The sequence below is a fragment of the Arthrobacter sp. TJ-238 genome (assembly GCF_058269215.1).
This window is the reverse complement of the sequence record NZ_JBZCNH010000006.1, coordinates 279,186-334,346: the sequence shown is the minus strand read 5'-3', so window position 1 is coordinate 334,346 and position 55,161 is coordinate 279,186. Positions and strand designations below refer to the sequence as shown.

The 55,161-nt window shown below is 70.0% G+C and carries 49 protein-coding genes (1 of these 49 cut by a window edge); 18 read left to right on the top strand and 31 right to left on the bottom strand.

Translation table 11 applies throughout. The features are described from left to right. The 4 genes from AC4D2O_RS15060 to AC4D2O_RS15045 all read right to left on the bottom strand — a co-directional run. On the bottom strand, positions 1-871 hold an 871-nt coding region (locus AC4D2O_RS15060; RefSeq protein WP_490908144.1), incomplete at its 3' end, for a cbb3-type cytochrome c oxidase subunit I. Then, the gene (gene ctaC, locus AC4D2O_RS15055; protein ID WP_490908143.1) at positions 871-1,743 is read right to left on the bottom strand and encodes an aa3-type cytochrome oxidase subunit II; all 873 of its coding nucleotides are present in this window, start codon (positions 1,741-1,743) and stop codon (positions 871-873) included. The genes ctaC and AC4D2O_RS15060, both read right to left, overlap by 1 nt. Before the next feature lie 193 nt (positions 1,744-1,936). After that, the gene (locus tag AC4D2O_RS15050) at positions 1,937-2,317 is read right to left on the bottom strand and encodes a HesB/IscA family protein (protein WP_490908142.1); all 381 of its coding nucleotides are present in this window, start codon (positions 2,315-2,317) and stop codon (positions 1,937-1,939) included. A 154-nt stretch (positions 2,318-2,471) separates the two neighbouring features. Next, the gene (locus AC4D2O_RS15045; RefSeq protein WP_490908161.1) at positions 2,472-3,893 is read right to left on the bottom strand and encodes a dipeptidase; all 1,422 of its coding nucleotides are present in this window, start codon (positions 3,891-3,893) and stop codon (positions 2,472-2,474) included. A gap of 116 nt (positions 3,894-4,009) precedes the next feature. Here AC4D2O_RS15045 and AC4D2O_RS15040 point away from each other — a divergent pair, with 116 nt between their 5' ends. Beyond that, positions 4,010-4,600: a DUF3043 domain-containing protein gene (locus AC4D2O_RS15040; protein WP_490908141.1), complete on the top strand. Its 591-nt coding sequence runs from the start codon at positions 4,010-4,012 to the stop codon at positions 4,598-4,600. Positions 4,601-4,701: 101 nt separating this feature from the next. On the opposite strand, the gene AC4D2O_RS15035 is transcribed toward AC4D2O_RS15040, so the two are convergent. After that, positions 4,702-5,772 (bottom strand): quinone-dependent dihydroorotate dehydrogenase, encoded by a 1,071-nt coding sequence (locus AC4D2O_RS15035; protein WP_490908140.1) that lies wholly within the window; start codon positions 5,770-5,772, stop codon positions 4,702-4,704. Between the two features lie 59 nt (positions 5,773-5,831). On the opposite strand from AC4D2O_RS15035, the gene AC4D2O_RS15030 reads away from it, so the two are divergent. Further along, positions 5,832-6,974 carry an alpha/beta hydrolase gene (locus AC4D2O_RS15030; protein WP_490908139.1) on the top strand — a complete coding sequence of 381 codons (1,143 nt, stop codon included), beginning with the start codon at positions 5,832-5,834 and terminating at the stop codon, positions 6,972-6,974. Between the two features lie 18 nt (positions 6,975-6,992). On the opposite strand, the gene AC4D2O_RS15025 is transcribed toward AC4D2O_RS15030, so the two are convergent. The 3 genes from AC4D2O_RS15025 to leuA all read right to left on the bottom strand — a co-directional run bounded on the left by AC4D2O_RS15025 (position 6,993) and on the right by leuA (position 10,349). Continuing rightward, positions 6,993-7,793, bottom strand: coding sequence for an isoprenyl transferase (locus AC4D2O_RS15025; protein ID WP_490908138.1), 801 nt, complete (start codon positions 7,791-7,793; stop codon positions 6,993-6,995). Beyond that, a complete protein-coding gene (gene recO / locus AC4D2O_RS15020; RefSeq protein WP_490908137.1) occupies positions 7,790-8,536 on the bottom strand; it encodes a DNA repair protein RecO in 747 nt (248 codons plus the stop codon). Before recO ends, AC4D2O_RS15025 begins: the two co-directional genes overlap by 4 nt. A 70-nt stretch (positions 8,537-8,606) precedes the next feature. Beyond that, on the bottom strand, positions 8,607-10,349 hold the full coding sequence (leuA, locus tag AC4D2O_RS15015) for a 2-isopropylmalate synthase (protein ID WP_490908136.1): 1,743 nt from the start codon (positions 10,347-10,349) through the stop codon (positions 8,607-8,609). Positions 10,350-10,585: 236 nt separating this feature from the next. Between leuA and AC4D2O_RS15010 the strand changes: the two genes are divergently transcribed. Beyond that, positions 10,586-12,538, top strand: coding sequence for a M13 family metallopeptidase (locus AC4D2O_RS15010; RefSeq protein ID WP_490908160.1), 1,953 nt, complete (start codon positions 10,586-10,588; stop codon positions 12,536-12,538). 94 nt (positions 12,539-12,632) lie between these two features. On the opposite strand, the gene AC4D2O_RS15005 is transcribed toward AC4D2O_RS15010, so the two are convergent. The 5 genes from AC4D2O_RS15005 to AC4D2O_RS14985 all read right to left on the bottom strand — a co-directional run bounded on the left by AC4D2O_RS15005 (position 12,633) and on the right by AC4D2O_RS14985 (position 18,113). After that, a complete protein-coding gene (locus AC4D2O_RS15005) occupies positions 12,633-14,192 on the bottom strand; it encodes an LCP family protein (protein ID WP_490908135.1) in 1,560 nt (519 codons plus the stop codon). 193 nt (positions 14,193-14,385) lie between these two features. After that, positions 14,386-15,315, bottom strand: coding sequence for a GTPase Era (gene era, locus AC4D2O_RS15000; protein ID WP_490908134.1), 930 nt, complete (start codon positions 15,313-15,315; stop codon positions 14,386-14,388). Next, positions 15,302-16,612 (bottom strand): hemolysin family protein, encoded by a 1,311-nt coding sequence (locus AC4D2O_RS14995; RefSeq protein ID WP_490908133.1) that lies wholly within the window; start codon positions 16,610-16,612, stop codon positions 15,302-15,304. Before AC4D2O_RS14995 ends, era begins: the two co-directional genes overlap by 14 nt. After that, positions 16,609-17,082 carry an rRNA maturation RNase YbeY gene (gene ybeY, locus AC4D2O_RS14990; protein WP_490908132.1) on the bottom strand — a complete coding sequence of 158 codons (474 nt, stop codon included), beginning with the start codon at positions 17,080-17,082 and terminating at the stop codon, positions 16,609-16,611. Before ybeY ends, AC4D2O_RS14995 begins: the two co-directional genes overlap by 4 nt. Further along, a complete protein-coding gene (locus tag AC4D2O_RS14985; protein WP_490908131.1) occupies positions 17,079-18,113 on the bottom strand; it encodes a PhoH family protein in 1,035 nt (344 codons plus the stop codon). Before AC4D2O_RS14985 ends, ybeY begins: the two co-directional genes overlap by 4 nt. Positions 18,114-18,587: 474 nt before the next feature. Between AC4D2O_RS14985 and AC4D2O_RS14980 the strand changes: the two genes are divergently transcribed. After that, positions 18,588-19,565: a GerMN domain-containing protein gene (locus AC4D2O_RS14980; protein WP_490908130.1), complete on the top strand. Its 978-nt coding sequence runs from the start codon at positions 18,588-18,590 to the stop codon at positions 19,563-19,565. Between the two features lie 8 nt (positions 19,566-19,573). On the opposite strand, the gene AC4D2O_RS14975 is transcribed toward AC4D2O_RS14980, so the two are convergent. The 3 genes from AC4D2O_RS14975 to hrcA all read right to left on the bottom strand — a co-directional run bounded on the left by AC4D2O_RS14975 (position 19,574) and on the right by hrcA (position 22,575). Next, complete coding sequence (locus AC4D2O_RS14975) at positions 19,574-20,341, bottom strand: 16S rRNA (uracil(1498)-N(3))-methyltransferase (RefSeq protein ID WP_490908129.1); 768 nt, start codon at positions 20,339-20,341, stop codon at positions 19,574-19,576. A 2-nt stretch (positions 20,342-20,343) separates the two neighbouring features. Continuing rightward, the gene (dnaJ, locus tag AC4D2O_RS14970; protein WP_490908128.1) at positions 20,344-21,474 is read right to left on the bottom strand and encodes a molecular chaperone DnaJ; all 1,131 of its coding nucleotides are present in this window, start codon (positions 21,472-21,474) and stop codon (positions 20,344-20,346) included. Between the two features lie 87 nt (positions 21,475-21,561). After that, positions 21,562-22,575, bottom strand: a complete 1,014-nt coding sequence (gene hrcA / locus AC4D2O_RS14965) for a heat-inducible transcriptional repressor HrcA (protein ID WP_334209997.1) — start codon at positions 22,573-22,575, stop codon at positions 21,562-21,564. A gap of 177 nt (positions 22,576-22,752) precedes the next feature. Here hrcA and AC4D2O_RS14960 point away from each other — a divergent pair, with 177 nt between their 5' ends. Both AC4D2O_RS14960 and AC4D2O_RS14955 read left to right on the top strand, forming a co-directional pair. Further along, positions 22,753-23,604, top strand: a complete 852-nt coding sequence (locus AC4D2O_RS14960; protein ID WP_490908127.1) for a DUF3097 family protein — start codon at positions 22,753-22,755, stop codon at positions 23,602-23,604. A 79-nt stretch (positions 23,605-23,683) separates the two neighbouring features. Then, positions 23,684-24,100, top strand: a complete 417-nt coding sequence (locus tag AC4D2O_RS14955; protein WP_490908126.1) for a DUF4870 domain-containing protein — start codon at positions 23,684-23,686, stop codon at positions 24,098-24,100. Positions 24,101-24,107: 7 nt separating this feature from the next. Here AC4D2O_RS14955 and hemW read toward each other — a convergent pair whose 3' ends face one another. Both hemW and lepA read right to left on the bottom strand, forming a co-directional pair. Then, positions 24,108-25,337, bottom strand: coding sequence for a radical SAM family heme chaperone HemW (gene hemW, locus AC4D2O_RS14950; protein WP_490908125.1), 1,230 nt, complete (start codon positions 25,335-25,337; stop codon positions 24,108-24,110). 30 nt (positions 25,338-25,367) lie between these two features. Then, entirely contained in the window at positions 25,368-27,221 is a 1,854-nt protein-coding gene (gene lepA, locus AC4D2O_RS14945) for a translation elongation factor 4 (RefSeq protein ID WP_490908124.1), read from the bottom strand. Between the two features lie 302 nt (positions 27,222-27,523). Between lepA and AC4D2O_RS14940 the strand changes: the two genes are divergently transcribed. Together AC4D2O_RS14940 and rpsT are read left to right on the top strand one after the other, a co-directional pair. After that, entirely contained in the window at positions 27,524-28,057 is a 534-nt protein-coding gene (locus AC4D2O_RS14940) for a type II toxin-antitoxin system PemK/MazF family toxin (RefSeq protein WP_490908123.1), read from the top strand. 167 nt (positions 28,058-28,224) lie between these two features. Beyond that, the gene (gene rpsT, locus AC4D2O_RS14935) at positions 28,225-28,485 is read left to right on the top strand and encodes a 30S ribosomal protein S20 (RefSeq protein ID WP_307083029.1); all 261 of its coding nucleotides are present in this window, start codon (positions 28,225-28,227) and stop codon (positions 28,483-28,485) included. Between the two features lie 98 nt (positions 28,486-28,583). Here rpsT and holA read toward each other — a convergent pair whose 3' ends face one another. The 8 genes from holA to AC4D2O_RS14895 form a co-directional block, all read right to left on the bottom strand. Further along, on the bottom strand, positions 28,584-29,597 hold the full coding sequence (holA, locus tag AC4D2O_RS14930) for a DNA polymerase III subunit delta (protein ID WP_490908122.1): 1,014 nt from the start codon (positions 29,595-29,597) through the stop codon (positions 28,584-28,586). 91 nt (positions 29,598-29,688) lie between these two features. Further along, entirely contained in the window at positions 29,689-32,235 is a 2,547-nt protein-coding gene (locus AC4D2O_RS14925) for a ComEC/Rec2 family competence protein (protein WP_490908121.1), read from the bottom strand. A 7-nt stretch (positions 32,236-32,242) separates the two neighbouring features. After that, positions 32,243-33,418, bottom strand: coding sequence for a ComEA family DNA-binding protein (locus AC4D2O_RS14920; RefSeq protein ID WP_490908120.1), 1,176 nt, complete (start codon positions 33,416-33,418; stop codon positions 32,243-32,245). A 157-nt stretch (positions 33,419-33,575) separates the two neighbouring features. Continuing rightward, a complete protein-coding gene (locus tag AC4D2O_RS14915) occupies positions 33,576-34,430 on the bottom strand; it encodes a DegV family protein (RefSeq protein WP_490908119.1) in 855 nt (284 codons plus the stop codon). Positions 34,431-34,470: 40 nt separating this feature from the next. Continuing rightward, entirely contained in the window at positions 34,471-36,969 is a 2,499-nt protein-coding gene (gene leuS, locus AC4D2O_RS14910; RefSeq protein ID WP_490908118.1) for a leucine--tRNA ligase, read from the bottom strand. A gap of 340 nt (positions 36,970-37,309) precedes the next feature. Next, positions 37,310-38,827 carry a glycerol kinase GlpK gene (glpK, locus tag AC4D2O_RS14905; RefSeq protein ID WP_490908117.1) on the bottom strand — a complete coding sequence of 506 codons (1,518 nt, stop codon included), beginning with the start codon at positions 38,825-38,827 and terminating at the stop codon, positions 37,310-37,312. A 74-nt stretch (positions 38,828-38,901) separates the two neighbouring features. After that, the gene (locus AC4D2O_RS14900; protein WP_490908159.1) at positions 38,902-39,648 is read right to left on the bottom strand and encodes an MIP/aquaporin family protein; all 747 of its coding nucleotides are present in this window, start codon (positions 39,646-39,648) and stop codon (positions 38,902-38,904) included. A gap of 139 nt (positions 39,649-39,787) precedes the next feature. Further along, positions 39,788-41,530 (bottom strand): glycerol-3-phosphate dehydrogenase/oxidase, encoded by a 1,743-nt coding sequence (locus AC4D2O_RS14895; RefSeq protein ID WP_490908158.1) that lies wholly within the window; start codon positions 41,528-41,530, stop codon positions 39,788-39,790. A 123-nt stretch (positions 41,531-41,653) separates the two neighbouring features. On the opposite strand from AC4D2O_RS14895, the gene AC4D2O_RS14890 reads away from it, so the two are divergent. The 3 genes from AC4D2O_RS14890 (at position 41,654) to ftsW (ending at position 45,998) form a co-directional block, all read left to right on the top strand. After that, on the top strand, positions 41,654-42,655 hold the full coding sequence (locus AC4D2O_RS14890) for a sugar-binding transcriptional regulator (protein ID WP_490908116.1): 1,002 nt from the start codon (positions 41,654-41,656) through the stop codon (positions 42,653-42,655). Positions 42,656-42,806: 151 nt separating this feature from the next. Continuing rightward, complete coding sequence (locus AC4D2O_RS14885) at positions 42,807-44,540, top strand: ABC-F family ATP-binding cassette domain-containing protein (RefSeq protein WP_490908115.1); 1,734 nt, start codon at positions 42,807-42,809, stop codon at positions 44,538-44,540. A 174-nt stretch (positions 44,541-44,714) separates the two neighbouring features. Next, positions 44,715-45,998 carry a putative lipid II flippase FtsW gene (gene ftsW / locus AC4D2O_RS14880; protein ID WP_490908114.1) on the top strand — a complete coding sequence of 428 codons (1,284 nt, stop codon included), beginning with the start codon at positions 44,715-44,717 and terminating at the stop codon, positions 45,996-45,998. 62 nt (positions 45,999-46,060) lie between these two features. Here ftsW and AC4D2O_RS14875 read toward each other — a convergent pair whose 3' ends face one another. Next, complete coding sequence (locus AC4D2O_RS14875; RefSeq protein ID WP_490908113.1) at positions 46,061-46,366, bottom strand: hypothetical protein; 306 nt, start codon at positions 46,364-46,366, stop codon at positions 46,061-46,063. A 26-nt stretch (positions 46,367-46,392) separates the two neighbouring features. Between AC4D2O_RS14875 and AC4D2O_RS14870 the strand changes: the two genes are divergently transcribed. Genes AC4D2O_RS14870 through AC4D2O_RS14855 form a run of 4 tightly spaced genes read left to right on the top strand, consistent with a single transcriptional unit; the run spans position 46,393 to position 49,478 of the window. Next, entirely contained in the window at positions 46,393-47,226 is an 834-nt protein-coding gene (locus AC4D2O_RS14870; RefSeq protein ID WP_490908112.1) for an aldo/keto reductase, read from the top strand. Further along, positions 47,226-48,095: an alpha/beta fold hydrolase gene (locus AC4D2O_RS14865; RefSeq protein WP_490908111.1), complete on the top strand. Its 870-nt coding sequence runs from the start codon at positions 47,226-47,228 to the stop codon at positions 48,093-48,095. The genes AC4D2O_RS14870 and AC4D2O_RS14865 overlap by 1 nt, the downstream gene beginning before the upstream one ends. Further along, the gene (locus AC4D2O_RS14860) at positions 48,092-49,183 is read left to right on the top strand and encodes a glycosyltransferase family 4 protein (protein ID WP_490908110.1); all 1,092 of its coding nucleotides are present in this window, start codon (positions 48,092-48,094) and stop codon (positions 49,181-49,183) included. The genes AC4D2O_RS14865 and AC4D2O_RS14860 overlap by 4 nt, the downstream gene beginning before the upstream one ends. 1 nt (position 49,184) lies before the next feature. Next, positions 49,185-49,478 (top strand): hypothetical protein, encoded by a 294-nt coding sequence (locus tag AC4D2O_RS14855; RefSeq protein WP_490908109.1) that lies wholly within the window; start codon positions 49,185-49,187, stop codon positions 49,476-49,478. Between the two features lie 67 nt (positions 49,479-49,545). Here AC4D2O_RS14855 and AC4D2O_RS14850 read toward each other — a convergent pair whose 3' ends face one another. Both AC4D2O_RS14850 and AC4D2O_RS14845 read right to left on the bottom strand, forming a co-directional pair. After that, a complete protein-coding gene (locus tag AC4D2O_RS14850; protein ID WP_490908108.1) occupies positions 49,546-50,337 on the bottom strand; it encodes an SRPBCC family protein in 792 nt (263 codons plus the stop codon). Continuing rightward, positions 50,334-50,912, bottom strand: a complete 579-nt coding sequence (locus AC4D2O_RS14845) for an ArsR/SmtB family transcription factor (protein WP_490908107.1) — start codon at positions 50,910-50,912, stop codon at positions 50,334-50,336. Before AC4D2O_RS14845 ends, AC4D2O_RS14850 begins: the two co-directional genes overlap by 4 nt. A 219-nt stretch (positions 50,913-51,131) precedes the next feature. On the opposite strand from AC4D2O_RS14845, the gene AC4D2O_RS14840 reads away from it, so the two are divergent. After that, on the top strand, positions 51,132-51,533 hold the full coding sequence (locus AC4D2O_RS14840; RefSeq protein WP_490908106.1) for a VOC family protein: 402 nt from the start codon (positions 51,132-51,134) through the stop codon (positions 51,531-51,533). A gap of 73 nt (positions 51,534-51,606) precedes the next feature. Here AC4D2O_RS14840 and AC4D2O_RS14835 read toward each other — a convergent pair whose 3' ends face one another. Continuing rightward, positions 51,607-52,539 (bottom strand): NADP-dependent oxidoreductase, encoded by a 933-nt coding sequence (locus AC4D2O_RS14835; protein ID WP_490908105.1) that lies wholly within the window; start codon positions 52,537-52,539, stop codon positions 51,607-51,609. A 90-nt stretch (positions 52,540-52,629) separates the two neighbouring features. On the opposite strand from AC4D2O_RS14835, the gene AC4D2O_RS14830 reads away from it, so the two are divergent. Both AC4D2O_RS14830 and AC4D2O_RS14825 read left to right on the top strand, forming a co-directional pair. Continuing rightward, entirely contained in the window at positions 52,630-53,124 is a 495-nt protein-coding gene (locus AC4D2O_RS14830) for a MarR family winged helix-turn-helix transcriptional regulator (protein WP_490908104.1), read from the top strand. A gap of 113 nt (positions 53,125-53,237) precedes the next feature. Beyond that, positions 53,238-53,927, top strand: a complete 690-nt coding sequence (locus AC4D2O_RS14825; RefSeq protein ID WP_490908103.1) for an ANTAR domain-containing protein — start codon at positions 53,238-53,240, stop codon at positions 53,925-53,927. 28 nt (positions 53,928-53,955) lie between these two features. Here AC4D2O_RS14825 and fmdA read toward each other — a convergent pair whose 3' ends face one another. After that, positions 53,956-55,161 carry the 3' portion of a formamidase gene (fmdA, locus tag AC4D2O_RS14820; protein ID WP_490908102.1) on the bottom strand. 51 nt of this gene lie beyond the right edge of the window, so only the last 1,206 of its 1,257 coding nucleotides appear in the window; its start codon lies beyond the right edge, outside the window; its stop codon occupies positions 53,956-53,958.

Genomic DNA, 55,161 nt, shown 5'->3' with positions numbered 1-55,161 from the left:
TCGGCTTGCGGCTGAACACCGGGAAGATCTCCGAGACGATGCCGAAGAACGGCAGCGCGATGATGTACACCTCGGGGTGGCCGAAGAACCAGAACAGGTGCTGCCACAGGATGGCCCCACCGGCTTCGGGGTCGAAGATGTGAGCCCCGAAGCGCCGGTCGGCGCCGAGCGCGAAGAGCGCGGCGGCCAGCGGCGGGAAGGCCATCAGCACGAGGATCGAGGTGATGAGCGCATTCCAGGTGAAGATGGGCATACGCCACATCGTCATGCCCGGGGCGCGCATGCAGATGATCGTGGTGATGAAGTTGACGGCGCCGAGGATGGTGCCGAACCCGGACAGTGCGAGCCCGAACACCCAGAGGTCCCCACCCACGCCCGGGGAGAACGTGGTGCTCGACAGCGGCGCGTACGCGAACCAGCCGAACGACGCGGCGCCCTGCGGGGTGATGAACCCGGACACGGCGATCGTACTGCCGAACAGGAAGAACCAGAACGCCAGGGCGTTCAGCCGCGGGAAGGCGACGTCGGGAGCACCGATCTGCAGCGGCATGACGAAGTTCGTGAAGCCGGCGAACAGCGGCGTCGCGAACATGAGCAGCATCACGGTGCCGTGCATCGTGAAGAGCTGGTTGTACTGCTCCTTCGTCTGCAGGATCTGCATGCCCGGCTCGAAGAGCTCGGCACGGATGATCAGGGCCATCACACCGGCGAAGCAGAAAAAGACGAACGAGGCGATCAGGTACATGAACCCGATCGTCTTGTGGTCGGTCGAGGTGATCCAGTTGACGACGATCCGTCCCTTGGACCGTGGGACCACGCGGGGAGCGGCTACGGTGCCGGCTTCCTCAAGGGTGTATTCGAAGGTGGACATCAGCTGCTGCTCCTGGCTGGGTCGGTATCGGGATCATCCTCCGGGTAGGAGTCGCGGTCGTACTCGTCGCCGAGCTGTCCGTCCTCGAGCCGGTTCATCTGCGCATCGAACTCCGCCTGGGAGACCACCTGCACGTTGAAGAGCATCTCGGAGTGGTACTGCCCGCACAGCTCCGCGCACTTGCCGTCGAAGGTGCCCTCCTTGGTGGGCGTGAGGTTGATGTAGTTCGTGCGGCCCGGGTAGAGGTCGCGCTTCATCAGGAAGCCGGGAACGAAGAAGGAGTGCTGCACGTCGCGGGCGTTGAGCTGGAGCTCGACGGTCCTGTTCACGGGCAGGTAGAGCGTGGGCAGGTCGGCCTGCTGACCGGTCTCGCCGGTGAGGTGGGCCTGCACGCCGGTGGAGTACTTGTCCTCGGTGACGTAGTTGAAGTCCCACGACCACTGCTTGCCGCGGACATCGACGATCACGTCCGGGTCCTCGACCCGGGCGTCGATCGTGTTGATGTCGCGCTCGGTGAAGTAGAAGAACACCAGCACCATGAACAGCGGGATCGTCAAGTAGAAGATCTCGAGCGGCAGGTTGTAGCTCATCTGCCGCGGGTAGCCGGTGTCGTTCTTCCGGCGGCGGTAGGCCACCATGCACCAGATGATCAGGCCCCACGTGATGACACCGACGGCCAGGGCCGCGATCCACGAGTTGACCCAGAGATCGGTGATGGCCGCGGTGTGGTTGGTGTTGTCCCGGTCAGCCGGGAGCCAACCCTTTTGGGCTTCTGCCGAACAGCCGGTCAGTAGGAGGGCGCCGGCCAGCGTGATGCTGGAGATCTTTGCGATCCTGACGCGCTTGCTACCGGTTCGGTCCTGCGAACTCACAGACGGACCTTCCTTTTCTACGTGCGTTGCCACCCGCGCGGAAAGCGGCCCGGGGTGCACATCCAGTTTTACTACTCACTGTAGAGCTTACCCGGAAGAGCCGCGATCCGGTGACATGCGAAAGGCCCGGAACACTCCCCTTCGGGATGTTCCGGGCCTTCGCCTCGTGCTAGTGGAGCTGCTGGTGCCGTGGCTAGTGGAAGGAGTCGCCGCAGGCGCAGGAGCCGCCCGCGTTCGGGTTGTCGATGGTGAATCCCTGCTTCGAGATGGTGTCCTCGAAGTCGATGGATGCGCCGGACAGGTACGGCACGCTCATCTTGTCCACGATGACCTCGACTCCGTCGAAGTCACGGACGGCATCGCCATCGAGGACGCGCTCGTCGAAGTACAGCTGGTAGATCAGACCGGAGCAGCCGCCGGGCTGCACGGCGACCCGCAGGCGGAGGTCCGTGCGCCCCTCCTGCTCGAGGAGGCTGCGCACCTTGCCGGCGGCGACGTCGGACAGGTTGACCTCGTGCGAAGGAAGATCCGTGGACTCCTGCAGGGCCGCTGCTTCGGTGGTCGGTGTGCTCATTGTGTCTCTCCTAGCTCGGACCCTGGTGGATCCACTCGTGCGTCCGCGGTGTGGCGCGCAGGGCTTGGTCCAATCCTACGCCGGGCCTACTCCCCTTCTAACGGCCGGGAGGGCCGAAACATTTCCCCACTCGCTGACCCTCCCGGTGCGGGCGTCAGCCCCGGTCGCGGTGCAGGCCGCCGTCGTTGATCCGTGCGAGGAGGATCGCCTCGGCCAGGACGGCCTTGCGGAACTCGTCGAGGTGCAGCGATTCGTTGGCGCTGTGGGCCCTGGAGTCCGGGTCCTCCACGCCGGTGATGAGGATCTGGGCGGAGGGGAAGAGCTCCGTGAGGTCCGCGATGAAGGGGATGGAGCCGCCCATGCCGGCCTCCACGGCCGGCACGCCCCAGGCCTCCTCGAGCGCCTCGAGCGCCAGGCGAGAGGCCGGCTCGCTCGTGTCGGTCAGGAAGGGACTGCCGGTCTCCCCCGGCGTGAAGGTGACCCGTGCCCCGAACGGGGCGTGGCTCTCGACGTGGGCGCGGACCGCGTCCATGGCGGACTGCGGGTCCTGCCCGGGCGCGAGGCGGAGGCTGAACTTGGCGCGCGCCCGCGGGAGCAGCGTGTTCGAGGACAGCGCGACGCTCGGGATGTCCATGCCGATGATGGACAGCGCCGGCTTGTGCCACAGCCGGGAGGCGATGGAGCCCGTCCCGGCGAGTTCGACGCCGTCGAGGACCGAGGCGTCCGAGCGGTAGTCCTCCTCGGCGTAGTCCACCGTGGCGTGGTCGCCGGCCTGCAGGCCGGCGACGGCGACGTCGCCGGCGTCGTCGTGCAGGGTCGCGATGAGGCGCGCGAGGAGCGTCGGCGCGTCGAGGACGGGTCCGCCGAACATGCCGGAGTGCACCGCGTGGTCGAGGACCTGCACCTCGATGGTGCCGTCCACGAGGCCGCGCAGGCTCGTGGTGAGCGCGGGCACGCCGACCTTCCAGTTGCTGGAGTCGGCGACGACGATGACATCGGCTGCGAGGTCGTCTCGGTAGGTCTCGAGGAAGGAGCGGAACGTCGGCGACCCGGCCTCCTCCTCCCCCTCGATGAAGAGCGTCACGCCGACCCCGAACGCGTCCCCGAGTACGTCGGAGAGGGCCCGGAACGCGCCGACGTGCGCCATGATGCCGGCCTTGTCGTCGGCCGCGCCGCGTCCGTAGAGCCGTCCGCCACGTTCGGTGGCCACGAACGGTTCGGTCTCCCAGAGGGCGGGATCGCCGGGGGGCTGGACGTCGTGGTGCGCGTAGAGGAGGACCGTCGGGCGGTCGCCGACGGCGGGGCGGCGGGCCACGACGGCGGGACCACCGGGGGTGCCGTCGTTGTCGACGCGCAGGATGCGGACGTCGTCGATGCCGGCGCCGCGGATCAGCGCGGCCACCGCCTCGGCGCTGCGGTCGAGGTCGGCGGCGTCGAAGGCCTCCCAGGCGATGCCGGGGATGGCCACGAGGCCGGAGAGTTCCTCGACGATCCGGGGGAACGCCGCGTCGACGCTCGCCCGGAGCTGCTCGACGATGCCGGTGGGCTCGTGCGGATGCTCGGTGGGGGTGCTCATGGAAGTCATGCCAGAACCCTACACAGCCCGCGTCGGCGCAGCCGCGGCGGGGCCGCAGGGCGAATCGTCCGGCCCCGACCGGCGGCGCAGGCGCGGCGAGCCGGTATCCTGAGGGGGTGTTCGGACGAAATAAGGAAGCATCCACTGCCCAGGAAGTCGTTGACAGCGCTTCGCCTACCCACGAGACCCAGCGCGTCCAGGGCAAGGGGGCCCCGACGCCCAAGCGGAGCGTGCAGCAGGCCGCGCGCAAGCGGCCGCTCGTGCCCGCCGACCGCAAGGCCGCCCGGGACAAGAACCGGTCCGCCGTGCGCGACGACCGCGCCAGGATGCGCCAGGCCCTCGACACCGACGACGAGCGCTACCTGCCCCTGCGGGACAAGGGCCCCAACAGGCGCTTCGTCCGCCAGTTCGTCGACGCGCGCATCAACATCGGCGAGTTCCTCATGGTCGCCGCGCTGGTGTTCGTGGTCCTGAGTTTCTTCCAGTCCCTGGCGGTGCAGAGCGCCGTGCTCCTGGCGTTCTGGTTCCTCATCGTCGCCGTGATCGTGGATTGCATGCTGCTGCGGCGCAAGCTGAAGAAGAAGCTGACGGAGAAGTTCGGCGGCCCCAACCAGGGCGACCTCTGGTACGGGGTGACCCGCGCACTCCAGTTGCGCCGTCTGCGCCTGCCGAAACCGCAGGTCAAGCGCGGGCAGTACCCCTCCTGAGCTGCGGCAGGGCGAGCAGGGGCCGAGGATGACACAAGAGCCGGGCCTTCGGGCCCGGCTCTTGTGTCTGCTCGGCGGTGCCGGCGGGTGTGGGGCGGTCGTCAGGCCGCCCGGCGGCGCGCCAGCCCGCGGTTGATCCGGCGCACCCAGAACGGCCCCTCGTAGAGGAAGGCCGTGTACCCCTGCACGAGGGTGGCGCCGGCCTCGAGCCGCTCGATGACGTCCTCGGGCGTCTCCACGCCACCGACGGACACGATGGCGAGCCGGTCGCCCACGGCGGACCGGAGCCGGGTGAGGACCTCCAGCGAGCGGGCCTTCAGGGGCGCCCCGCTGAGGCCGCCCACGCCCTTGGCCATGACCGTGGCGGCGTCCGTGGCGAGGTTCTCGCGCGTGATGGTGGTGTTCGTGGCCACGATCCCGTCGAGCCCGAGATCCAGGGCCAGCGCGCCGACGTCGTCGAGGTCCTGGTCCGTGAGGTCGGGGGCGATCTTCACCAGGAGCGGCACGTGCCGGCCGGCCGCGCCGTCGGCCGTGGTGCGGACGGCCTCCAGCAGGGGGCGGAGGGACTCGACACTCTGCAGCAGCCGGAGCCCGGGCGTGTTCGGTGAGGACACGTTCACCACGAGGTAGTCCGCGACAGGGGCGAGCTCGCGGGCGCTCACGAGGTAGTCGGCGACGGCGTCGGCGATGTCCACCTTCTTCGTCTTGCCGATGTTCACGCCGACGACGGGCCGGCGGGTCCCGTAGCGGCGCGTCAGCCGCTGCCGCGCGGACCGCAGGCGGGGCGCGACGGCCGCGGCACCGTCGTTGTTGAAGCCCATCCGGTTGATCACGGCGCGGTCCTCGACGAGCCGGAACAGGCGGGGCGCGGGGTTGCCGGGCTGCGCCTGGCCGGTGATCGTGCCGATCTCCACATGCCCGAAGCCGAGCGCGGTCAGCGACAGCACTCCCTTCCCTGCCTTGTCGAACCCGGCGGCGAGGCCGAAGGGGGACGGGAACTCCACCCCGAAGGCCGTGGTGGCCAGGCTCGCATCGGGTGCGCAGAAGCGGCGCAGACCCCAGCCCACGGGAGTGCGATCGACCGCGCGGATCAGGGCGAACCCGATCCTGTGGGCCCTCTCGGCGTCCATTCCCGAGAAGACGAGCCGGAAGAAAGTCGGGTAGAAATGCATGGGTCAAGAGTTCCATGATGGATACAGGTGCAACAACTCGGGGCGGCGGGAGGAGGATCGTGTCCGGGACGGACGAGCCCTGGAACGAGGACATCCTCGGTCCGTCCTTCCGCGCCCTGACCTTGCCGCTGACACCCGACGACGAGGGCCCGCGGGTGGCCACCCTCGTCGCCTACGAGCCGGACGTCGCCGGCGGCCCCGCCGAGCAGGCCGGCCCGGCGCGCGCCGTGCTGTACGTCCACGGCTTCAGCGACTACTTCTTCCACGAGGAGCTCGCGCGGACCCTGCACCTGCACGGCTGGGCCTTCTTCGCCCTCGACCTCCACAAGTACGGGCGGAGCCTGCTGCCCGGACAGACTCCGGGGTACGTGACCTCGCTCGAGGAGTACGACGCGGACCTCGAGGCCGCGGTCCGCGCGCTCGAGCAGCGGCTCACGGAGCGCCGCGGCACCCCGACCGCCGTCGACCTCGTCCTGATCGCCCACTCGACCGGAGGACTCGTCGCCACGCTGTGGGCGGCCCGCAATCCCGGCCGGATCGCCGCGCTCGTCCTGAACAGCCCGTGGCTCGACACCCTGGGTACGGCGCCGCTGAAGCAGGTGACCCGCAGCATCCTGGGTGCGGTGTCCCGCAGACGGCCGAAGCTGCGCCTGCGACTGCCCGAACCCGGGTCCTCCTTCCGGAGCATCAGCAACACGCGTGAGGGCGAGTGGGACGTCAACCCGTCGTGGCGGCCCGAGGCCGGCTTCCCCATCACGGTCGGCTGGCTCGCAGCCGTCCTCGACGGGCACGCGAGGCTTGCAAGGGGGATCTCGGTCAGTGTCCCGGTCCTCGTCCTGTGCTCGGCGGCGTCGACCCTCGGCCTCGCATGGAAGAGCGCGAAGCTCGCGACGGACAGCGTCCTCGATGTGGAGCCCATGGTGCGCCGCGCGGCCGCTATCGGCCCGAAGGTGACCATCCGGCGGCTTCCCGGTGCCCTGCACGACGTCTTCCTGTCCCGCGGCGAGGTGCGCAGGCTCGCCGCGGACAGCGCGGCATGGTGGCTGGACGCGTACGTCCCCGTGAGGACGGTCGACGCCGGCAGGGCCCGCGCCGTCCCGTCAGCTGCCACACCCTTACCTGCCACACCCTTACCTGCCACACCCCTACTTGCCGCACCGTCCCTTGCCGTCCGGTCCCCTGCCCCGGCCCGGGAGGACTGACCGTCCGGAGACCGGCGGTCAGGAGGACAGACGGGTGGTGGCGCGGTCCACTGCTCCGCCGTAGCGGCGGTCCCGTGACGCGTACTCCTCGATCGCGCGCCAGAGCGTCCGGCGATCGACGTCGGGCCAGAGGGTGTTCATGAACACCATCTCCGCGTACGCCGACTGCCACAGCATGAAGTTGGACAGGCGCTGCTCGCCCGAGGTGCGCAGGAAGAGGTCGACGTCCGGCAGGTCCGGTTCGTCGAGGTAGCGCTGAATGGTCTTCTCGCTGACGGACGACGCCTTCAGCGTCCCGGCAGCGACATCCTCGGCGATGGCGCGGGCGGCGTCGGCGATCTCGGCGCGGCCGCCGTAGTTGACGCACATGGTGAGCGTGCACGTGGTGTTGTCCACGGTGTGCCGCTCCGCTTCCTCCAGCTCGCGGATCACCGACTGCCACAGCTTCGGACGGCGCCCGGACCAGCGTATCCGGACGCCCCACTCGTTGAGCTGGTCCCGCTGGCGCCGCAGCACGTCCTTGTTGAAGCCCATGAGGAACCGCACCTCCTCGGGCGACCGCTTCCAGTTCTCCGTACTGAACGCGTACACCGAGACGTGCCGCACCCCGATCTCGATCGCGCCGGCCATGACGTCGAGGAGCGCGGCCTCGCCGGCCTTGTGACCGTCCGTGCGCGGCAGCCCCCGCTCGTTGGCCCAGCGACCGTTGCCGTCCATCACGATCGCCACGTGCTCAGGGACGAACTGCCGCGGGATGGACGGTACCTGCTCGCCGCTCGGGTGGGGCCAGGGTGCCACCGGCCGGGCTGGGTTCTTCATGCACGCTCCACATGTTTGAGGGAGGCGACCCCGCGTTCGAGGTGCCATTGCAGGTAGGCCCCGACAAGCCCCGCAGCCTCGCGGCGCGCACCGCTCTCCGACGCGTCCGCGGTGATCCAGTCACCCGTGAGGAGTGCCCCGAGGAGGTCCATCGTGGCGGCCGACGGCGAGGCGGCGCCGGGCGGCCGGCAGACCGGGCAGACCGCTCCGCCGAGGGGTGCCGAGAACGCCGAGTGGGGTCCCGGGGCGCCGCATCGCGCGCACTGCGTGAAGCTGGGCGCCCATCCCGCCGTGGCGAGGGCACGGAGCAGGTAGGAGTCGAGGATGAGTTCCGACGGGTGCAGGTCCCGGCTGAGGGCCGAGAACGCCCCGGCCACGAGGGCGTACTGCGCTCCCCCGGCCTCACCGATGTCGGTCAGGCGCTCGGCGGTCTCGGCGATGGCGGTCGCGGCCGTGTAGCGCCCGTAGTCGGAGGCGATGCCGTGCCCGTACGCGCCCTTCGTCTGGGCCTGGGTGATGATGTAGAGGTTGCGTCCGTGCGCGAGCAGGAGATCCACCGCCATGAACGGCTCGAGGCGCGACCCGAACTTGCTGCTGGTACGCCGTACCCCCTTGGCCACCGCGCGGACCTGGCCCTGGTCGCGGGTCAGCAGCACGATGATGCGGTCCGCTTCACCGAGCTTGTACGTGCGCAGCACGACACCTTCGGTGCGGTAGGTACGCGATGGGGAGGAGGACGGCACGGTTCCATTCTCCCACCTGCCACCCCCGCCCAGGCGGATGCCCGGCCGGGGGTGGCGGCCCGGGAAGGCGTCAGGCTGCGTCGCGGATGGCGCGGTTGACCGCCGAGACGACGGCCTTCAGGGCAGCCATGGTGGTGTTCGCGTCGATGCCGACGCCCCACAGGACCCGCTCGCCCACAGCGCACTCCACGTACGCCGCGGCGCGGGCGTTCCCGCCGGAGGACAGCGCGTGCTCGGTGTAGTCGAGGACGCGGACGTCCACGCCGTCCTGGCTCAGGATGGCCAGCAGCGCATCGATCGGCCCGCTGCCGTGCGCGGACCGGCGCTGCTGGATGCCGTCGACGAGGAGCGTCGCGACGAGCTTGAAGGAGCCGTCCTCGGAGGTGTCGGTGTTCACCGAGGTCAGTTCGTAGTGGCCCCACGCCCCGGTACCGCCCTCGGCGCGGGTGGGCAGGTACTCGTCCTGGAAGGCGGACCACAGCTGGGCGCCGCTGACCTCGCCGCCCTGGGTCTCGGTGCGGCGCTGGACGACGCCCGAGAACTCCATCTGCGCGCGGCGCGGCAGGTCGAGGCTGTGCTCGTTCTTGAGCAGGTAGGCGACACCGCCCTTGCCGGACTGCGAATTGACGCGGATCACGGCTTCGTAGGAACGGCCGATGTCCTTGGGGTCGATCGGCAGATAGGGGACGGCCCAGGGCAGGTCGTCGACACCGACTCCCGCCTCGGCGGCGTCGCGCTCCATGCTCTCGAACCCCTTCTTGATGGCGTCCTGGTGCGACCCGGAGAACGCCGTGAAGACGAGGTCGCCTCCGTAGGGCGACCGCTCGGGCACGCTGAGCTGATTGCAGTACTCCGCGGTGCGGCGGATGTCGTCCATGTCGGAGAAGTCGATCTCCGGGTCGATGCCCTGGCTGAACAGGTTCATGCCGAGCGTCACCAGGTCCACGTTGCCGGTCCGCTCGCCATTGCCGAACAGGCAGCCCTCGATCCGGTCCGCGCCGGCGAGGTAGCCGAGTTCGGCGGCGGCGACGCCCGTGCCGCGGTCGTTGTGCGGGTGCAGCGACAGGATGATGCTGCCGCGGTCGGCCAGGTTGCGGCTCATCCATTCGATGGAGTCGGCGTAGACGTTCGGGGTGGCCATCTCCACCGTTGCGGGGAGGTTCAGGATCATCCGGCGATCCGCGGAGGCCTCGAACACCGCCGACACCTCGTTGCTGATGCGGGCCGCGAAGTCGAGCTCGGTCCCGGTGAAGGACTCGGGCGAGTACTCGTAGGTAATCGAGGTGTCGCCCATGTTCTCCTCGAACTTGCGGCACAGCCGTGCGCCCTGGAGGGCGATGTCGATGATCCCGTCCTGGTCCTGGTTGAACACCACGCGCCGCTGCAGCACCGACGTCGAGTTGTAGAGGTGTACGATCGCGCGGTCGGCGCCCTCGAGGGACGCGTAGGTGCGCTCGATGAGGTGCTCGCGGGACTGCGTCAGGACCTGGATCGTGACGTCGTCGGGGATGCGGTCCCCCTCGATGAGCTGCCGCACGAAGTCGAAGTCCGTCTGGGAGGCGGACGGGAAGCCCACCTCGATCTCCTTGTAGCCCATGCGGACCAGCAGGTCGAACATCTTGTGCTTGCGCTCGGGGTTCATCGGGTCGATCAGCGCCTGGTTGCCGTCGCGGAGGTCCACCGCGCACCAGCGCGGCGCCTTCGTGATGACACGGTCCGGCCACGTGCGGTCCGGGAGGTCCACCGTGATCTGGTCCTGGAAGGGACGGTACTTGCCGAAGGGCATACCGGAGGTCTTCTGTGCGTTTCGCATGGGGTTCGGCCTTCTCTGCTGGGGATGAGGTTCTCGCGGCCGGGCAGTACCTCCGCGGCGAGGGGTGGCCACTGACTCTGAAGTCCTAGATGGCCTCGCCGCGGCACCGAAGAAGGGTCAGCTGTGCGCGCACATTGCCACGATAGCACGGCGCATAGGATGGCTTCCGGGCGTCCCGCGCCGGGACGAACCGGTTCAGCACCGCGAGGAACACCATGAGGAAACGGGAAGCGACCATGACGATCAGCACCTTCGATCCGGACCAGCTCGACGCGACGGTCCGGCCCCAGGACGACCTCTTCCGACACGCCAACGGCGTGTGGCTGACCTCGACCGCCATCCCCGACGACCGTCCGCTGACGGGCTCGTTCACCGCGCTCCGCGACGCCTCCGAGCTCGCCGTCCGCGCCATCATCGAGGACGCCGCCGGCCGGGCGGGCGCCGCCGACGGTACCGACGCGAAGCTCGGCACCCTGTACGCCGACTTCATGGACACGCAGCGCATCGAGGCAGAAGGCGCCACGCCGATCCTGCCGCTGCTCGAGCGCATCGCCGCGGTGACGAGCGTCGAGGAGCTGGTCGACCTCAGCGCCGGCCTCACCCGCTCCGGCGTGCAGGGCCTCGCGGCGCCCTACGTCAGCAACGATGCAGGTAACCCCGAACGGTACCTGCTGCACCTCTACCAGTCGGGCCTCGGGCTGCCCGACGAGTCGTACTACCGCGAGGACGGGTTCGCCGAGACCCGCGAGAAGTACGCCGAGTTGCTCGCCACCCTGTTCGGTCTCGTCGGCACCGAGGATCCCGCGGGCGCGACGGCCCGCGTCCTCGCGCTCGAGACGCGCCTGGCGGCGTCGTCGATGGGCAGCGTGGAGCGGAGGGACCCCCAGAAGACCTACAACCTGGTCCAGCACGACGACGTGGCCGGTCTCTCGGCCCACCTCGTGCCCTGGCTGCGGATCGTGACGGACGAGCCCGACCAGGCGGGGGAGCTCGTCATCAACCAGCCGGACTACGTGCGCGGGCTGGATGCCGCACTGCGCGAGGAGGACCTCGGCACGTGGCGCGAGTGGCTGACCAGCCGCGTCCTGCTGCAGGCCTCCGACTACCTCGACGAGCGGTTCGTCGACGCCGTCTTCGCGTTCTACGGCACGCACCTGGCGGGCACGCCCCGGCTGAAGGACCGGTGGAAGCGTGGCGTCGCCCTGGTCGAGGGTGCCATGGGCGAGGCGATCGGCCAGCGCTACGTGGAGCAGCACTTCCCTGCGACGCACAAGGCCGCGATGCTCGAGCTGGTCGGCAACCTGATCGCGGCCTACGAGTCGAGCATCACGGCACTGACGTGGATGACCGACGGGACGCGGGCGAGGGCCCTCGAGAAGCTCTCCCGGTTCACCACGAAGATCGGCTACCCGGACCGGTGGATCGACTACGGACCGCTCGACATCCAGTCCTCCGACCTCTACGGCAACGTGCTGCGGGCGGCGGAGTTCGAGCACCGCCGCCAGCTGGACAAGCTGGGCCGGCCGATCGACCGTGGCCTGTGGCTCATGACGCCGCAGACCGTCAACGCCTACTACATGCCGACCATGAACGAGATCGTGTTCCCCGCCGCGATCCTCCAGCCGCCGTTCTTCGACATCGAGGCCGACGACGCCGTCAACTACGGGGCGATCGGCGCCGTCATCGGGCACGAGATCGGCCACGGCTTCGACGACAAGGGATCCCAGTTCGACGGGAAGGGCAGGCTCGCCGACTGGTGGAGCGAGGAGGACAGGACAGCGTTCGACGCGCTCACCGGACGGCTCGTGGCGCAGTACGCCGCGCTCGAACCCTCCGAGGTCCCGGGCCGGACCGTCAATGGCGAGCTGACCCTCGGGGAGAACATCGGCGACCTCGGCGGCCTCGGCATCAGCTATCGGGCCTACCTCCTGAGCCTCGACGGAAGCGAGGCTCCCGTGATCGACGGCCTCACCGGCACGCAGCGGTTCTTCCTCTCGTGGGCCACGTGCTGGCAGCAGAAGATCCGGCCCGAGGAGGCGAAGCGGCGCCTGACCGTCGACCCGCACTCCCCCAACGAGTTCCGCTGCAACCAGGTGGTTCGGAACCTCGACGAGTTCCACGAGGCCTTCGTCGTCGGCCCGGAGGACGGCCTCTGGCTCGACCCCGCCGAGCGCGTGAGGATCTGGTAGGAGCCACCGGCACGGGCCCGCTCAGGCGGGCCCGTCCCTGCATCCGACAGGGCATGACAGCCGGTCGGCGGGGTCGAACGGCCGGTCGGGCCGGCTAGAGGCCCGAGGTCGCCTGGCAGGTCACCTGGTCTGCCGTCTGGCCCTCCAGGTCGCTGCCAAGCGGCGGGGCGACCACCTTCGCGCCCGTGGCGAGATCGGCGCCGACGAGCAGCTGGACGCCCGCGGCCTGCTCGCTCAGGAACACCTGGCTCTCGGGGATGCCGAAGCGGGCGGCGAGATCGGCAGCGGCGGCGTCGTACCCGGTGCTGAACACGACCTGCGACACCTCGGCCGGCACGGAGGCGAAGGGCGCGGTCTGGGTATAGCCGGCCCCGACGAGGAGCTGCTGTATCGCGGCACCGCGGCCGGCGTCCGTCGTCGCGTTGATGACGAGGACGGGCACCGTGGCGGGATCGACGGCGGGCGTCTCCGGCGTCGGCGTGGCGGCCGGCGCGGAGGGCGTGGCCGATGCATCCGGGCCGGACGAGGGCTCCGGGGCATCCTCGGTGAGCCCGCGGTCCTCCCGCAGCGCGTCGAAGAGGGGCGCTGCGGCCTCCTCGTCCAGGACGAGGCGGTTGGGGTCCTCGACCCAGGGCTCGGTCGGGACGGTCACGAACGCGATATTCCCGAGATCCACGTCCTTCATGCGGTCGGCGATCTTGAGCAGCTCCGTGGGCTGGGAGAGTCCCTCGTCCACCGTGAGGTTGCGGGTGATCACGTCGGCGATCGTGTAGAGCTTCGGCAGGTTGGTGAGAGTGCCCTCCGCCTGTACCTTGCGCGCCAGGGACGCCATGAACGCCTGCTGGGCGGCGATGCGCCCGGCGTCGCCGCCGTCCCCGAAGCTGTGGCGCGTCCGGAGGAAGGCCAGTGCCTGATCACCCTCGACCTCGCTGGTGCCGGCGGGCAGGGACAGCCCCGAGTACTCGTCGTCGACGGGTTCCTGGACGCAGACCTCGACGCCGCCGACGGCGGAGGACAGTTCCTTGACGGCGTTGAACCCGGCCATCATGAAGTGGTCCACGGACAGTCCGGTGAGGTTGTTGATCGCGGCGACGGTGCAGCCGGGACCGCCCTCGTCGAGCGCCCCGTTCAGCTGGCCGAGGTCGAACGCCTCCGAGACCTCCCCGGTGTCGGGGTTGACGCAGCTGGGCAGGGGCACCAGCAGGTCGCGGGGGAACGAGACGACCGTGACGTCCTCGCGGTCGGCAGAGAGGGTCAGGAGCATCATGACGTCCGAGTTCCCCTCGCCCGAGGAGTCGCTCTCGTCGCCGAAGAACTCGCCGCTGTTCCCGGTCCGGGTGTCCGAGCCGAGGATGAGGATCTGCAGGGGGTCGGTGCTGGAATCGACGGGGAGCGCCGACTCCTGGTTCTCGGCGAGGTTGAGCGGCATCGTCAGGACGTTCGACTGCAGGCGCAGGACCTGCACACCGACGAAGACGACGGCGGCCACGAGAACCGTCGCCATCAGCATGGCGGTCAGCTTCAGGACGCGGTGCCCGCCTCCCCTGCCGAGGTGCCGCCCCACGGGTTCCGCGGCGCCGGGCGTCCCGGCGGGACCCGCCAGGGGGGCGTCGCTGGCGCTGTCTGCGCTCTCGGAGGACGATCGGCCGGTCATGCCGGGGCTCCTTCGGATGGTTGGTCGTGGTCGGTGCTGGCAGGAGGTTACGCCGTCGCCCCTGCCGCGGATGACGGCGCGGCAGCACGGGCGCCGGTCGCCCGGCATCGGCCGGGAAATCGATGGCGGGCGCTATCGCAGCCTATCTGCCCGTTCCCGCAGCACAACGAGCGGGCCGGGCGAGTCGTGCCGCTCAGAAGCCGAGCTTCACCAGCTGCTTGGGGTCACGCTGCCAGTCCTTGGCCACCTTGACATGCAGGTCGAGGTAGATCGGGGTGCCCAGGAGCGCCTCGATCCCTCGGCGCGCATTCGTGCCGACCTCCCGGAGACGTGCGCCTCCCTTGCCGATGATGATCGCCTTCTGGGACGGCCGCTCGACGTAGAGGTTCACGTAGACGGTGAGCATGGGGTTGTCCTTGCTGCGTCCCTCCCGCGGGACCATCTCCTCGACGACGACGGCCAGGGAGTGCGGCAGCTCGTCGCGCACGCCCTCGAGGGCGGCCTCGCGGACGAGCTCGGCGACCATGACGGCCTCCGGCTCGTCCGTCAGCTCCCCGCCGGGGTACAGCACGGGCGACTCCGGCATGTGCCGGCTGAATACCTCGGCGACCGTCCCCACCTGGAAGCCGTCGGCGGCGGAGACGGGCACGATGTCCGCCCAGCCGTCGGGGCCGGTCACCTCGGTGCCGAGCTTCGCGACGGCGAGGAGCTGCTCGGTCAGGGCCTGCCGGTCCACGAGGTCCGTCTTGGTCACCACCGCGATCAGGGGCTTGCGTTGCAGCCGCGCGAGCTGCTCGGCGATGAAGCGGTCGCCCGGGCCGATCTTCTCGTTGGCGGGGATGCAGAACCCGACGGCGTCGACCTCGGCGAGGGTGTCGGCGACGAGGTCGTTGAGGCGCTGCCCGAGGAGCGTCCGGGGTCGGTGCAGGCCCGGGGTGTCGACGAGGACGATCTGGGAGTCCTCGCGGTTCACGATGCCGCGGATGGTGTGGCGCGTGGTCTGCGGCTTCGCGGAGGTGATGGCGACCTTCTGCCCCACCAGCGCATTCGTCAGGGTGGACTTACCGGCATTGGGCCGGCCGACGAGCGAGACGAATCCGGCCCGGTGTTCAACGTCGCTCATGGTCAGCCTCTATCGTCTCTCGTTCGTCCTGCTCGATGTGTTCCGGGGGGATGCGGCGCGCGATCACATGGGAGACCCTGTTGCGTCGGCCCTCCACGCGCTCGGCCCGCAGCCCGATACCGTCAATTGTGACCTCCGATCCGACGATCGGCACCCTCCCCAGGGTCTTGGCCAGAAGGCCGCCCACGGTGTCGACCTCCTCGTCGTCGAGGGCGATACCGAAGAGTTCGCCGAGATCGTCGATGCCCATCCGCGCGCTCACCCGGTACTCGCCGTCGTCGAGCCGTTCCTGCTCGGGCACCTCGGAGTCGTACTCGTCGACGATCTCGCCGACGATCTCCTCGATGAGGTCCTCCAGCGTGACGAGCCCGGCCGTGCCGCCGTACTCGTCGATGACGATCGCCACGTGCGTGGACTCGCGCTGCAGCTCGCGCAGCAGATCTCCGACCGGCTTCGATTCGGGTACGTACCGGGCGGGACGGCAGACGGCGTCCACGGGGCGGGCGAGGTTCGACGCCGACCGTCCGTGCAGGTTCGCGACGACGTCCTTCAGGTACAGCAGTCCCCTGATGTCGTCGGAGCTCTCCCCGATCACGGGGATGCGGGAGTAGCCGGAGCGGAGGAAGAGGGACATCGCCTGGTCGAGCGTGGACCCGCTGTCGATCGTGACCATGTCGGTGCGGGGCACCATGACCGAGCGGACCTTGGTGTCGCCGAGTTCGAAGACCGAGTGGATGAGCTCCGCCTCGTTGTCCTCGATCATCTCGGCGTCGGAGGCCCGGGACAGGAGCTCGCGGAACTCCTCCTCCGTGAAGAACGCGGCCTCGTCGCGGCTCGCTCCCGGCGTGATGGAGCTGCCGATCCGCACCAGCCAGCGCGGGATCGGCCCGAGGACGGCGCACAGGAACGCCACGAGCCCCGCGGTGAACCGGACGACGGCGGGGGCGTGCGTCCGCCCGAGCTGGCGGGGTGAGACGCCCACGATCACGAAGCCGATGGCCGCCATGACCGCGGTGGCGAGGAGTCCGGCGAGCCAGATGCTGTCCAGCAGGTCGTGGAACAGGATGGCGACGGCGACGGCCCCCGCCATCTCGAACCACACGCGCCAGAAGCGCAGGGCGTGCATGTGCGCGACGGGGGCGTCCAGGATGCGGCGCAGCGACGAGGTGCGCGATTCCTGGACGAGGGCCTCGCCCTCCTGGCGCGGCAAGTAACTGAAGGCTGCTTCCGCGGCCGTGACGAGGGCCGCGGTGAGTGCGAAGAGCAGGGCCATGAGCCCGAGGAGCCAGATGCTCAAGCGCGGGTCTCCCGGGGGGCGTCGCCGCCGAGGAAGCCGGAGAGGAGCTCCCGCTGCAGGCCGAACATCTCCTTCTCCTCCTCGGGTTCCGCGTGGTCGTAGCCGAGGAGGTGGAGCACGCCGTGGGTGGTCAGCAGCAGCAGCTCGTCGTTCGTGCTGTGACCTGCTGCCGCGCCCTGCGATGCGGCGACCTCCGGGCAGAGGACGATGTCACCGAGCAGCCCGGCGGGCGTGACCCTTCCCGGCGTGCCGGGGCGCAGTTCGTCCATGGGGAAGGAGAGCACGTCCGTGGGACCGGGCTCGTCCATCCACTCGACGTGCAGCTTCTCCATCGCCGCGGTGTCGACCAGGATGATGGAGAGCTCCGCCTCGGGGTGCACGAACATCGACTCGAACAGGTAGTTGGCGAGGCGGACGAGCGACTCCTCGTCGACGTCGTGCCCGGACTCGTTGTTGACCTCGACGCTCATCGGTTCCCGGCCGGTCGGGTCGAGCGTGCCTGTCCGGCGCGCTGCTCCTCGTCCCAGGCGCTGTAGGCGGTGACGATGTCGCCGACGAGGCGGTGGCGGACGACGTCCGATGAGTCGAGGTCGCTGAAGTAGACGTCGTCGACGTCGCGGAGGATCTCGCTCACGATCCGCAGGCCCGAACTGGTGCCGCTGGGGAGGTCCACCTGCGTGACGTCACCGGTGACGACCATCTTCGACCCGAACCCCAGGCGCGTGAGGAACATCTTCATCTGCTCCGGCGTGGTGTTCTGGGCCTCGTCGAGGATGATGAAGGCGTCGTTGAGCGTCCTGCCGCGCATATAGGCGAGTGGGGCCACCTCGATCGTCCCTGCGGCCATGAGGCGCGGGATGGAATCGGGGTCCATCATGTCGTGCAGGGCGTCGTAGAGCGGGCGCAGGTACGGGTCGATCTTGTCGTTCAGCGTCCCGGGCAGGAAGCCCAGCCGCTCCCCTGCCTCGACGGCGGGCCGCGTGAGGATGATCCGGTTGACCTCCTTCTGCTGCAGCGCCTGCACGGCCTTGGCCATGGCGAGATACGTCTTGCCGGTACCGGCCGGGCCGATCCCGAACACGACGGTGTTGCGGTCGATCGCGTCGACGTAGGTGCTCTGGTTCAGCGTCTTGGGGCGGATGGTCTTGCCCCGGGACGTCAGGATGTTGACGGACAGGACCTCCGACGGCCGGGCCGCGCTCTGCGTCTTGAGCATCGTGACCAGCTGCTCGAGGACCTGCGGGGAGACGGTCGCGTTGTTGCGGGCCATCGTCTGGATCTCGCCGATGAGCCGCTCGGTGCGCAGCACGTCCGCCGACGGCCCGGTGATGGTCAGCTCGTTGCCCCGCGCCTGGAGGCCGACGCCCGGGAACGAGTCCTCGATCAGACGGAGGGCCTCGTCGTTCGAACCGAGGGCCTGCACCATCTGCTCCGTCGAGTCGAAGACGAACATCCTGGTGTCCAGTCCTGCCGCATTGATGCCTGTTGAAGATTCGCTCATAGCTCGGCCGTCCGGCCTCTGATCGCCCTCATTCGAGTAGTCGTGCTCGTGTGGATGGGTGCTGCCCCTGCCGGGCGCCGCTCCCGCGGGGGGATATGCGGGCTGATCGGCGCAGGTGGCAGTAGCGCCAATGTTACGCCATGGCCCTTTTCCTCCCCTCCCGTCATCAGGAGCAGAGGCCTCTTGATTCCCGCAGGAAGTCACCTCCGGCTGTTATGTGGGGTATCCGGCACCTCGACCGAGTGACGCTCGGTTTTCATCGCGAATCGGCAACGGCTTCGTATCGATCGGGTTTCAGTCGCGCCGCGAGGAGGTTTTCGTGCGGGTACGTCCCCCCGCCCTGTGCCAAGCTGAAACCGGTCCGGCAGCGCAGACCGGCACCCGGTCCGCGCCAGCACCGACTCTCGATGTCGGTGGGCCGCGAACATTCCACATCCACCCGCGCAGCGGCGCGCCCGACGGAAGGGGGCCGGCATGAGTGAGCAGGATCCCCTGAAGAGGAGTCGCCTCGGGCTGCCCGGTATCCTCTTCGTCTCCGGCGGGGTGCTCGTCGCGAGCACGGTGTTCATCGTCCCGAACGCCGGTCTGCTCCAGGGCGCGGGGCCCAGCACGGCCATCGCCGAGCCCGTCCCGACGTCCTCCGTGGAAGGTGCCGGCCCTTCCGGTCCCCCGATCCGGACGCAGGGCGCGGCGGCCGGCCCCGCCGGGTCGGCGCAGGCGCTCCTGCCCGTGTACTGGCTCGGGGACGTCGAGGGCGACGACCGGCTGTTCCGCGAATTCCTCCCGGCTCCCGAGGGGTCCACCGGCGATCCCATTGCCGACGCGGTGCGGCTCATGACCGGGGGCACGCCCCTCGACCCCGACTACCGGTCCCCATGGCAGCAGGCCTCGAGCGTGCGCTCGGCGATCTCCACGAAGAACGTCATCACGCTCGACATCTCCGCCGACGCGTTCGCGCCACGGCTCGACGAGGACGCGGCCCGCCTGGCGCTGCAGCAGCTCGTCTTCACCGCGACCGCGGCCGCTGCCAACGCGGGCCTGATCCCGGGCGGCGAGGCGAGTTCCGTCGTCGTCCTCGTCGACGGGGCCGCGGATATCCGCGCCTTCGATGCCATCGACCTGGTGGGCGAGTGGACGCGGGACACCGAGCTTCTCGCGCCGGTCTGGATCATCGATCCCCAGCAGGACGTGGAAGCCGACACCTCCGGCCTGATCATCCACGGCACGGGCCACTCCTCCGAGGAATCCGTCGCGTGGCGCATCGACCGCAGCCTGGACGGCTCGGCGGGCGGACGCACGGGCCTCTTCCTTGACGGGTCGGTGGACATCACCCCGGAGGACGGTGCCTACTCCTTCTCCGTGACGCTGCCGGCGGGTCGGTACGAGATTACGGTGTCCGTGCCCGAGGGTGACGGGGAGGCACACGACTCCAAGAGCGTCGTGGTCAGGTAGGGCGGTGACTACCAGCGGCCGAGCAGGTGGTTCAGCAGGACGAGGGCAGCCGGCCCGGCCGACGACGACCGCAGGACATGGGGTCCCAGGCGAGCCGTGTGCGCTCCGGCGTCCCGGAGCTTGCCGAGCTCGGCGTCGCTGATGCCGCCCTCGGGCCCCACGACGACGGCCGTGGAGGACGGCTCGTCGAGTCCGCCGGAGAGGCGCAGCGCCGACACCCGGTCCGCCAGGGAGGCCCCCGCGTCCTCGTGGAGCACGACCAGCCGGTCCACCGACGCCGCCCAGGCGGCGAGCCCGGAGGTGTCCAGCACACCGTGCACATCGGGGACGAACGAGCGGCGGGACTGCTTGGCGGCCGCGCCGACGAGCGATACCCACTTCTGCCGGCCCTTCTCGGCCTTGTCGCCTCGCCACCGGACGATGCTGCGCTCCGCGTGCCAGGGCACGACGCCGTCGACGCCGAGTTCGGTGGCCGCCTCGACGGCCTGCTCGTCGCGGCTGCCCTTGGCCAGGGCCTGCACGAGCACGAGGCGATGCCGCGGCGCCGGATCCTGTCCCGCCGTCTCGACACGGAGCTCGACCGTACCCGTCCCGACCGCGGCGATCACGCCACCGATCCGGTAGCCGGCGCCGTCGGAGACATCGATGCGCTCCCCCGCGACGAGCCGGCGCACGGTCGCGGCGTGGCGCCCCTCGTCACCGCCGAGGACGAAGGCTGCACCGGGCTCGGCCGACCGGACCTGGTCGGCCGGCCCGAAGAAGAGGGGTCTCGTCATGCTCAGCGGTTCCCGAGGCGCTCCCGGAGGCGAGCGAACACGCCGGAGCCGCTGCTGGCGAGCTGCCCGTCCGTGTACTCCTCGCCGCGCAGTTCCGCGAGCCGGCGCAGGAGCTCCTCCTGCTGGTGGTCGATGTTGCGCGGGGTCTCGACGTTGAGGTGGACGCGGAGATCCCCCCTGCCCTGGCCGCGGAGGTGCGTGACGCCGAGGCCCCGCAGTGTCACGATCTCCCCGGCCTGCGTCCCGGGCTTGATCACGAGCTCCTGGTCGCCGTCGTAGGTGTCGAGGTGCACGCTGGTCCCGAGCGCGGCCGCCGTCATGGGGACGCTGAGGGTCACGTGCAGATCGTCGCCATCGCGGAGGAAGGTCGAATCGGTGTTGACGCGGATCTCCACGTAGAGGTCGCCCTGCGGCCCGCCGGCGATGCCGGCCTCGCCCTGTCCTGCGAGCTGGATGCGCGTGCCCGTGCCGACGCCGGCGGGGACCTTGATGGTCAGGGTGCGGCGCGCCCGGATGCGGCCCTCACCGCTGCATTCGTGGCAGGGGCTCGGGATCACGGTGCCGTAGCCCTGGCAGGTGCCGCAGGGCGCGCTCGTCATGACCTGGCCGAGGATGGACCGCACGGCGCGCTGGACCTGGCCGGAACCGCCGCAGATGTCGCAGGTGCGCACGGACGTGCCGGGCTGGCAGCAGCTGCCGTCGCACGTGGGGCACACCTCCGCGGTGTCCACCTCGATCTTCTTGTTGGCGCCGAACACGGCGTCCTTCAGGTCGATCCGCACATTGATCAGGGCGTCCTGCCCCCGGCGGGTCCTGGTCGGGGCGCCGGCCTGCTGGCCGCCCCCGCCGAAGAAGGTCTCGAAGATGTCCTGGAACGCGAACCCGGAGCCCGAGTAGCCGGCGCCGTAGCCGTTGTCCGTGCCGTTCTCGTTGCCCGTGGTGTCGTAGACCCGGCGCTTCTGGGGGTCCGAGAGCACCTCGTAGGCGTGCGTGACGCGCTTGAAGTCCTCCGCGGCGTCCTCCCCGGTGTTCACGTCCGGGTGGAGCTTGCGCGCCAGCTTGCGGTACGCCTTCTTGATCTCCTCGCCGGTCGCACCCTGCGCCACACCGAGGACCTCATAGTGATTACTCACTCGTGCACATCACTTCCTGTTGGAGACTGCTGTCTGCTGCTCGCCGTTGCCGGCGGAAATTGTCTGGCTGCCCCGGAGGGCACTCGCCTACTCCTCGAGGATCCTCGAGAGGTAGCGGGCGACGGCGCGCACGGCGGCCATCGTCGTCGGGTAGTCCATGCGGGTGGGTCCGAGGACCCCGAGCTTCGCACCGGCGTCCGGTCCGTAGCCCGTCGCGACGACGGAGGCCCCCGACAGGCCGCCGTACGGGTTCTCGCTCCCGATCCTCACCGAGATGCCGCGGGCGTCGTACTCCATCTCGGACAGGAGCCTCAGCATCACCACCTGCTCTTCGAGCGCCTCGAGCACGGGGCCGATACTCAGGGGGAAGTCGCCGGTGGAGCGGGCGAGGTTCGCCGTGCCCGCCAGCAGGATCCGGTCGTCGCGGCCGAGCCCTGCGAGCTGTTCGAGTGCCCTGATGATCGTACCCCCGTGCGCCCTCAGCGCGGGGGGCAACTGCGACAGGGCGACCCCGAGCTCGGCGGGCAGCGCCGCGAGCTTCATGCCGGACACCGCGGAGAGGATGCGCTGCCTGAGGTCCGCGAGCTCGGCCTCCTGGATCGCGGCGGGCGTCCGCACGATGCGCTGCTGCACGGTGCCGTTGCTCGCGATGAGGACCACGAGGATCTGCTGCGGCGCGAGGAGCACGAACTCGATGTGCCTCACGGACGCTCCCCCGACCCGGGGGAACTGCACGACGGCGACCTGGTTCGTGAGCTGCGCGAGCAGACGCACGGTGCGGTCCATGACGTCGTCGAGGTCTTCCGCGCCCTCGAGGAGCGTCTGGATGGCCTTCTTCTCGGGGGCCGAGAGCGGCTTCACCTCGGAGATACGGTCGACGAACAGGCGGTAGCCCTTGTCCGTGGGGATGCGGCCCGAGCTGGTGTGGGGGGCCGCGATGAGGCCCTCCTCCTCGAGGACGGCCATGTCGTTGCGGATCGTGGCGGACGAGACGCCCAGCCCGTGGCGGTCGACGAGGGCCTTGGAGCCGACGGGCTCCCGGGAATGGACGTAGTCCTCGACGATGGCCCGGAGCACCTCCAGGCGTCGTGGTTCACTCATTCCTGTGTCACCTCCGGGTCTGTTCCCTTCCCTCACGAGCGCGGCGGGCGCGTGGTTCCGAGCGGTTAGCACTCGACACGCCCAAGTGCCAAGTCTAGTACGTCCGCAGCGATTGTTAGCATTGGGACCCGGGCCGCGGCACACCGCCGGCGCCCTTACCGGAAGGGCAGGCTCGGCATGGACTACGGCTGGGGAGCACAGGACATCGCGGCTCCCAGGCGGGTCGCCCTGCCCGACGTCCCGGTCGAGAAGGACATGGTCCTGGAGGACGTGCAGAGCGGTTTCGTCGGTGCTGTGGTCCGCGTCGAGAAGTCCGGCGGGTTGCACGTCATGGTGCTCGAGGACCGGCGTGGGAAGAAGCGCACCTTCCGGCTCGGCCACGGATTCCTCCTGGACGGCGCGCCCGTGCACGTCGTCGCGCCCGTGACGCGCGCCGCGCCGGCCTCCACCCGCACCGCCTCCGGTTCCGTCCGGGTCGACGGGGCCCGCGCGCGGACGGCGCGCGCCAGCCGGATCTGGGTCGAGGGCAAGCACGACGCCGAGCTGGTCGAGAAGGTCTGGGGCGACGACCTCCGGCTCGAGGGCATCGTCGTGGAACCGCTGCACGGCGTCGACGACCTCGAGGGGGCCGTGCGGGCGTTCGGGCCGGGACCGCAGCGCCGGCTCGGGATCCTCGTCGACCACCTGCTGCCGCAGACCAAGGAATGGCGCATCGCGCAGCAGGCCATGACCGTGCCCGGCGCCCGCGACCACGTCCTGATCGTGGGCCACCCCTACGTGGACGTCTGGCAGGCCGTGAAGCCGGCGGCTCTCGGACTCGACGCCTGGCCCGTGGTGCCGCGCCACCAGGACTGGAAGACGGGCATCCTCGCCGGTCTCGGCTGGCCGCACCACGATCAGGCCGCCGTCGCGCACGGGTGGAAGCGGATCCTCGCGGGCGTCAGCACGTACGCCGACCTGGAGCCGTCGCTGCTGGGCCGTGTCGAGGAGGTCATCGACTTCCTGACCGCTCCGCCCGGGACCACGTGAGCCGGACGGCCCGGGCCACCACGTATCCTTGGAGCACACTCCGGGGGAGAGTTTCCACCAGTTACCAAAGGAATCGAAGTTGTCCAACACCGCCGACCACCAGCACCACGGCCGGAACGAATCCCGCCCCGCGTTCGAGGGGATCCCGGCCACCGCACTCCCCCTGACGGCGTCGGAGGACCGGCAGTACGCCACGCTGGCACACTTCGGCGGGATCCTGGGCTTCATCCCCTCCCTGCTGATCTACCTCATCTTCAAGGACCGTGGCCCGTTCACCGCGCAGGAGTCCAAGGAGGCGCTGAACTTCACGCTTCCGCCGACGGCCCTGGCCCTCGTGGCATGGCTCCTGTCGCTCGTCCCGGACATCGGGGGCGTCTTCGCCGTCGTCAACGCGCTCATCTGGGTCGTCATCACGATCTTCTCGGTCAATGCGGGCATCCACGTCAACCGGGGGCGGCCGTACCGGTACGCCCTGAACCTGCGCCTGATCCGCTGAGCGGACGTCAGTCCGGCAGCAGTCGCCGCACGACGGCGTCCGCGAGCAGCCTGCCGTCGAGGGTCAGGACCACGCGGCCCGCGAACGCGGCGGCCGGGTCCACGAGTCCGTCGGCGATCAGCCCCGCGACGGCCCTGCGCCCCGGCGTCGTCAGCGACTCCGTGGGTAGCCCCTCGCGCAGCCGCACGCGCAGCATGACGTCCTCGACGTAGCGGTCCTCCGCGGACAGCACCTCGCGCCCCGCAGCAGGTGAGCGGCCGACACCGAGCGCCTCCGCGTAGGGTCGCGGGTGCTTGACGTTCCACCAGCGGGTGCCGCCGACATGGGAGTGCGCGCCCGGACCGGCCCCCCACCAGTCGCTGCCGCGCCAGTAGGCCAGATTGTGCCGGCACTCGTCCGCGGGGGTCCGCGCCCAGTTGCTCACCTCGTACCAGTGGAGGCCGGCGGCCGTGAGCATCTCCTCGGCGAGGGCGTACTTGTCAGCGTGGTCGTCGTCGTCGATGGGCGGCACCTGGCCGCGCCGGATCCGCGAGGCGAGCCGTGTTCCGTCCTCGATGATGAGGGCGTAGGCGGAGATGTGGTCGGGACCGTAGGACAGCGCGGTGGCGAGCGACGTGCGCCAGTCCTCGAGCGACTCCCCCGGCGTGCCGTAGATCAGATCGAGGCTGACGCTGAGGCCGGCCTCGCGCGCCCACTGCACGGCCTGCGGCACGCGCTCGGGTGAGTGCGTGCGGTCGAGCACCGCGAGGACGTGCGGGACGGCCGACTGCATGCCGAAGGACACCCGGGTGAACCCGGCGTCGCGCAGGATCCGCAGCGATTCGGGGGTGACGGAGTCGGGATTGGCCTCGGTGGTGACCTCGGCGTCCGGAGCCAGCCCCCACGTGGCACGCGCCGCACGGAGGATCGAGGCGAGGTCGTCGGCGGGGAGCAGCGTCGGGGTCCCGCCGCCGAAGAAGACGGTGGAGAGGGGGCGGGCCGGTACCCCGGAGGACTCGAGGACTCGGGCCCCGAGGGCGATCTCCTCGAGCACCGATCCCGCGTAGGCGTCCTGCGACGCTCCGCCGCCGAGCTCGGTGGCCGTGTACGTGTTGAAGTCGCAGTAGCCGCAGCGGACGGCGCAGAAGGGGATGTGCACGTACAGGCAGAAGGCACGCTCGAGCGCTCCGTCCGCCGCCGCGGGCGGCAGGAGGCCGTCGTCGGGTGCCGGCAGGCCGAGCGGCAGGGCGCTAGGCATGCCGGCGGGTCCCCTGGTAACCGATCCGCGTCACTTCTTCGCTTTGTCCTTCGACTCGTCGGAGGACAGGGCTGCGATGAAGGCTTCCTGGGGGACCTCGACGCGGCCCACCATCTTCATGCGCTTCTTGCCCTCCTTCTGCTTCTCGAGGAGCTTGCGCTTGCGGGTGATGTCTCCGCCGTAGCACTTTGCCAGGACGTCCTTGCGGATGGCCCTGATGCTCTCGCGCGCGATGATCCGCGCCCCGATGGCGGCCTGGATGGGCACCTCGAACTGCTGGCGCGGGATGAGCTCGCGCAGCTTGCCCGTCATCATCACGCCGTACGCGTAGGCCTTGTCCCGGTGGGTGATGGCACTGAAGGCGTCCACCTGCTCGCCCTGCAGGAGGATGTCCACCTTGACGAGGTCGGCCACCTGGTCGCCGTCGGCTTTCCAGTCGAGGGAGCCGTAGCCGCGGGTCTTCGACTTCAGGAGGTCGAAGAAGTCGAAGACGATCTCCGCGAGGGGCAGCCGGTAGCGGATCTCGACGCGGTCCTCGGACAGGTAGTCCATGCCGCCGAGCACGCCGCGGCGTTGCTGGCACAGCTCCATGATGGCGCCGATGAACTCCGACGGCGCGAGGATGGTCGCGGATACCATCGGTTCGCGCACCTCTGCGATCTTGCCCACCGGGTACTCGCTCGGGTTGGTGACCCTGAGGGCACGCTTGTCCTCGAGGGTCACCTCGTACTCGACGTTGGGCGCCGTGGAGATCAGGTCGAGGTTGTACTCCCGCTCGAGGCGCTCGCGCGTGATCTCGAGGTGCAGCAGTCCCAGGAAGCCGACACGGAAACCGAACCCGAGCGCTGCGGACGTCTCCGGCTCGTACACCAGGGCGGCGTCGTTCAGGGTGAACTTGTCCAGGGCGTCGCGCAGCACGGGGTAGTCCGTACCGTCGAGGGGGTAGAGCCCGGAGAAGACCATCGGCTTGGGGTCCTGGTAGCCGCCGAGCGACTCCGCGGCCGGCTTGGCGAGATTGGTGACGGTGTCGCCGACCTTCGACTGGCGGACGTCCTTGACGCCGGTGATGAGGTAGCCCACCTCGCCCACGCCCAGGCCCTTGGACGGCGTCGGCTCGGGAGAGCTGACACCGATCTCGAGCAGCTCATGACTTGCCCGGGTGGACATCATCTGGATGCGCTCGCGGGGGCTCAGCTTGCCGTCGACGACCCTCACGTAGGTGACGACGCCGCGGTAGGTGTCGTAGACGGAGTCGAAGATCATGGCGCGGGCGGGTGCGTCAGGATTCCCGGTGGGGGCGGGGAGGTCGCGGACGATCTTGTCCATGAGCACCTCGACGCCCATGCCGGTCTTGCCGGACACCCTCAGCACGTCCTCCGGTTCGCCGCCGATCAGGCTCGCCAGTTCCGCGGCATACTTCTCGGGCTGGGCGGCCGGCAGGTCGATCTTGTTCAGCACGGGGATGATCGTGAGGTTGTTCTCCATCGCGAGGTACAGGTTCGCGAGTGTCTGGGCCTCGATACCCTGCGCCGCGTCGACGAGCAGGATCGCGCCTTCACAGGCCGCGAGGGAGCGGGAGACCTCATAGGTGAAGTCGACGTGCCCCGGCGTGTCGATCATGTTCAGCGCGTAGGCGGTGCCGTCGACCTCCCACGGCAGGCGCACGGCCTGGGACTTGATGGTGATGCCGCGCTCGCGCTCGATATCCATCCGGTCGAGGTACTGCGCCTTCATGTCCCGCTGCTCCACGGCTCCGGTGAGCTGGAGCATGCGGTCCGCCAGCGTGGACTTCCCGTGATCGATGTGGGCGATGATGCAGAAATTCCTGATGATCGCCGGATCGGTGGCGGCGGGCACCGGCGCGGTGCGGGCCATGGGTGACACGTAGGTTCCTCACTGTTACGGGACAGGGCCGGCGTGCAGTCCGCAGCCGGGCCGTCGTCGACGGTGGCCGGGCTGGTCCGCGCCGTTTCACTCCCCTTAGTGTCCCACGTGGCCGGGCGGCCACGGCAACCGCGCCGGTACGTCACGGTCCGTCGCACTTCGCCACGGTAAGTCGTTGTCCGCCACGGTCCGGCTGGGCTGGGCAGCCACTCACCTCTGCAGTAAGTGCTGTTCGTGCACCTCGGATGCCGCTCGGGTGGCCGCTCGGGCGCTGCGGCCGGTGCTCGCCTAGGATCCCTTCCATGGCCATCACCCTGAGCTCGCTCCTGTCCCTGGCACGCCGCGTGGTCCGCGGCATCGAGAGCGCACCGCCCGCGCAGGTGCCGGGTCGCCGTCCGCCCCGGAAGCGCGGCGGCTCCGCGGGGCAGGCAGCCCCTGCTACCCGGGCGGCCGGCAGACGCCGGACCGCCGCGCTGGCCTACTCCCCCTCGAGTGACGGGAATCCCGATCCCGGAGAGATCGTGTGGACGTGGGTGCCCTACGAGGACGACCCCGGGCAGGGCAAGGACCGCCCTGTGCTCCTGATCGGGCGGGAGGGGCGCGACCTGCTGGGCCTCATGCTGACCAGCCGCGACCGGAACAACACCCGGGAGCACGACGGCCGGTACGTCGACATCGGCACGGGCGCCTGGGACCGGCAGGGCCGTCCGAGCGAGGTGAAGGTCGACCGGCTCCTGCGGGTCTCCCCCGCAACGATCCGGCGCGAAGGATCCGTGCTCCCGCGGGACCGCTTCGAGCGCGTCGTCGCGGCGCTCCCCGACGATCTCCTCGCCTGACGGCGGATCGGGTTCCCGCGGTCTTTCTGGTAACCTGTATAGCTGTGTGTCCGCGCAGGTCTTCGGGCACTTTGGCCGATCGCCACACGGTATCCCCACGCCGTCCAGTCTCTGATCGGCCGAAATACCCTCACGACCAGTCCGCAATACAAAGAAAGATCTCATTCGTGGCAAATATCAAGTCCCAGAAGAAGCGCATCCTCACCAACGAAAAGGCGAGGCAGCGCAACAACTCGGTCAAGTCCGAGCTCAAGACCGCCATCCGCGCCGTGAACACGGCCGTCGAGGGCGCTGACAAGGACGCTGCTGCAACGGCACTCCAGACCGCCAGCCGCAAGCTCGACAAGGCTGTCAGCAAGGGCGTGCTGCACAAGAACAACGCAGCGAACCGCAAGTCCGCGATCTCCAAGAAGGTCAACGCGCTCTAAGCTGCGGATCCTTCATCGAAGGGCCGGCTCCCGCAAGGGAGCCGGCCCTTCGGCGTTCAACGGCCCGCCCTGACGGACGGGCCGGCAGAACCAACTGCTCAGCCGTCGCCCAGCGCGATGACCGTCACGGCCCGCTCGACGGCGTAGACCGGGTCCCGTGACGCGCCCTTCACCTGCGCGTCGGCCTCCGCCAGTGCACGGATACACCGGGCCAGGGCGTCCGAGCTGAAGCGCTGCGCTTCCCGGCGTGCCTGGTCCACCTGCCAGGGCGCCATCCCCAGGTCCTTGGCGAGCTGTACCGACGATCCCCTGACACCGTGGACCTTCGCGACCGCGCGGACCTTCATGGCGAGCGCCGCGACGATGGGCACGGGGTCGGCGCCCGTCGCGAGGGCATGGCGCAGCATCGACAGTGCCTGCGCGGTGCGTCCGGCGAGAGCCGCGTCGGCGACCTTGAAGCCCGTCGCCTCGACACGCCCCCCGTAGTACTTCTCGACCGTCTCGACGGACACGTCGCCCGCGGTGTCGGCCATCAGCTGCTGACACGCTGCCGCGAGCTCCGGAAGCTGCGAACCGACCGCAGCGACGAGTGCTCGCACCGCGTCGGCGTCGATGCGCCGTCGCGCCAGGCGGAACTCGGTGGTGACGAACTCGGCCTTCTCGCCGTCCTTCTTCAGTGGCTGGCAGTCGACGATGGTCGCTTTCGCCGCCTTCACGGCGTCCAGCAGCTTCTTCCCGCGGTTCCCACCGGAATGGCGCATCACGAGGACGACGTCGGGTGCCGGGTCGGTGAGGTAGGCGAGCGTGTCGACCAGGAAAGCGTCGTTCATCTGCGCCAGGCCCGCTACCTCGATGACCTTCCAATCGCCGAACAGGGATGGGCTCGCGTGCATGAGCAGGGTGCCGGCCTCGTAGGATCCGGCGTCGAAACGGACGAGTTCGGCATCGGGCTGCGCTGCGCGGACCTGGCCGCGGATCGATTCGGCCGTCTTCGCCGCGAGGTAGTCCTCGGGCCCCGACAGCAGGACGACGGCGGCCGGCTTGACGTCCCGCCACGATGTGGGCGCAGGACTCGGACCGCTGGTGCGGCCGGCCGGGGATCTTGTTGCCACGGGGCGGGCTTCCTTCCGTCAGGTGCACTCCTACTCTGTCATGGCCCCGCGGCGCCTCAAAGCCGCAGCGCTCCCTGACGCGGCGGCCTCATCACAGCGGCCTGACCTCGAGGGTGCTGCCCACGACGTCGACGAGGAAGGTGCCCAACTGGTCCGTGCGGGCGGTGGCCGTCCGTGTGCGGTCGAGAGCGTCCAGGATGCTCGGGTGGGGGTGGCCGTAATCGTTGGCCTCCCCCACGGAGATGAGCGCCAGGCGCGGATGCACGGCGTCCAGCAGCGCCGTACCCCCGTTCCTGGCTCCATGGTGGGCGACCTTGAGGACCTCCACGCCGTCCGTGCGCAGCGAGGACAGGCCAGACAGCAGCACCGCCGCCGCGTCCTCCTCCAGGTCGCCCATGAGCAGGATCGTCAGAGGGCCACGGGCCGTGTGCGCCATGACCTCGAGCACCGCGCTCGCGTTGTTCTCCTCCGGCGGCACGGCGCCCTCCCTGGGCCACAGGACGTCGACGTGCAGCGGGGCGAGATCGAGCGCCGACGCGCTGTCCAATTGCACGGCGCGCACCCCGCCCGCCGTCGCTGCATCCTGCACCTCCACCGGCAGCCGGTCCTCCCCCGTGGAGAAGTAGAGCGCCGTCAGGGTCCTCCCCCGGACCGCGCCCTCGACGCCGCCGTAGTGGTCCTCGTGGAGATGCGTGATGACCAGCGCATCGATCACCTCGACGCGCAGGGCGTCCAGGCACCGGTCCATCGCCTCGGGGTCCGGGCCGGCGTCGACGACGAGCGCGTGACCCGGCGTGGTCCTCACCACGACGGCGTCGCCCTGGCCGACGTCGCACATGGCGAGGACCCAGGAATGTGCCCCCGGTACACCGGCACGCCCGGCGAGCACCGAGGCCGCGGCCAGACCCAGCAGGCAGCCGAGGAGAGCGGCGAGCAGCATGACCCGACTCCGACTCCGAGCCCCATTCCGGCCTTGCGCACGGCCGGACCGGCTCGATGTCGGCTCCTCGGGGCCCGCGCGGGTGCTGAAAGCTCGTCCGCCGCGGCGTAGCCACCGAGCGACGCCGGCATCCCGGCGGATCACCAGCACCAGCGCCGCGGACACCAGGGCCGCGATCACCGCCCCCGGCACGCCCGGCACCCAGGGCAGCGACGCCGCCGGTGCGGCGGCCAGGGTCTCAGCGACGCCCGCGACCCAGCTCGTGCCCACCTGAGCGGCGGTCACGAGGGGCGGCGCCAGGATCGGAACGGCGACCAGCGTGAGCGCCGCCGCCATCCCCAGCAGGGTGATCGCCGGGACCACGGGTGAGGCGAGGATGTTGGCCGGCAGCGAGTAGACGGGAAGGGAGGGCTGGATCAGGACGAGGATCGGCGTGCAGAAGAGCTGCGCCGTCAGGGGGATGGCGAGCAGTTGCGCGAGAAGCCGTGGTACCGCCCGCTCGAAGGTCTCCACCATCGCCGGGCCCGCGGTGACGAGTCCGAGGGTCGCCGCCACGGAGAGCGTGAACGCGAAGGACACCGCGAGCCAGGGGTCGACCGCGAGCAGGATGATGATGGACAGCATCAGCAGGGTCAGGGACACCCGGCCCCTGCCGGAGAGGACGGCGGCCACGCCGATACCGCCCATCACCGCTGCACGGAGGACGCTCGGTTCCGGTCCCACCAGCAGCACGAAACACACGAGGGCCACGACCGCGCCGACCGCCGCCGGCAAGCGGGGTAGGCGGGCCGCCCGCAGCCCGAGGAAGGCGAAGGCGATCACGTAGGAGCAGTTGGCGCCGCTGACGGCGGTGAGGTGCGTCATGCCCGTTGCCTTCATGTCCGCCTCGAGGCCGGGCTCGAGCCCCGCCCGGTCACCGAGCGCCATGCCTGGGAGCAGCCCGCCGTCGCGGTCGTCGCGCGACGCCAGGTCCCGGAAATCTGCCCGAAGGTCCGACGTATAGGCGATCCATCCCCGGGCGCCCTGGATGGTGGGCGCGCTCGCAGGCAGGAAGACGGCGGTGGCCCGGCCGACCCGATCGGACTGCTTAGCGGTGCCGGGCACCCGCGCGATGTCTCCCGTGCCCACGGCTCCCCAGGGCCCCGACCCGAGGATCACCACCGGGGTGGCGGAGGTGAAGGCCCTGCCGTGCAGCACCCCGCCGATCACGTCCGCATCGATTAGATACCTCGTCCCTCCACCGAAGGCGCCCGCCGCGAGTGGCGACGGCTGGCCGGTCATGCGGAGCACGGCGGTGAACGTGGTGCCATTACGGACCGCGTCGTCCACCGGGCCGGCCGCCGCGCGGTCGAGACTCCCTCCCGCAGCGAGCAGGACCAGAGCCACGGACGCCGCAGGAGGGATGGCCTGGGCGGGCACCAGCAGCCACGCACGGCGGGATCGCGGGGGCACGAGGAAGATCAGGCAGGCCAGGAGCAGGGCAACGGCAGCGGCGACCAGTCCTGCCGCCGTCACTGCCGCGGCCCCGCCGTGGATTGCGGCGCCGGCGGCGGCCCATGCGGCGGCCGCCGAGGGTACGAGGCGCAGGTCCCGTCGCAGCGGGAGCTGCCCGGTGGGACCGCCCTCACGGGCGCCGTCCGCTGGAGGCCGCCGACCTGCTGCTGCCCCGTGCCCGCCACGGTCCGGTGTCCCCCTCATGTCCTCCTCACCGCGCCACGATGAGGGGGAGGATCCCGTCGAGTAGCGCCGGTCCGATCCCGGGAACGGCGTCGATGTCCGACGCCTGCACGAAGGGCCCGTGCTCGTCCCGCCAGTCGATGATCCGCTGCCCCAGCACGGGTCCGACCCGCGGAAGGGATTCGATGTCCGCGAGAGAGGCGGTGTTGATGTCGAGGACCCCGGCCGGACCGGCGCTCCCCCCGGTGGCACCCGTGGCTCCGCCGGGCACCGCTCCCGATGCCGTCCCCGGCACGCTCCCTGTCCCGGACGCGTCCGGTTGGGGCTGGTCGGGCCTCGGCTCCTCGCCGACGGCCAGGAGGTGCACGTGCTGCCCGTCGGAGGGGGTGGCCGCGAGGTTGATGCCTTCGAGGTCCGCCCCGGGAAGCGCACCGCCGGCCTGCTCGACGACTTCGAACAGGCGCGTCCCGATGGGTACCGTCACGACGCCGGGCGATGCCACCGCCCCCGTCACGTACACGACGACAGTCCCGCCGGCGGGTGCGTCGCCCCGGGGCGCGTCCGCTGACGCGCGCGGCGCCACGCCATGCCAGACGTCGCTTCCCGTGGGCGCTCCCTCAGAAGCGCCCACGTTCGCCGAGGTCCCGCCCCCGGCGTCCTGCGGTGCAGCGCCGCCACCTGACGCGCGGTCCGCCGGGGCGCCGTCACCCCGGCCCTGCGTCGGCCCGTCGTCGAGCGGCGCGGACTCCTCTGCGCCGTCGAGCTGTACCGAGACGGCGGCGGCCGGCGGCTCGGAACTGCGCATCAGGAAGAGCGCGGCCCCGACGGCCAGGGCCACGCCGAGGAACACTAGCGCTGCCGAACGCGCCACCCGCCACTGGAGCGCCCGGGGTTCCGGCGGTGTCCGCGGTTCCCGCCCGACCACGCTGCGCGGCGACACCGCGCACCGCGATCCTCGCGGCCGGCGGGACGCGCTCCCTCCATCGGCGTCGGCGTCGGGGTCCTCCGCGAGCCCCGCGGCATCGGGGTCCGCGTACTCCGCGTAGTCCGCATACTCCGTGCACTCCGCACGGTCGACGTCCCCGGCCACGGATCTCCCGGCTGGGTGCGCGCGGGACGAACCCTCATCGAGCGGCACGGAGTCGGGTACGTGGGGTGGCGGCTCCCACGCGTCGCCGGCCGTCGGCCATCGGTGCTTTCCCATCAGGCCACGCTAGGAGCCGGGTACCCACTGCCGGCCCGGCGCGGGCGCTATGTGGACATCCTGACCCGGCCGGTTACCCGGCCGTCCGGTCACCCCGCGCTGACGATCACCCCGCGCTGACGATCACCCCGCGCTGACGATCACCCCGCGCTGACGGTCACCCGGCGCTGACGGTGACGGCCACGACGCCGAGCCCCGCGTGCGCGGCCAGCACCGAGGGGCACGGCGCCGTCGACACACGGCCCGAGCCGGCCATGATCTGCAGCCGGTCCGCAAGGGCGTCCGCCTCGTCCTCGTTGCCGAAATGGTGGACGGTCAGATGGATGCCGCCGGTCCGGCCCGCCACGTCGGCCTCGACGAGTTCCTGGAGTCGCTGCATCCCGCGGGCAGCCGACCGCATCCGCTCGAGCGGCACCAGCCGCCCGCCCTGGACACGCAGGATCACCCGGACGGACAGCAGGGTGCCGAGCCACGCGGCAGCGGCGGTGATCCTCCCGCCGCGGCGCAGCTGCTCGAGGCTCGGGACGTAGAAGTAGAGGCTGGAGCCGCGGGCCGCGATGGCGGCAGCCGCGGCCGAGGCCTGCAGGTCCCCGCCGGAATCGGCCGTCGCCAGGGCCGCGAGGGCCGCGCGACCCTGGGCCATCCCGGCGGTCCGCGTGTCGATCACCTCGACCGGTACGGTCGCGCGTGACGCCGCCAGGCGTGCCGCCTCGACCGTGCCGGACAGCAGCCCCGATAGGTGCACGGACACGATTCCGTCGTAGCCCTCCTCTGCCAGCTGACCGTACACCCGCTCGAACTGGCCCGGTGACGGCCTGGAGGTGCGCACGTCGGACCCGGCGGCGAGGGCGAGCATGAGCGGCGCAGTGACGTCGTCGTGCTCGCCGGTCAGGATCTCGTCGCCCACGAGGACCGGCATGGCGACTACGCGCACGCCCTCGGCGGGGCCGCCCGGTTCGCTCCACCCGGGAGCGAAGCCGGCGGCCGAATCGGTGACGACGGCTATGCGCACGGGAGCACTCCCGCGCGCATGGCCGCCCCGTCCTCGTTCATCAGGCCGGCACGATGTTGACCAGTTTCGGCGCCCGCACGATCACCGTCCGGATACCGCGACCGTCCAGCACGCGCTGCACCTGCTCGCTGGCCAGCGCGAGCTCGCGCAGGTCGTCCTCGGCGATGTCCGGGGACACCGTCAGGCGGTCACGCACCTTGCCCTGCACCTGGACGACGGCGACGACGGTCTCCTGCGTGAGCAGGGCAGGATCAACAGCGGGCCAACCCGCGGTGGCAACCGTGGCCTCGTGTCCCAGCCGGTTCCAGAGGTCCTCCGCCGTGTAGGGCGCGAAGAGGCTGAGGAGGATCGCCACGGCCTCGGTGGCCTCCCTGACCGCGGGGTCCGCACCGCCGGCACCGGAGTCGATGGCCTTCCGCGTCGCGTTGACGAGCTCCATCAGCTTGGCGATCACCACGTTGAACTTGTTGGCCTCCATGAGCTCGGCGGCCTCGGCCACCGTCCGGTGCGTGACCGACCGCAGAGCCCGGTCACCCGAGGCCGGATCGGCTCCGATCGCACTCGTCACGTCGTTGCCGAGGCGCCAGGCACGCGCCAGGAACTTCGCGGAGCCCGACGGCGAGACGTCCGCCCAGTCGACGTCGTCCTCGGGCGGGGACGCGAACACCATGGTGAGGCGGACGGCGTCCACCCCGTAGCGGTCGAGCTGCTCGCCCAGGTCCACGCCGTTGCCGAGCGACTTGCTCATCGCCTTGCCGCCGTTGAGGACCTGGCCCTGGTTCAGCAGGGCGCTGAAGGGCTCGGTGAAGCCGACCATCCCGAGGTCGAACAGGACCTTCGTGAAGAACCTGCTGTACAGCAGGTGCAGGATGGCGTGCTCCACCCCGCCCACGTACTGGCCGACCGGCAGCCAGCGGTTGACCGCCTCGGTGTCGAAGGGCGCCGTCTCCAGGTGCGGGTTCACGAAGCGGAGGTAGTACCAGGACGAGTCGACGAAGGTGTCCATGGTGTCGGTGTCACGCTTCGCTGCGCCGCCGCAGGACGGGCAGGACACGTTGACCCACTCCTCGACAGCGGCCAGCGGGGAGGTGCCCTTGGGTGCCAGGGACTCGCCGCGCAGCCCCTCGGGCAGCGTGACGGGCAGCTGGTCGTCCGGTACCGGGACCTCCCCGCAGGACGGGCAGTGGATGATCGGGATGGGCGTTCCCCAGAAGCGCTGGCGGGACAGCAGCCAGTCGCGGAGGCGGTAGTTGACGGTGTGCTCGCCGGTGCCCTGCTCCTCGATGAGCTCGACGGCGCGCCGGATGGCGGCCGTCTTGTCCAGCCCGGTCAGTTCACCGGAGTTCACGAGGGTCCCCTCGCCCGTGGTCGCCACGCCGGTGGCGGTCGCGTCCTCCGCCCCGGTGTCGACGACGGTGCGCACGGGCAGGTCGAAGGCTCGGGCGAAGTCGAGGTCGCGCTGGTCGTGCGCGGGCACGGCCATGATGGCGCCGGTCCCGTAGTCGGCCAGGACGTAGTCTGCGGCCCAGACGGGGAGCTTCTCGCCGTTCAGGGGGTTGACGGCGTAGCGACCGGTGAAGATCCCGGTCTTCTCCCGCTCGGTGGCCTGCCGCTCGATCTCGGACAGGCCCTTGACCTGCTCGCGGTACTCCTCCAGGGCGGCTCGGCGGTCGGGCGTGACCAGCTCGAGGGCGAGGTCCGCATCGGCCGCGACGACGAAGAACGTCGCCCCGTACAGCGTGTCGGGTCGCGTGGTGAAGACCGGGACGTCCGACGCCGGCAGGTCCGCGTCGGCTTCGATGCGGAACCGCACGTGCGCTCCCTCGGAGCGGCCGATCCAGTTGCGCTGCATCGCGAGCACGCGCTCAGGCCAGTGGCCCTTCAGCTGCTCCATGTCGTCGATCAGGCGGTCGGCGTAGTCCGTGATCCTGAAGTACCACTGGTTGAGGTTCTTCTTGGTCACCATGGTCCCGCAGCGGTCGCAGGCGCCGTTGATGACCTGCTCGTTGGCGAGGACGGTCTGGTCCTTCGGGCACCAGTTCACCGGCGAGTTGCGGCGGTAGGCGAGGCCCTTCTGGAAGAACCGGACGAACAGCCACTGCGTCCAGCGGTAGTACTCGGGATCCGAGGTGTGCAGGCGGCGCTCCCAGTCCGCGCTGATGGCATAGCGCCTGAACGAGTGGGCCTGCGTCTCGATGTTCGCGTAGGTCCACTCCGCCGGGTGCGCATTGCGCTTGATGGCGGCGTTCTCCGCCGGCAGACCGAAGGAGTCCCAGCCGATCGGGTGCAGGACGTCGAAGCCCTTCTGCCGGTAGTACCGTGCGGCGACGTCGCCCATGGCGAAGGCCTCCGCGTGCCCCATGTGGAGGTCGCCGGAGGGGTAGGGAAACATGTCGAGCACGTAGCGCCGCTCCCGCGTGCCGTCGTCCGCCGGGGCGAACGCCTGGAGCTCGTCCCAGACCGCCGGCCAGCGCGCCTCGATGGCGGCGACGTCGTAGGTGTTCTCGTCCGGCTGGGCGACCTCGGGGTTGGTGCTCACTGTATGACCTGTCCTATCGGTGGAACCTGGTGGATCTCGTGGAACCTGGTGGTACCTGGTGGAACGAATGGATCTGCTGCCGCGTCCGCCGGTCCGTCCCGCGGGAAGGACCGGCGGTGTCCGGAGCATCCGGCGCCGGACACACAAAAGCCCCTCACACAGGAGGGGCCGCCGCACGGTCGATACCGTGCGGCTAGGTAAGCAGGAGGTTCCGGGGCATGCGTCCACCTTAGCAGTGCGCGGCAGCGGGCCGGTGCGGGACCGACGACGGCGCCCGGCCCGTCGGGAGACGGACCGGGCGCCGCGTTCGTGGTGCCGCGAGCCCCGGAAGGCGCCGGTGCTAGCTGACGTCCTCGTCGACCCAGTCGAAGGTCTTCGTGACGGCCTTCTTCCACAGGCGCAGCTGGCGGTCGCGTTCGGCGTCGTCCATGGACGGGCTCCAGCGCTTGTCCTCGGCCCAGTTGGTCGCGAGCTCGTCGGTGTCCTTCCAGAACCCGACGGCGAGGCCCGCGGCGTAGGCGGCGCCGAGCGCCGTGGTCTCCGTGACCTTCGGCCGGATCACGGGGATGCCGAGGATGTCAGCCTGGAACTGCATGAGGGCGTCGTTGGCGACCATCCCGCCGTCGACCCTGAGGTCCTCCATGTTGACACCGGAGTCGGCGTTCGCGGCGTCCAGCACCTCGCGGGTCTGGAACGCCGTCGCCTCCAGTGCCGCACGGGCGATATGACCCTTGTTGACGAACCGGGTCAGGCCGACGATCGCCCCGCGGGCGTCGGAGCGCCAGTACGGCGCGAACAGGCCGGAGAATGCGGGGACGATGTAGACGCCGCCGTTGTCCTCCACCGTCGTGGCGAGCTGCTCGACCTCGGGGGCGCTCTTGATGATGCCCAGGTTGTCCCGGAGCCACTGGATGAGCGAACCCGTGACGGCGATCGATCCCTCCAGCGCATAGACGGGCTTCGCGTCGCCGAGCCGGTAGCAGACCGTGGTGAGCAGGCCGTTCTTGGAGTGCACGATCTCCTCGCCGGTGTTCACGATCATGAAGTTGCCGGTGCCGTAGGTGTTCTTCGCGCCACCCTTGTCGAACGCGGCCTGACCGAAGGTCGCCGCCTGCTGGTCACCGAGGATGCCGGCGACCGGCACCTCGCGGAGGAGCTGCGAGGTGTGGACGGTGCCGTAGACCTCGGAGGAGGACTTGATCTCGGGCATCATCGACGCCGGGACGCCGAAGTCGGCGAGGATCGACTCGTCCCAGGAGAGGGTCTCGAGGTCCATGAACAGCGTGCGGGAGGCGTTGGTGACGTCGGTGATGTGCACGCCGCCGTCGGTGCCGCCGGTCAGGTTCCAGGTGACCCAGGAATCGGTGTTGCCGAACAGGAGGTCACCGGCTTCTGCCTTCTCACGCGCGCCGTCGACGTTGTCGAGGATCCACTTGATTTTCGTGCCGGAGAAGTAGGTGGCCAGCGGCAGCCCGACCTTCGCCTTGTAGCGCTCGACGCCGCCGTCCTTCGCGAGGTCGTCGACGATGTTCTGCGTCCGCGTGTCCTGCCAGACGATGGCGTTGTAGACGGCCTTGCCCGTGGTCCTGTCCCACACGACGGCGGTCTCGCGCTGGTTGGTGATACCGACGGCGGCGATGTCGTGGCGCGTGAGGTTGGCCTTGGCCAGCGCGTTGCCGATTACCTCGCGGGTGTTGTTCCAGATCTCGGCGGGATCGTGCTCCACCCAGCCGGCCTTCGGGAAGATCTGCTCGTGCTCCTTCTGGCCGGAGGACACGATGTCGCCCTTGTGGTCGAAGACGATGGCCCTGCTGGAGGTGGTGCCCTGGTCGATGGCTATGACGTACTGCTGCGACATGTCTTACTCCTTCATTGGATGTGTCGATGCGTGGCGGCTGCGCGCGGCGGCTGCAAGTAGCCGCCGAGCGGCCTCTAGGCCGGAGGAGCGGGGAACGAGACGAACTGGATGACGATGCCCGCGAGGATGCCGCCGATGATCGGTCCGACGATCGGCACCCACGCGTAGCCCCAGTCGCTGCTGCCCTTGCCCCTGATGGGGAGGATCGCGTGGGCGATCCGGGGACCGAGGTCGCGGTTCGGGTTGATGGCGTAGCCGGTGGGCCCGCCGAGCGAGGCGCCGATGCCGACGACGAGGAGCGCGACGGCGAGGGGGCCGAGGCCGGACGGCGTGTTGCCGAAGGACAGGATGACGAACACGAGCACGAAGGTGGCGATGATCTCGGTGACGAGGTTCCAGCCGTACGAGCGGATGGCGGGTCCGGTGGCGAACACCCCGAGCTTGTTGGCGGGATCCGGCTCCTCGTCGAAGTGCTGCTTGTAGGAGAGCCAGCACAGGACGGCGCCGAGGATGGAACCGATCATCTGGGCGGCCAGATAGGCCATCGCGTTGATGAAGTTCTTGTCCACGCCCCCAGCGAATTCGGCGGTATCGGAGTTGACCCAGAGACCGACCGTCACGGCGAAGTTGAGGTGGGCTCCCGAGAGCGCTGCGACGTAGACACCGGCGAAGACGGCCAGTCCCCAGCCGAAGTTGACCATGAGAAAGCCGCCGTTATTGCCCTTGGTCCTGGCGAGCGCGACATTCGCGACCACGCCCGTACCGAGCAACAGCAGCAGCATTGTGCCGAAAGCCTCGGCTACAAATACTTCCAGAGACATCATTGACTCCTCATTCTATTCATTTATTCACGGGTGCCGCCGCCTCGACGGCACCCGTTGACTCCCCCCGGCAACCACTGCCGTTGGCACTGCACCGCTGCCTCCGGCAGCGGTTCGACCCCGTGGACGGCAGGTGCCGCTACGCGATCAGGCTCTTGACGTGCACCCGGTGGGCCTCGGCGAGGACCGTCTCGGCGAGCTTGACCTCTGCTGCGGACCGTGCCGCGTCCCATCCGAGCAACGGGGCGAGGGTCTTGGCAAGCTCGGCGAGCAGTTCCCCGGTGACGAGTCCGCGGAATGCAAGCGATGTACGGCGAATCAGGACGTCGATCAGGTGGCCGACCTGCTCGTGCTCCACCATGTAGGCGAGCTCTCGCGTGCTCAGCTCCTTGGTGGAATTGAACAGCCTGTCGGGACCTTCGGCAAGGTATTCGATGACATCGGTCGCGCGGGTCCCGTACCGGGTGAGCAGGACCTCCACGCGCGCCTCGTCGACGCCGGGGCGGACGGCCTGCTTGATCCAGGCGCGCTCGGCGGCCGCGTCGGTCGGGAAGTCCTGGCCTCCGCCGATGGCGACACCCGCCGTCGACGCCCTGCGCGGCGCCCCCAGCGCGGCGAGCGTGTCGTTGGTCAGGTGCTCGGACAGGGCGCGGAAGGTGGTCCACTTGCCTCCCACGAGGCTGAGCGTCGTTACGGACCGCCCGCCCATCGTCTCCTCGCGCTTCTCGATGCGGTAGTCGCGCGAGACGAAACCCGGCTGGGTGTCGTCGTGCCGCGGCAGCGGCCGCACACCGGAGAAGCTGTACACGATCTGGTCCTGCGTCACCTCGATGTCGGGGAACACGTGCCCGATCAGCTCGAAGAAGTACGCGATCTCCTCGTCCGTGCAGACGGCCTGCTCGTTGATGTCCACGTCGATGTCGGTGGTGCCGACCAGGACGCGGTCCCCCATGGGGTAGATGAGGACGATCCGGCCGTCGACGTGCTCGAAGAAGATCTCAGTGCCGTTGCACGCACTGAGCAGCTCCGGGTGGTCCAGGACGATGTGCGATCCCTTGGTGCCACCCATGAAGCGCGTATCCGTGCCGAGGACCGCATTGGTGTTGTCGGTCCAGGCGCCCGTGGCGTTGACGATGACATCGGCCTGGAAGGTGAAGGTCTCCCCCGTCAGCTCGTCGCGCAGGAGCACGCCGTCCTCACCGGTGCCGATGGCGCTGACGTAGTTGGCCGCACGGGCTTCGGGGTTGATCACCTGGCCGTCGCGCAGGACGTCGAGGGTGAGGCGTTCGGGGTTGTGCACCGAGGCGTCGAAGTAGGTGGCGGCCCACTTGATGTCCTTGCGGACGTCGGGCATGGCGGCGAGCGCCTTCTTGCGGCCCACGAAGGAGTGCCGGGGCACGTTGCCGCCGTCGCGCGAGAAGAAGTCGTACATGGTGAGGCCGGCCTTGATGAGCACGGCGCCGCGCTCCACCTGCTTGCCCTGCTTGTGGGTGAGGAAGCGCATGGGGGCGGAGAGGATGCCCGAGAACGTCGTGTAGATCGGGATGGTGGTCTGGAGCGGCTTCACGTAGTGGGGAGCGATCTTCATGAGGGCGTTGCGCTCGATGACCGATTCGCGGACGAGGCGGAACTCGCCGTTCTCGAGGTAGCGGATACCGCCGTGGATCATGTGCGAGGACGCACCCGAGGCGCCCTGGCAGTAGTCGCCTCGCTCGACCAGGGCGACGTCGATGCCCTGCAGGGCGAGGTCCCGGAACGTGCCGACCCCGTTGATGCCGCCGCCGATGATGAGCACGGACGCCCGGGGCTTCTCCCTGAGCTTCTGCACCACGGTGCGGGTCGAAGTTGTCGTGCCTTCACCGTTGATCCGGTCGACTGGAATGCTCAAGGTACTACTCCGTAACGTCTATGTCTGGAAGGGGCGCTGCACCTCTCATTCTTCGAGGACTGGGAATAGCAGTCAACCGCATTGCACAAACGTGCACGAGAGGTTCAGACTGGCCGGATGACGACGACGAGTGGTAGTCCGGGCGTGGACGGAACAGCTGGCGAGCAACCGCACGGCAATCGGTCGAGGGACGCGCTGCGGGCGGCCCAGATGTACTACCTGCAGGACCTGACCATGAACGCGATCGCGCGGGAGCTGCGGACCTCGCGCTCCACGGTCTCCCGCCTGCTGTCCATGGCCAGGGAGACGGGCCTGGTGCAGATCCAGGTCAACAACCCGTCCGAGCGGGCACCCGCCCTCGAACAGCACATCCGCCGCCGGTTCGGCGTCGAGGCGCACGTGGTGCCCGTGGCCGACTCGGTCAGCGACTCGGACGTGCTCGACCGCGTCGCGATCCAGGCCGCCCGCACGATCGGACCGCTCGTGGACTCCAACGCGATCATCGGCGTGGCCTGGGGCTCCACCCTGAGCGCGGTCAGCCACCACCTGACGCGGAAGCAGACCCACGACAGCACGATCGTGCAGCTCAACGGCGCCGGCAACACACAGACCACCGGCATCACCTACGCGAGCGAGATCCTGCGCCGCTTCGGCCAGGCCTACGGCGCACGCGTGGAGCAGTTCCCGGTTCCCGCGTTCTTCGACCACGCCGAGACCAAGACCGCCATGTGGGAGGAACGAAGCGTCCGCCGCATCCTCGACCTGCAGCGCCGCATGACGATGGCGATCTTCGGGGTGGGCTCCATCGGCTCGGGCATCCCCAGCCACGTCTACAGCGGCGGGTACCTCGACGGCGACGACCTCGAGGCGCTGGAGGAAGACGCGGTGGTCGGCGACGTCGCCACCATGTTCTTCCGGGCGGACGGCTCGCACCGGGACGTGATGCTGAACCTGCGCAGCACCGGACCCGACCTCGACGAGCTGCGGAGGGTCCGCCGTCGCATCTGCGTGGTCTCGGGCGAGTCCAAGATCCACGGCCTGCGGGGCGCGCTCGCGGCGGGCCTCGCGACCGATCTGATCCTCGACGAGGGATCCGCCCAGCGACTCGTCTACGCCTAGGTACCGCCGCCGGGCGGGCACCGTAGCGGCGGCTGGGCAGCGCCGCCCGCGACCTCCCGGCTATACTCGACCCGTGCTCATCTGATCCTCGCTTCTCTCCTGCGCCCGTGGCGGATGCCCGGCAGGGGTTCGACCGAGCCCGAGGATCCCGATGACCACTCCCACCCCAGGACGTCCCGCAGCGCACCTGCGCGTCGACGGCCTCTCCAAGACGTTCGGTACCCGACGCGTCCTGAGCAATGTCTCGTTCACGGTCGCCGCCCAGCGCACGGGCGTGATCGGCGGCAACGGATCCGGCAAGACCACCCTGCTGCGCATCATCGCGGGCGTACTGGAGCCCGACGGCGGCACGGTCACCGCGACGGCCCCCGGCGGGCGGGCGCGGATCGGCCTGCTGCATCAGGAGCCGCCGTTCGCAGCCGCGTCGACGATCGCGGAGGCGCTCGAGTCCGCCGTCGCCCCGCAGCGCGCTGCAGCCGCCGCTGTCCGCGCAGCAGGCGAAGCGCTTGCCGGCGCGGCCGAGGACGACACCCCGGCGGCCACCTTCGCCGCGGCTCTCGAGGCCGCGGACCACCTCGGGGCGTGGACCGTCGATACCCGCATCCATGCCGTGCTGTCGGGTCTGGGCCTCGCCGACCTGCCGGCGGCGCGGCCCACCGGCGGGCTGTCCGGAGGGCAGCGCTCCCGCCTCTCGCTCGCTTGGCTGCTGCTCAGCGCTCCCGATGTGCTCCTGCTGGACGAACCGACGAACCACCTCGACGACGAGGCGGCGCGCTACCTGCGAGACCTCCTCGGCGGCTGGTCCGGCCCTGTCCTGATCGCGAGCCATGACCGCGCGTTCCTCGACGACACTGTGACGTCCCTGCTGGACCTCGACCCGGCCCCGCTGCCGCAGGCGGTGGCCGGTCCCCTGGTGGGCGACGGCGACGGGACGGGGATCGGGGTTGTGCGCTTCACGGGCACCTACACCGACTACCTCCACGCCCGCGTGGATGCACGCGAGCGCTGGGAGGATCAGTACCGCGCGGAACAGGCACACCTGCGGCGCCTGCGCGCCGCCGCCCCGAGCACCTACGTGGTGGGGCACGAGGGCTGGTCCCCGCGCTCGGAGGTCCGGGGCGCCGCGAAGTTCTACGCCGACCGGAACGCCCGGACTGTCTCCCGGCGCGTTCATGACGCCGCAGCCCGGCTCGCGCGGCTGGAGGAACGGCAGATCCGTCGGCCGCCCGACGAGCTGCGTTTCCAGGGCCTCACGGCCGCGGGCACGCCGCCGGCCGGACGGGGCGGCAGCGCTCCGGCACTCGTCGTCACGGATGCCGCCGTCGTCGGCCGCCTGGCAGCCACGTCGCTGACCGTGGGCCCCGGGGAGAAGTGGCTGATCACCGGTCCCAACGGCTCCGGGAAGTCGACCCTTCTGCACCTCGCAGCCGGGCACCTCGATCCGACCTCGGGAACTGTCGCACGGGCCCCGTCACTGCGTCTGGGGCTCCTCGCCCAGGACGTCGACCTGCCGGATCCGTCCCGGCGCGGCATGGAGCGGACCGCACGCCAGGCCTACGAGGACCTCCTCGGGCCGGAGCGGGCCGGTCTCGTTCCCCTGCCCACCTCCGGGCTCATCCCATCCCGGGACGAGAACCGGCCGGTGAACGTGCTGAGCGTCGGCCAGCAGCGACGGCTCGCCCTTGCCGTGCTGCTCGCCAGTCCGCCCGACCTGCTGCTGCTCGATGAACCGACCAACCACCTGTCCCTGCTGCTCGCGACCCAGCTCGAAGCCGCGCTCCCCGACTACCCGGGCGCCGTGCTCGTCGCCTCGCACGACCGGTGGCTCCGGCGCACGTGGACAGGACAGCGCCTCGACCTCGCCACAGGACAGCCGCACCGCTGACCCGGGACCTGAGCCTCGCCGACGCAGCATCGTGCAAGGATTCGGCGGCGTCGGGCGCGGCGGGCAAGCGGTCACCGGCGCATCGCATAGCGTCGGACCGTCGGGGGGACGTACGGGACGAGCGGCGCCCTCGCCCTCCGATCCCGCACCCCGGCCTCTGCCTTTAGGACCCCCATGACCACCACCACCGGTCGATCCCGCCCTGACCCGAAGCCTGTGGACGCCTCCCGCTGGCAGCACCTGCGGAAGCGCATCGCGGCGCAGGGCCCGAACTCGAACCGGAACGCCCGGAACCTGCTGATCACCACGACGTTCGCCCTGGTCGCCATCGGGCTGATGATGGTGCTCTCCGCGTCCTCGGTGGAACTCGTGGCGGCGGGCGTCTCCCCCTACGACACGTTCGTCAAGCAGCTCATGTGGGCGGTCATCGGCGGGGTCGCCCTCCTCGTGTGTGCGTTCATTCCGTTCCGCGCCTACCGGAAACTGTCCTGGCTGATCCTGTTCGGGTCCTTCGGCCTGTCCCTGCTGGTCTTCAGTCCGCTCGGCGTGGAGGTGCAGGGCAACCGGAACTGGATCCAGTTCGGCTCCCTGACCGCGCAGCCCTCCGAGTTCCTCAAACTCAGCCTGACCATCTGGGGAGGGGCGGTCCTCGCCCGCAAGGCGGCGCTGCTCGGCTACGCCAAGCACATGTTCATCCCCGTCGCGCCCGGGGCGGCGATCGGGATCTGCCTCGTCGTCGCCGGCAAGGACCTCGGCACCGCCATGGTCCTCGCCCTCATCGCCGTTGCGCTGTTCTTCTTCGCCGGGGCCAGCCCGAAACTGTTCATCGGGGGCATCGTCGTCGGAGTCGTGGGGACCTTCCTCGCCGTCGTCTCCAGCGAGAACCGCATGCAGCGCATCAACGCCTGGCTGCACCCCACCGCCGACGGAATGGCGGACGGCCTGGGCTACCAGGGCGCCCAGGCCCTCTACGGGCTCGCCGGCGGCGGCATGTTCGGCGTCGGCATCGGCCAGAGCCGGCTGAAGGTCAACTGGATCCCCGAGGCGCACAACGACTTCGTCTTCGCCGTCCTCGGTGAGGAACTCGGTCTCATGGGGGCGCTGCTCGTCATCGCGCTCTTCGCCGTCCTGGCCTACTCGATCTACCGCATCTCGAAGCTCTCCGGCGACCTGTACACCACCTACGTCTGCGGCGGCATCCTCGTGTGGATCATCGGCCAGGCGGTAATGAACATCGCCGTCGTGACCGGCATGATCCCCGTCATCGGCGTGCCCCTGCCCTTCATCTCCTACGGCGGGTCCTCCATGATCGCCCTCCTCGCCGCCGTCGGGGTCCTCATCTCCTGCTCCCGTGCCACCGACCGCGCAGCAGCACTCGACGCTGCCGAGCGGGACGACGCTACGGGCGGCCTCGCCGACGGAATTGCGACCGGCGGATTCGGGCTCGTACGGCACTGAGCCGGGCATCACCGGCATCACGGGGCCCGCGGACCCTCATGCCGCCCCGGCGACAGGACCGCTCAGGGCAGGACGAAGGGTCGCGCCTGGTGTGCGCCGGCGAGGGCGGGCTGCGTCAGGTGCAGGCTGTCGAGCTGGGTCCCCAGGACGACGGCCGGGCGGTCGTGGCCGGCCTGCGTGAGGTGCACCGTGTCGGCGAGCTGGGTACCCGCCTGGTAGAGAGTCAGCTGCGGACGAACTCCTCCGCAGGATAACCCGGAATCCGCCGGGAACGACGTCATGCCGGGGGCGGACACCGCCGTGCCGGGACTCCGCAGCTCCGGCGCGGCTCCGACGCGGCTCCGACGCGGCTTTGACGCGCGGACCACCGGCGCACGCTCGGTAGAGTTCCCCCATGAACACCTCCGTACCCCGCGCCGCGCTCGCCGACGGCACCGCCATCGATGTCCTCGGGTACGGCGTGTACAAGGTCCCGCCGGAGGACACTGCGGGCCTCTGCTCCACGGCCCTGGCCGCCGGGTACCGGCTGCTCGACACGGCCTCCCTCTACGGGAACGAGGCCGGCGTGGGCGCCGCTGCCCGGGCGTACCTCGAGACCGGGGACCGGCGGGACCTGTTCGTCACCTCCAAGGTATGGAACGAGGACCACGGCTTCGACGCGACGCTGCGGGCCTTCGACACGACGATGGGCCTGCTCGGCCTGGACCAGCTCGACCTCTACCTCATCCACTGGCCCTGCCCGTCGAGGGACCTGTACGTCGAGACGTGGCGGGCTCTCGGGCGCCTCCGCGCCGAGGGCAGGGTCCGCTCGATCGGCGTCTCCAACTTCCAGCAGCCGCACCTCGAGCGCCTGATCGACGAGACCGGCGTCGTGCCCGTACTCAACCAGATCGAGCTGCACCCCTACCTCCAGCAGCGCGGGCTTCGCTCCTTCCACACCCTGCACGGCATCGCCTCGCAGGCGTGGAGCCCTCTCGGCCGGGGCCACGTCCTCGGGGACCCGGTCATCGGGGTGATCGCGGCCGAGCTGGGGCGCACGCCGGCCCAGGTGATTCTCCGCTGGCACCTGCAGCACGGCATCCTGACCATTCCGAAGGCGAGTTCCCCCGAGCGCATCGGCTCGAACGTGGACATCTTCGGGTTCGAGCTCGGCGAAGCGCGCCTGGCCGCGATCGACGCCCTCGACCGGGACCAGCGCTTCGGCTCGCACCCTGACCGGGTGGGCTGATGCGCCAGGGCATCGTCCGGACCCTCGCCTGGGAGGGCACCCGGCAGCGGGTCTGGGACTACCCCGCGCTTGGCGCAGGCGTGTTCCCGGACGCCACGATCGTCATGGTGCACGGCTTCCGGGGGGACCACCACGGGCTGCTGCGGCTCGTCGAGGAACTCCCCGGCCATCGCGTGATCCTGCCGGACCTGCCGGGGTTCGGCCAGGGCGGTGAGCTGCCGGGCACGCACGATGTCGCCACCTACGCGCGCTTCATCAGCCACGTGGCGCGGCGCCTCGCTCCGGGGCCACGCGTGCTGCTCGGTCATTCGTTCGGCTCGATCATCGCGGCGGAGGCCGCGGCACGGGAGCCCGAGCTCGCCGACACCCTGGTGCTGGTGAACCCCATTAGCGCGCCCGCCCTCGAGGGGCCGAGCCGGCTGGCCTCGCGCATCGCCGAGGGCTACTACGTGGCCGCCGACCGCCTGCCCGAGCCCGCGGGGCGCGCCCTGCTGGCCAATCCGGTGATCGTCCGCGGGATGAGCGTGTTCATGGCGAAGACGAGGGACAGGGTCCTGCGCCGCTGGATCCACGGGCAGCACGACGCCTACTTCAGCTCCTTCGCGAGTCGCCGCGTGGTGCTCGAGGCCTTCCGGGCCTCCATCACCGGCACCGTCCGGGACCGCGCCCGCGAACTCGCGATGCCCGTGCTGCTCATTGCCGCCGACCAGGACGACATCGGGTCGGTGCAGAGCCAGCGCGATCTCGCCGCCCTCGTGCCCGACGCCACGCTCGCCGTCCTCCCCGACGTCGGGCACCTCGTGCACTACGAGAAACCGCGCGAAGCGGCACGGCTGATCGAGACCTTCCTGGAGAGAGCACCCGTATGAGGATCCTGTTCGACGCGCGCTTCACGCGCACCGACCACCACGACGGCATCAGCCGCTACGGGGCCAGCCTGATCGCCGCCCTCGCCCGGACGGACGACGTCGTGATGCTCATCAGCGACCCTCGGCAGCTCGCGCTCCTGCCCGATGTACCGCACGTACGGATCACCAGTCCGCTCTCCCCCGCCGAGCTCCTCGTCGCCCTCCGCATCAACCGCCTGAGGCCCGACGTCGTCGTGTGCCCCATGCAGACGATGGGTTCCTGGGGGCGCCGGTACCCGCTCGTCCTCACCCTGCACGACCTCATCTACTACCAGAACCCGACGCCGCCGTCGTTCCTCCCGCTGCCCGTGCGCCTGCTCTGGCGGCTCTACCACCTCGCCTACTGGCCGCAGCGCCTCCTGCTGAACCGGGCCGACGTCGTGACCACCATCTCCGCCACCACGGCAGGGCTCATCAAGCGGCATCGGCTCACGTCCCGGCCCGTGCTGCTCGTCGGGAACGCGCCCCAGCCCACCGAGCGCCGTCGCGACCCCCACGCGCCGCGGTCGGCGTCGCTGCTCTACATGGGCTCCTTCATGCCCTACAAGAACGTCGAGACGCTGGTGCGGGCCATGGCGCTGCTGCCCGGCTCCACGCTCCGCCTGCTCAGCCGCATCACGCCCGACCGCCGCGCCGAACTGGCGGCGCTTGCCGCCGGCTCGGACCGCGTGGTCTTCCACAACGGCGTGACCGACGCGGAGTACGAGGACCTGCTCCACGACTCCACCGCCCTCGTGACGCTCTCGAAGGCCGAAGGCTACGGGCTGCCGATCATCGAGGCGATGGCCACTGGGACGCCCGTCATCGCAAGCGACATCCCGATCTTCCGGGAGGTCGGAGGCGCAGCGGCGCTCCTCGTCGATCCCGACGATGCGCACGCCGTGGCCGCAGCCGTCCGCTCCCTCGAGGAACCCGGCCGCTGGGCCGAAGCGTCCCGCGCGGGGCTGACGCAGGCCGCCACCTACTCGTGGGCGGCGTCGGCCGACCAGCTGCGCCAGGCCTGCCGGCTGGCCATGGACGAGCACGGGCGACGGCGGCGGAAAGGCTGACGTGACCGACCTCCAGTGCGCGGCGACGGTCGTCCTGCTCGACGGTGGCGCAGCCCCTCCGGCGTGGCTCGCACGCCTGAGGATCGCCGGCCGGTTCGACGCCGCGGACAGGGAGGACCTCGTGACGGTCGTCGATGCGACAGCGGACCTTTATCGCGGGGAGACCTTCGTGGTCGCGGCCGCCGCGCATGACATCGAGGGGGCGCTGATCTCGCGCGGCCTGCCGCCCGGCGTGCCGGCCGTCATCGAGGTGGACTCCACCGGCTGGCGGCGCACGCCCCTTCCCGGCACCTGACAGGGCGACGCCGACCCGGGGCACTCCCTAGCGGCCCGCGGGCTCGCCGAGTACGCCGCGCGGATGGTCAGGCCGTGATGGTGAGGCCCTGAAGCCAGGCCTGCCACGCCGGCTCCTCACGCCGGACGTAGTCGGACGCGTCGGCGGAGAACAGGTAGGCCCGGACGCCCGCCATGGCCGTGCTGTCGCTGTCGCCGAAGGTGAAGACGCTCAGCATCCCAGGGACCGGTGCGGTGAGCCGGACCAGTGCCTGCCGCTCGCCGACCCGCTCCACGGTGCCGGTAGCACCGCGCACCTCGACCGCTGCCCCCTCGGCGCCCAGTCCGAGCGCGCTCTGGAGCGTCGACCACAGGGTCTGTGCGTCACCGGGGTGGGAGGCGGCGGCCTCGAGCTGGGAAGCCTCCTGGCCGGGGAAATGCGACAGGTAGAGGCGCAGGTTGTCGAAGAACGGCATCCAGCTGGATCCCATGTCGTTCCAGAACTCCGGCTCCCATGCGGCACCGGTCCCGAAGCCGCTACTGGTGACCCGCACGACGCACGTGCCGCCGGACTGCGCCTCGACGAGGAACTCCGACGTCAGCGCGCTGAGCGTACCCGGGTCCTTGCCCATGAGGGCGGCCCAGTCCTCTTCGTAGACGAGCCGGCGCGGCGGTTCCCAGCCGGTGACCTGGCCGTCCGAGCCCATCTCGGGGCCCATGGAGAAGTGCACGGAGCCACCCTCGCGCTCCTCCATCTCGGTGGGCAGGAACCAGGCACTCATGCCTTTGGCAGTGGCGATGGCCTGCCAGACCTGCTCGGCGGTTCCGGGGACTTCGACACTGAATTCGAGGCGGTACGGGACGTTCGGGGTCGTGTTCATCGGTTCTCCTCGGGAAGGGGGTGCGCGGCGACGACGAGCCGGTGCGGGCGCCCGTCGTCATGGTGGTAGCGAGCGGCCAGGTCGAGCACCGCGGCGGTCAGGTCGTCGGCGAAGGCGGCCCGGTCGGCGGCCGACCGGAAGCCGATCTGCGTGTCGATGGTCAAGGTCGGCAGGCTCCTGCCGGAGGCGCCGGCTCGGCGAGCCAGGGTTCCGACCTCGCGCACCAGGCGGCCGGCCAGGGCGATGAGGTAACCCGCGGACAGGTGGTCGTCGTTGGCGTTCGGATCGGCAGCGGAAGTGCTCACGGCCGCCGGCGACACGACGTAGGACGCAGCGGAGGCCCGCAGTACCCGCTCGGTGATCCCGCCGTGCCGGCGTTCCTCGAACAGCGTGACCAGGCCGTGGGTCTCCAGCGTCTTCAGGTGGTAGTTGATCTTCTGGCGTGTGATGCCGACCCGGGCGGCGAGGCCTGCGGCGGAAGCCGGCACGGCCAGCTCGCCGAGCAGTCGGGCCCGGACTGGGTCCAGCACGATGGCGGCGGCGTCCGCGTTCTCGATGACTTCGACGTCCTGCATGCGACCATCGTCCGCTTGACAATATTACTTGTCAAGCCCCTTGGACACCGACCGGACTCACCCCGGACGTGTCGCTCGGAACTCGCGACGATGCGGAGGCAGATCCTTTGGAGCATGATGAGGTCCGTTCAGGATGCACCGATGGGTTTCGAGCGATCGGACCGTCTACGAAGCATCGACGAGAACGAGTCGCCCACCCGGCACCAGGAGTATTCAGACATGACTGCACCCCAGATCTACATCAGCTTCCCGGGGACCGCGCGTGAAGCGCTCGGCTTCTACGCAGAGACCTTCGGCGGCGAACTGTCCCTGCACACCTATCAGGACTTCTCACGGCAGGACGGCCCTCCGACCGCCATCGCCCACGGCACACTGGACGGCCCCGTGGCGCTGGCGGGAGCAGACGCGGCCGCAGGTGAGGCGACCGTGCGCTGCGAGGGGCTGATGCTCTCCTTGCTGGGCACCGCCGAGCCTGCGGTCCTCCACGCATGGTTCGCGAGGCTCTCCGTCGGCGGGTCCGTCGCCGATCCTCTGGCGAAGAGACCCTGGGGCGGGTCGGACGGGCACGTGGTCGACCGCCACGGGCTCCACTGGCTCATCGGGTACGAGCCCGACGCCTGATCCACGCCTATCCGGGTGTCGCGCGCGAAGCGCGCCCGACCGGCTGCGACCCCGGGGACCGCGCCGCGGCGGCTCAGGCCGGGATGACGATCACCTTTCCTGCAACGCGCCCGACGCCGGCCTCGGCATGGAGGGCGGGCAGTTCCGGGAGCGTGATCCGGCGCGTCACCTGAACGGTGAGCGCGCCGTCGTCGACCATCGACACGAGTTGCGCGAGCCGGTCGCGATTCGGAAGGACGAACACAGTCCTCGCTCGCACAGCCCTGGTGTCGTCACCAGGGGTCGCCATGAAGGCCGTCGTGCTCACGACGACGCCTCCGTTGCGGACGGTGGAGACGTAGGCGACGAACCGGTCCGGATCGAGCGGTGCGAGATTCAGCAACACGTCGACCTGCCCGTCTAGGGCGCTGATCAGGTCCGTGTCGGTGTGGTCGACGATCTGGTCGGCCCCGGCAGCGCGGACGGCGTCGATACTGCGCGGGCTGGCCGTGGCGATGACGTGGACACCGGCGCGCTTGGCGAGCTGGATGGCGTACTTGCCCACGACACCGCCCGCACCGACGATCAGGACGCGCCGGCCCGCCTCCAGCTCGCCCTCGTCGAACAGCGCCTGCCACGCCGTCAAGGCCACTGACGGCAGCCCCGCAGCATCGGCCAGGGGGATGCTCGTCGGCGCTGCGACGACGGCGTCCGCGGGTGCGATGACGTACTCGGCAGCTCCGCCGTCGCGCTCCATCGGCAGGAAGGCGATCACCGGGTCGCCGACCGCCAACCCGTCGACGCCGCCACCGATCGCGTCGATGGTGCCGGAGACGTCGTAGCCCGGCACATGCGGCAGCTGGATCGGGATCGGGAGGAATCCGGCACGCATGCCGTCGTCGGCAGCACTGAACGCCGACGCGGCGACGCGCAACCGTACCTGCCCGGCGGCCGGGGTGGGCTGCTCGATCTCGCCGTACTGCAGGACTTCGGGTCCGCCGGTCTCGTGGTACTGAATCGCCTTCATGGTCTCGCCTTCCATTAGTTGCTTCGAGTTCGAAGCAGGTATAAGGAGAATACACCACTTCGAACTCGAAGCAACCCCTAGAATCGGAGGATGACCGAAAGACCCGCTTCACTGACGCCGACGCAGCTCGATGCCTACTTCGCCCTCACGGAGGTGAGCAGTCTTCTGCGCCCTGCGGTCGAGAAGCAGCTCCGAGACGTCGGGGCCCTGAGCTACGTCCAGTTCCAGCTCCTGGCACGCCTGGGAGATGCCCCCGACGGGCACCTGCGCATGACCGATCTCGCCGATGGTGTGGTCTACAGCCGCAGCGGCCTGACCTATCAGGCGCAGCTGCTCGACCAGCGTGGCCTGGTGACCCGCTCACCCTCGCCCGACGACGAGCGCAGCACCGTCGTCGCGATCACCCCGGCGGGACGCGACGTCCTCAGGGCGGTGTTCCCCGGCCATATCGAGGCCGTCCGCCAACTCCTGTTCGCGCCCCTCGATGACGACGACGCCGGCGAACTCGCCCGCATCCTCGGTCGCGTCAGCACGCATCTCCGTGCAGCCCCGCCGCGCTCGGCGGGTCGACGACGAAAGACGTGATTCGCGCGCCAGGGGGCCGGTTCCAGGGGTCGGTTTGGTGCCTGTTGGTAGTGTGCCTGCTTGGTCGTGGTTGAGAAGCTAGCCGGGATCAGTGCGTAATGAACGGCTGTCCCATGACCAGTGCGTATGAGCCCTCTGTGCCCCTGTCCGGGGCTCTGTCCAGCGTCGAGACCTTCCTCGACTGTCCTACCGGCACCGTGGAGCGCTACTTCTCCGACGGAGTCTTCCACTGGTCGGACGAGCTGTACCGCATCCACGGCTACGAACGCGGCGAGGTCGTTCCGACCCTCGAGCTGGGCATGGCACACATCATTTCGTCCGAGCGCGTCGCCGCCGAGGCGTTCTGGGCCCAGGTGACGACAACCGGCGGACCGGCGTCGATCTACACCGCCATCCGCTCCCTCACGGGACAGACGCGCAATCTCCTCATCTCCGCGGATCTGATCCTCGGCGACGGGCGGCCCGTCGGGGTGTGGGCGCTGGTCGTCGACCTGACCCGGTCCATGCACATCGACCGGCACCAGCTCGCGAGCGAGGCCGTCGCCGCGTCCGCGCTGAACCGGGCCGTCATCGAGCAGGCCAAGGGCATCCTCATGGCACGCGCGGGACTGAGCGCCAGTGAGGCGTTCACCCGCATCAGCAGCTACAGCCAGGCCACCAACCGCAAGACCGTCGTCATCTGCCAGGAGATCATCGACCGCACCTACCAGCTCACCCGTCAGATGAGCGAGCAAGCACTCGCAGACCTGATGCCCGCACCTCCCGCAGCAAGCCCGGTGGCGGGTCCCGGCCCGGGAGTCTGAACTCCTCCCGGCGGCCGAGGCCTCCCTCCTATGCGTTGCTCGATCTGGGCGCGCCCATTCCGGGGTTCACCCTGTACGGGCCCGCGGCCGAGGGCCGGACGTCGAAGTCGAAGATCGCGGTGGGGATGTAGACCGTCGAGCAGGAGTTGGGGATGTCCACCACGCCGGACAGCCTGCCCTCGATGGGCGCCGACCCCAGGAGCAGGTAGGCCTGCTCCGGGCTGTAGCCGAACTTCGTGAGGTAGTCGATCGCGTGCAGGCAGGCGCGCTGGTAGGACAGGTGCGAGTCGAGGTAGTGCTGCTTGCCGTCCAGGGTCACCGACGTGCCGGAGAACGCGATCCATTCGCTGTACCGAGGGTCCACGATGCCGGGCATGAAGATGGCGTTCTCGCTCACGCCATAGGTGTCCATCCCGCCCTTGATGACGTCGACCCTGAGATCGATGAAACCGCCCATCTCGATGGCGCCGCAGAAGGTGATCTCACCGTCCCCCTGGGAGAAGTGAAGATCGCCCAGGGACAGATTCGCGCCGTCCACGAACACCGGGTAGAAGATCCGTGAGCCCTTCGAGAGGTTCTTGATGTCCTGGTTGCCACCGTTCTCCCGGGGCGGCGCCGTGCGGGCCGCCTCCGCGGCCACCCGATCGATCTCCGATTCGGCCAGGCTCCCGAGCACGGCGTGTCGGGGCTCGGGCGGCAGCGCAAGCGGCGGCACCCGGTTCGGATCGGTGGCGATCAGGTCCCCCTCACGCTTGTTCCACTTCGCCAGCAGACCGGCGGACGGCGCAGTTCCCATCAGGCCTGGATGGATGAGCCCGACGTAGGACACTTCCGGCACATGCCGCGACGACGCCACCTGCCCGGAGAAGTCCCAGATGGCCTTGTAGGCGTCAGGGAACTGCTCGGTCAGGAAGCCTCCGCCGTTGTTCCTGGAGAAGATCCCCGTATAGCCCCAGCCCTGCCCTGCCAATGGCCCGGAGTCCTCCTGCGGGATGGGACCGACATCGAGGATGTCCACCACGAGAAGGTCTCCCGGCTTCGCTCCTTCGACGGCGAACGGGCCACTGAGCTTGTGGACGGTCAGCAGCGGCGCGTTGAGGATGTCGTCCGCGGAATCGTCGTTGACGATCGCGCCGTCGAACCACTCGCGGCAGTGGACCCTGAAGGAATCCCCCGGCTTCACCGTGGCGACCGGCGGGATCTCCGGATGCCAGCGGTTGTGTCCGACTTTCTC

What these genes read in the sequence shown, in the direction of transcription:
- glpK (WP_490908117.1), bottom strand. Translation starts at nt 38,827, where the DNA reads ATGTCGCAGCAGTACGTCATAGCCATCGACCAGGGCACCACCTCCAGC.
- AC4D2O_RS15035 (WP_490908140.1), bottom strand. Translation starts at nt 5,772, where the DNA reads ATGCATTTCTACCCGACTTTCTTCCGGCTCGTCTTCTCGGGAATGGAC.
- leuA (WP_490908136.1), bottom strand. Translation starts at nt 10,349, where the DNA reads ATGCGAAACGCACAGAAGACCTCCGGTATGCCCTTCGGCAAGTACCGT.
- AC4D2O_RS14900 (WP_490908159.1), bottom strand. Translation starts at nt 39,648, where the DNA reads ATGTCTCTGGAAGTATTTGTAGCCGAGGCTTTCGGCACAATGCTGCTG.
- AC4D2O_RS14835 (WP_490908105.1), bottom strand. Translation starts at nt 52,539, where the DNA reads ATGAAGGCGATTCAGTACCACGAGACCGGCGGACCCGAAGTCCTGCAG.
- AC4D2O_RS15025 (WP_490908138.1), bottom strand. Translation starts at nt 7,793, where the DNA reads ATGAAGAACCCAGCCCGGCCGGTGGCACCCTGGCCCCACCCGAGCGGC.
- AC4D2O_RS15050 (WP_490908142.1), bottom strand. Translation starts at nt 2,317, where the DNA reads ATGAGCACACCGACCACCGAAGCAGCGGCCCTGCAGGAGTCCACGGAT.
- AC4D2O_RS14975 (WP_490908129.1), bottom strand. Translation starts at nt 20,341, where the DNA reads ATGACGAGACCCCTCTTCTTCGGGCCGGCCGACCAGGTCCGGTCGGCC.
- AC4D2O_RS15045 (WP_490908161.1), bottom strand. Translation starts at nt 3,893, where the DNA reads ATGAGCACCCCCACCGAGCATCCGCACGAGCCCACCGGCATCGTCGAG.
- AC4D2O_RS14940 (WP_490908123.1), top strand. Translation starts at nt 27,524, where the DNA reads ATGGCCATCACCCTGAGCTCGCTCCTGTCCCTGGCACGCCGCGTGGTC.
- AC4D2O_RS15005 (WP_490908135.1), bottom strand. Translation starts at nt 14,192, where the DNA reads ATGACCGGCCGATCGTCCTCCGAGAGCGCAGACAGCGCCAGCGACGCC.
- AC4D2O_RS14960 (WP_490908127.1), top strand. Translation starts at nt 22,753, where the DNA reads ATGGACTACGGCTGGGGAGCACAGGACATCGCGGCTCCCAGGCGGGTC.
- AC4D2O_RS14850 (WP_490908108.1), bottom strand. Translation starts at nt 50,337, where the DNA reads ATGAACACGACCCCGAACGTCCCGTACCGCCTCGAATTCAGTGTCGAA.
- era (WP_490908134.1), bottom strand. Translation starts at nt 15,315, where the DNA reads ATGAGCGACGTTGAACACCGGGCCGGATTCGTCTCGCTCGTCGGCCGG.
- AC4D2O_RS14980 (WP_490908130.1), top strand. Translation starts at nt 18,588, where the DNA reads ATGAGTGAGCAGGATCCCCTGAAGAGGAGTCGCCTCGGGCTGCCCGGT.
- AC4D2O_RS14885 (WP_490908115.1), top strand. Translation starts at nt 42,807, where the DNA reads ATGACCACTCCCACCCCAGGACGTCCCGCAGCGCACCTGCGCGTCGAC.
- AC4D2O_RS15010 (WP_490908160.1), top strand. Translation starts at nt 10,586, where the DNA reads ATGACGATCAGCACCTTCGATCCGGACCAGCTCGACGCGACGGTCCGG.
- hemW (WP_490908125.1), bottom strand. Translation starts at nt 25,337, where the DNA reads ATGCCTAGCGCCCTGCCGCTCGGCCTGCCGGCACCCGACGACGGCCTC.
- AC4D2O_RS14890 (WP_490908116.1), top strand. Translation starts at nt 41,654, where the DNA reads ATGACGACGACGAGTGGTAGTCCGGGCGTGGACGGAACAGCTGGCGAG.
- AC4D2O_RS14920 (WP_490908120.1), bottom strand. Translation starts at nt 33,418, where the DNA reads ATGGGAAAGCACCGATGGCCGACGGCCGGCGACGCGTGGGAGCCGCCA.
- AC4D2O_RS14925 (WP_490908121.1), bottom strand. Translation starts at nt 32,235, where the DNA reads ATGAGGGGGACACCGGACCGTGGCGGGCACGGGGCAGCAGCAGGTCGG.
- ybeY (WP_490908132.1), bottom strand. Translation starts at nt 17,082, where the DNA reads ATGAGCGTCGAGGTCAACAACGAGTCCGGGCACGACGTCGACGAGGAG.
- AC4D2O_RS14845 (WP_490908107.1), bottom strand. Translation starts at nt 50,912, where the DNA reads ATGCAGGACGTCGAAGTCATCGAGAACGCGGACGCCGCCGCCATCGTG.
- AC4D2O_RS14860 (WP_490908110.1), top strand. Translation starts at nt 48,092, where the DNA reads ATGAGGATCCTGTTCGACGCGCGCTTCACGCGCACCGACCACCACGAC.
- AC4D2O_RS14830 (WP_490908104.1), top strand. Translation starts at nt 52,630, where the DNA reads ATGACCGAAAGACCCGCTTCACTGACGCCGACGCAGCTCGATGCCTAC.
- AC4D2O_RS14825 (WP_490908103.1), top strand. Translation starts at nt 53,238, where the DNA reads ATGACCAGTGCGTATGAGCCCTCTGTGCCCCTGTCCGGGGCTCTGTCC.
- hrcA (WP_334209997.1), bottom strand. Translation starts at nt 22,575, where the DNA reads ATGAGTGAACCACGACGCCTGGAGGTGCTCCGGGCCATCGTCGAGGAC.
- AC4D2O_RS14840 (WP_490908106.1), top strand. Translation starts at nt 51,132, where the DNA reads ATGACTGCACCCCAGATCTACATCAGCTTCCCGGGGACCGCGCGTGAA.
- ftsW (WP_490908114.1), top strand. Translation starts at nt 44,715, where the DNA reads ATGACCACCACCACCGGTCGATCCCGCCCTGACCCGAAGCCTGTGGAC.
- AC4D2O_RS14870 (WP_490908112.1), top strand. Translation starts at nt 46,393, where the DNA reads ATGAACACCTCCGTACCCCGCGCCGCGCTCGCCGACGGCACCGCCATC.
- AC4D2O_RS14985 (WP_490908131.1), bottom strand. Translation starts at nt 18,113, where the DNA reads ATGAGCGAATCTTCAACAGGCATCAATGCGGCAGGACTGGACACCAGG.
- AC4D2O_RS14865 (WP_490908111.1), top strand. Translation starts at nt 47,226, where the DNA reads ATGCGCCAGGGCATCGTCCGGACCCTCGCCTGGGAGGGCACCCGGCAG.